Raw genomic sequence first — 55030 nt, forward strand, 5'->3', positions numbered from 1 at the left:
GGCCACCACCACGCCGGCGCCCCGCCCGCCGGCGACGGTCGTTCCTTCGTAGATCATCGAGGAGCGGTCTGCCAGGTTGGCGGCTGCCACCGGTCCGGGCGATTTCGTGACCGGCATGGACTCGCCGGTCAGCGACGACTCGTCGACGTCGAGCCCCGTCGTCGACAGGAGCCGGCAGTCCGCGGGGACGACATCCCCGGCCCCGACCATGATGATGTCGCCCGGGACCAGGTCGTCCGCCGGCAGCTTGGTCTCCTCGCCGNCCCGCAGCNCCCGGGCCGGAACCGCCGAGACGGCGAACAGTCGGGCGAGTGCCCGGTCCGCCCGTATCTGCTGGACCGCGCCGGCGAACGCCGAGCCGATCGCGACGCTGAGCACCAGACCGGCGTCCAGCACGGAACCGGTCGCGGCCGACAGCGCGGCGCCGCCGAGGAGGACGGGGGTGAGCGGGTTGGCCAGTTCGGCCGCGAACGCCCGGACGAGGCTGGGCGCGGTCGCCTGCATCGACACCGCGCCGTCCTGGCGGCGTCGCGCCGCCTCCTCGGTGGACAGCCCACCCGGGCGGCTGTTGTCCAGCAGAGCCAGGCAGTCCTCGGCCGGCAGGATGTGCCACGGGGTACGGGGGACTGCGGGCGGCGGGGGGCGGCGACCCAGTTCCCGCGCCGCCCAGATCCCCTCGCCGAGGGCGGCGGTGACCGCCGCGGTGACCATTGTCATGGCCCGGGAGACCAGCCGCGGGTCGGCCCCGGTGAGCATGGCCAACGCACCGGCNCCCGAGCCCACCTGGGCGAGCCGCACCGCGTGCCGGCTCACCTGGGCGGCCGCGGCGACCGCCTCGATCACGAGGCTGGCGGCGGCCAGGTCATTCCCAACCAGGATGTGCGCCCCCCAGGCCGGCGAGCCGTCGTGGCCGTTCACGCCGACGCCGCAGTCCGCGGTGCCGACCGCGGCCCGTCGGCGGGACACGACCAGGACGCCGCCGCGCTCGGCCTGCAGACCGCGGATCGTCCCGACCAACCGGTCCCCCCCGGGTACCCCGGGAAGGTTGTTGGTGTCCTCCACTGTTCCGCCGGCGCCGGCGGGAGGGTCACCGGCGATGAACACCGCCCGCCCGGAACGGCGGCAGGCGGCCAGCAGGNGGNGGCTCCCCTCCGCTCGCCCGGGTTCGACCGACACGATGGCCATCAGCCTGCTGCCCTGAGCCAGACCGAGCACCGTGTCCGCCCCGGACCGGGCCAGTTCGCGGCGCTCCCGGACACCGGTCCGGCCGCGCAGGCCGAGCTGTTCCACCGGCCCGAGGGCCCAGCCCTCCGCGGTGGCGACGGCGCTGATACCGGCCGGACGGAACAGGGCGTGCGCGCGGACCGCGACGTCGCTGCGGTTCGCACCGGCCAGCGGCACGACGTCGGCGATTATGCGTTCCTCTCCGCGCAGGACGTCGGCGTCGATGACGATGGTGTCGACGCGGTCGAGCACCCGCAGGGCCGCCGAATCCATGACGTGGACGCCGCGGCGCGCCAGGACGCGGGTCAACTGGGCGGCGAAGCCCTCCCGCCCGACCCGGGCCGGGCGTGGCAGCGAGGTGGCGGCCAGCGCCACGGCACGGCGCGGATTCCCGGTGGCGGCGGTGGCGGCCGCGAACCCGCCGAGCCCGCCGAGCACGGCGAGGTCGGCGTAGCGCTCCACCGGACCGTCCGGCAGCGGTCGCGGCCGTTCGGTCACCACCGGCTCGGCCGCGGCCCAGTCCGGATGACCGAGCAGCCCGTCCCGAGCCGTCATGAAGGCGTCCCGGCGCGCACGCGCCTCGCCCAGCGCGACCATCCGGTAGCCGGCGTCGACCGCGAGACCGAGATTCCCCTGCGCCAGGGCGAGGGCACCGGCGTTGACCAGCCCGAGGACGACGTCGGCCCGGCCCGCGCCGAGCATCTGCTCCACCCACCGGCGCAGCCGGGGTTGGGTGTCGACGAGGGTGACCAGCGATGCGATCTCGATGGGCAGTGGCACCGCCCGGGCGAGCCGGCCCGCCGACGCCAGCGCGAACGCGACCCCGTCGGCCGCCAGTGCCGCGGCCGTCCGGCGGACCGGCGCCGCGAACCTCGCCACCGCTCCCGGCTTCGGTTCGAGCGCGACGCCCTCCACCCGGCCGAGGGCCGCGACCAGGTCGTCGAGGGTGGGGGGCGGTTCGGCGAGCCCGATCAGGACACATTGCAACGGCTCGTTGACCCGGGCCCACGCCACCCCGGGCTGATTCTCCAGTACTCGTTCCAGCTGCCGGCGACGGGATTCGCCGGCAGGCCCGGAGATCCCCCGGATCCCGAGACTGAGAAGGTGGTGGGCGTCGGCCCTCCCCCGCGGTTCGCCGGCCGCCGTGGAGCCGGCGATCTCGCGATCGGCGCCGTCGCGATCGGCGCCGTCGCGATCGACCCCGCGGGGCGTGGGGGGCCCGGGTGCGAGGGAACCGGGCTTTGAATCCGGACTCCACCCGGTCCGGGTATGGGCAAGAACCGTATGGGCGAGAACCGGCTGGGCCACCGCCCCCAGGAGGGCGCTCGGCACGCGCAGGACGGTCCGGGCTGCGGGCAGACGCATCCGCGCGGCCTCCTCCTCATCATTGCGTGATCATCGCGTGCGGCGGGCGCGGGCCACGGCTGCCTCGTAGTCCTAACCGACTACCCTCTCCGCACGCGTACTAACTGATCGTTCTAGGAGATCAGTTAGTACGAGGACCGGACGCCGTGGCTCTGCACCGCCCCCCGGGCGGTGGCCAGCGCCTGCGGTGAGAAGTTGATGTTGGACTGGTCCATGAAACTGAAGGCGAACAGCCCGTCCAGGCTGAGCTTGCGCACCTCGTCACCGGCGAGCAGGGCGTGCATGTCCGCGTCCCAGGCCGCCTGCGACCCCGACTTGAAATGCGCCACCATGACCGGGCCGTACTGTCCCAGCAGCTTCGTCATGTTCCGCACGTCGGCGGCGTTGGAATCGTTCCCCATCGCCTGGAAGCTCTGGAAGTCCGACGCCCGCAGCACGTCCGCGAAGTGTGTGATCAGAGAGCGGCCGCCGCCCTTCACCGGATCGTCCCAGCGGCTCTGCCAACCGCCCCAGCCCAGCGACACCCGGGCGTTGGGCGCCCCGGCATGGAAGATCTCCTGGGTCGCCAGNTAGCGGTCCTGCAGAGCCCGGTAGTAGTTCGTGGTCTCGGGTGTGGCGGCCCACTCGTTGGACTGGCACGGATATGTCTGCAGTTCGGTGAAGAGCGTGACGTAGAGCGCCGGGCCGTTCGCGGGTCCGGCGAAGATCGAGGCGAGCTCGCGGGCGTCGGTGAGAAAGGCGCCGGACAACGGGTACTCCCGGCCGCAGGCGGGGCCATGGGAGGTCTGGAAGGTCCCCACGCTGCCGGTGCCGTCGAGCCAGACGACGAGATGAATGCCGTGGCCGGAACGGTAGACCTCGGGAATCAGGTCCGCCCGCCACTTCCGTAGAAAGCTCAGGTCGCCCGGGCCGTTGTACCAGGTGGTGAGAAAGTCCAGGTTCCCGGCGAGCGGCGAGGCGAGGGCGCTGTCGAGCGCCGGCCCGAGACCAAAGCGCAGCTTGCCCGGCTGGGTCGCCGGGACGGGTCGGATTCCCGCCGCCAGCGCCCGGCCCCAGGGGCCGGGCCGCGGATCCCCTTCATCGTGTGGTGCATGGGCGCCGTGTGGTGCATGGGCGCCGGGTGGTGCATGGGCGCCGGGTGGTGCATGGGCGCCGGGTGGGCCGGGAAGGCTGGCCGCGCTGGTGGGCCCTGGTCTGTCCGGGCTACTGGGCCCGGCCGCGCTGCTGCCGTCGCGGCCGCGGTGTTCGTGACCGAGGGTCGCGACAAGAACAGCACTCATGGCGAGGAGGACGAGGACGAGTGCGCCGGGATGTCGCGGCATTCGACTACGTAGGGACACGATCCTCCTGCCGCGGTTGCCGGGTAGCGGCGAAATTGTAGTTGATTAGACGCGCATCGGAGTCATTCTTCGTGGGTGAGTCGAGCGGAGCGGGTGAGGGACTCTGACGGCGATGGTGACTTTCCGTAGTAATTTTCGCCGGGTTGTCGATGCTTGGCGTGAGCGATCTGTCGCCTAAGGGAAAATCCGCCTAGTGCCGGGTGAGTGCTCCTCCTTCCGGGTGTTCGATGATGGCGTTTCCTGACATCGCCCTGTGGCGTGCCCGGCGCGCCCGGCGCGGACGCCCGTGCGGAACCCCGGCTGAGCAGGAGGAGCATGACCGCCGACCCGGATCTTCGGATGAGCACCGCTCTCATCACCGGCGCATCCTCGGGCATCGGCGCGGCGTTCGCCGAGGCATACGCGGACCGTGGAGCCCGGCTCGTCCTCGTGGCGCCGTCCGAGCCGAGGCTGTGGATGGTCGCGGAGCGCCTCGGCGCCCGGTACGGCACCGAGGCGCACGTCATCGCGGTCGACCTCGCCGACGAGCGTGGTCCGGACCGCCTCGCCGAGGCGGTCGCCGAAGCGGGCCTGGAGGTCGACATCCTCGTCAACAACGCCGGGTTCGGGACACGCGGTCCCTACCACGAGCTGTCCGCCGACCGGGATCACCGTGAGGTGATGCTGAACGTGGTGGCTGTCGAACGGGTCGCGCACCTGTTCCTGCCGGGCATGGTGGCCCGGGGCCGCGGCACGGTCATCAACGTCTCCTCCACCTCGGGTTTCCAGGCCGTCCCGTACATGACCGTCTACGGGGCCTCGAAGGCCTTCGTCCTGTCGTTCTCGATCGGCCTGTGGGCCGAGTACCGCCGGCGGGGGGTGCGCGTCCTCGCGTTATGCCCCGGACCGACCGACACCGAGTTCTTCGAGGTGCTGGGAACCCGGATGTCCGCCGGTGGCCGGTTGCGGACCACGGACGAGGTGATCGCCACCGCGTTCCGTGCCCTCGACCGCGGCCAGCCGTACGTCATCGACGGACGGCTGAACTACCTGACCTCCAACGCCTCCCGGCTGCTGCCGCGCGGACTGGTCGCGCGGATCACCGAACGGGTACTGCGCCCCGGCCGCTCGCGGCCGCCGGACCCGTCGATGTCAGTCCGCCGAGTTCGGCCACCAGCTCGTAGGAGCGGATCCGGTCCGCCAGCCGGGTGACGTTGGTGACGACCATGACCTCGTCGGCACCCGTCTCGTCGAGCAGCGCGTCGATCCCCGCGCGAACCGTCACCGGGGAGCCGACGATGTGCGAGGCGGTGGCGGCCTCCGCGATCGACCGCTCCCGCGAGGTCCACGGGTAGGCGGCGGCCTCCTCTGGCGAAGGGAACACCCCGGGGCGGCCGCTACGCAGCCGCAGCATCGCCAGCCGCTGCGGTCCGGCCAGCCACTGCGCGTGCTCGTCGTCGGCGGCACAGAGCACCGCGGCGGCGACGATCGCATACGGTCGTTCCCGGCCGGGCGAGGGACGGAAGGACTTCCGGTAGAGCTCCAACGCCGGCACCGTGTTCACCGAGCTGAAATGGTGCGCGAACGCGAACGGCAGGCCGAGCATGCCGGCCACCTGGGCGCTGTAGCCACTCGATCCCAGCAACCAGATGGGCGGTACCTCGGCCCGCGGGAACGCGGTGACGCCGCGCCTCGGGTGCGAGTCGGGGAAATTCCCCCCGGCCAGAAAGGTCGTCAGTTCGGCGAGCTGCTCGGGGAAGTCGTCGATGGCCGACAGATCGCTGGTGCGGCGTAGAGCCCGGGCGGTCGCGGGATCGGTGCCGGGAGCACGGCCGACACCCAGATCGATCCGTCCCGGGAAGAGGGTGCCCAACGTGCCGAACTGTTCGGCGATGGCGAGTGGCGCATGGTTGGGCAGCATCACCCCACCGGACCCCACCCTGAGGGTGGTGGTGGCCGCGGCGACCTGACCGATGAGGATCGAGGTCGCCGAGCTCGCGATCCCCGGGATGCCATGATGCTCGGCCAACCAGTATCGGGTGTATCCGAGCCTTTCGGCATGTCGGGCGAGTTCGAGTGTCCCGTGGACCGCGTCGGTGGCGGGGACGCCGGTGCCCACCGGGACGAGATCCAACACGGACAGGGGGACAGGTCGGGCCGGGCTCACGGCTGGTTACAACGAAGCATCCGGCCGCGCTCTTCCCGGGGTACTTCCCCGGGCACCCCGGGGGCCATCAGCCGCCGACCGTCTCCATGTAGTCCTCGGCCACCTCGTCGAGATCGTCCGTCGGATAACCGAGGGCGACGCGCACCCGCCGCCGGCCGACCAGCAGGAGATCGAGCATGAAGTCGGGGACCGTGGCGTGCTCGCAGCGGTGGTAGCCCATGGTGAACCAGGCGTGGGCGTCGGTGAGCAGACCGATTGACTCCAGGCTCTCGGCCACGGCCTCGTAGACGCCCGGATCGACCGACCGGGACGCCTTCAGCTCGGCCCGCAGCGCGGCCGCGTCGTCCTGCTGACCGTTGCGCAGCAGGCCGTCATGCAGCCAGACGCGGGGATCGACCGGGCACTTGCCGCCGTCCGCCACCGCCGCCCGGTAGCAGCGGATCGCCTCGTCCCAGTCGTCCGCGAGCCCGTACTGGCTGCCCGCGTCGACCAGCAGGGATGCCCGGGTGACGCGTTCGCTGTGCGTCTCGCTCCGTTCGGCCAGGGCCTCCAGAGTGGCCGCCGCGCCGCGATGGTCGCCGTTTCCCGCGGCCTTGAAGACGATCTCGTCTACGTCGTCATCCGAAAGGCCGTCATCCGAAAGCATGGGAATATTGTCACCCCCGGTTGNGGGGCCGGCACGCGGGCGGCGTGCTCTTCGATGGCGGTCTCATATGGTACCCGTCAGCCGGATCGGTACCCGTCAGCCGGATCAGGATCGACGGGCCATCTTGAGGGTCTTCTCCAACTGCTCGCGGTCCACCTCGGCGACCCGGCCGTTCGTCGGGACGGTCGGGATGTGGCCACCGCCGAGGACGAGGTCGGTGGTGTGCCGCAGGCCCATGTCCTTCTGCTCCACGTCAAGGATGGCCTCCTCGACCCGGTAGANCTTCTCGATCCTGGAGACCTTCGCCTCGACCTGGGCCGCGACGATGCGCAGCCGCCGTTCGGCCTTGGCCAGCCGCCGTTCGAGCCGACGGTCGACGATGTTGGGCATCGGCTCGTCCCGTTCCGTCGGGNCGTGCAGGNAGAGCTCGACCGCGACGGCGACCAGCGGGATCAACGCCTGGAACACGATCACCGCGCCGCCGGTGCTCTCGCTGGCCGATCCCTGGGTGCGCACCAGCACTCCGGCGATGGACAGCAGCAGGAAGATCGCGGTGGTGAGGGTCAAGGCCAGCGGCGACGACTTCGACTCCACCAGCTGCTCGCGGATCTCCGGATCGATCTTGAACCGGCCCGCGTCGGCGTCGGCGAGCATCTGCTTCTGGGCCCGTGCGAGGATCGACGCCTTGATGCCGTGGGCGAGCGCCNCCCCGGCGATGAACACGGCGACCCCCAGCAGGCCGCCCAGCCACCATTCGGGCCCGTACCCGCCGACGTCAGCGAGGACGGCGTAGGACTGGGCGAAGACGTAGAAGTCCAGCGCCGCGAGCACCGTCAGCACCGCGGCCCGGGCCGGGCCCGCCAGTGCCATCTGCGGGATGCGTTCCTGCACCCCGACGCTGCGCCACAGCCGGCCCTGCTCGACCTTGTTCTTGATCAGCTCGGTCCGCCGCTCTCGGCGTTCGGCCCGGGAGTCGATCTCCATCCGGAGCTCGGCGATCAGCTCTTCCAGGGTCCGTCCGTCGGCCCGGACCGCGGCGCGGACCTCCTGGACCTCCGCGTCCTCGAGGCTCTTGAGGACCTTCGGGCGGGTCTCGGCGCCCGCCAGCGCAATGTCGGCGTCTCCCACCCGGCGGATGAGCTGCTTGGCCAGACGCCCTGGCTGGTTTCCCCTACGCAGCACCTTGGAGGTTCCTACTTTCCGATCTCGGNCCTTCCGGGTTCGACCGGACGGGTTCGACGGGACATTCGACGAGAGGTTCCACGGAGCTGTCGGCCTCGTCGGCTGCTGGTCGGTGTGGTTGGCGTGGTCGGCCGGTCAGTCGATCGGACGGGCGAAGGTGCCGCCGACGAAGCAGAGCATGGCGCAGACGATGCCGAGCACCGAGGCGACCATCGCCTCGCGCGCACCCTGGGCCTCGTCACCGGAGAAGACCATGGTCAGTACGAGCGTGCCGACCCCGACGACCGCACCGACGGCCCCCAGCAGGAACCGTCGCTGGATGGTCTCCCGCGGCGGCAGCCTGGACAGCGCGTCGATCGGGGCGATCCGGCCGGCCCGGGCCTGGTTGCCCACACGGCGGCGGATGTCGCGCAGTCGGAAGGTGTTCCCGGTGATGAAGAAGCTGAGCGCGGTCACGATCATCGAGCCGGTGACGGAGACCTTCGCGAACGGCGACGACAGGGTCAGCCAGACCCAGATCTCCAGCACCGCGAGCATGAGCAGACAGCTGGTGATCACGACCGTCGAGCGCATGAGGGCCGGGCTGAAATGCTGCTCCTCGGGCTCGTGAAGAACACCCATGGGTCGCCTCCTTGCGTGGGTTTCCACCGGTGCTGTCGCGATCATCAGTGGCTCGGACGTGTCGGCGTGGTGCGCGCCGCGGCGGATGCGGACGGGGNGTTCCGGGATCTCGGGTGCTCCGGCGACGGTCGCGGCCGGACTTGAGGTGGCGGTGAGAGTGGTCAGTGCAGTGCCGCTTTCGATGGGGCCGGGCTGGTCGGGGGCATGAGGATGATGACGCCGGGTGTCCGGCCGGGGCGGGGCCGTCCTAGCTGCAGTCACTGCTGATCCGTCGGCACAGCTCGCCCTTGAGGTAACGGGCGAGGTCCTGCTGCGGGCGGTCCGCTGATCCCTCGTTGACGCCGATGAAACGCACCCTGTCGTTTCCGACGGAGGTGATCTGCCGCGTCTCGAAGCACCGTTTGACCAGTGCCTCGGCGATCGACACGGAGGCCTTCTTACCGTCGACGTTGAGGCAGTCGGACTCCTGGCCGGTCCCCAGGAGGTCCGTCCAGACCAGCACGGTCACCTCGTTGACCTTCACATCGGGCGTGGAACGGACGGCGTTGATCTCGTCGTTGATGCCGGCGAGCAGGCCCGTCACGCTGCCCTTCGGGCTGACCCGCTCGGTTTGGACGATGTGGTCGATCTCCTGACTGAGCACCTTCGACGCGGCGAGCCGGTCCTTCTCCTCGCGTCGGTCGTTGTTCCGAGTGATCTGGAACATCCGGTCACCGTGGAAGCAGTCCGAGTAGGTCATCGGGCCGCCGCCGCTGGCGACCAGCCGGATGTACTCGCCGTTCTTCAGCGCGGTGTCGAGATAGGGCTGGGTCCGGGCGGTCACCCGCCCGGCCGTCTCGGGCGAGTTGTCGGACAGGTCGAGAAGGATCAGTAGCAGGGGTGCGCCGTTGTCCGGGGCCTTCTCCTGGTATCGGGTGCAGTCCAACGGAGCGGAGGCGTCGGCCCTGCCCAGCAGACCGCCGGTGTTGCAGGCGGTGAGCATCGGCATCGCGAGCAGCGTCGCCGCGACCAGACCGGCGAGCCGCCTGCGCCGGGCCCGTCGCCGCGGCCCGGCAACCATCAGATCGTCCTCGGTGGCATCCTCGGCCGCCACCGTGGGAGCGACGGGAACAGCGACGGGAACATTGCTCGTCATCGCAGCACGATCTCCACTCGGCGCCGGCTCGCGTCGGCGACGCCGTCCTGCGCGCCTTCCTCGCCCTTGCCCTCGACCTCCAGCACCGAGCCGGGGATGCCCTGAGTAGCAAGCCACGACTCGACCGCCTTGGCGCGATCCTGCGACAGCCGCAGGTTGTCCTCGGTCCGACCCAGCCCATCGCTGTACCCGATGACCGCGATGTGGCCGGGGTGTTCACGGATCGACGGCAGAATCTGCCCCAACGCGGTCACGGCCTCCCTCCGGAGCTCACTGCTGTTCGAGTCGAACAGGTAGTCAGCGCTGACCGTCGTCACCTGGCTGCCGTCCGGCTGGGTGATGAACTTGCTCAACGGTGGCAACGGATCAGCCGCGACGGCAGGCGCGATCCGGGTAGCCCGTGGCGCCGGAGTGAACGAGGCGGTGTCGCCGCCGCTGGAGGAGCACCCGGCCACGAGCCCCAGCGCCGCTGTCATGACCACGCCCGCGCACGTGCGGACGGCCGGATTGCCGCGTCGCCTGAACGTGGCATCTCCGGGTGTGGAGTGAGCGTGATACACGGTCTGCCCCTAACGGCGAATCCGGGGCTCACCATAACGGGGGGGATCGGGCCGTCTCACCGCACCCTGGGGCGTTGTTCGCATAGTGTGTCAGCCCGTCGCGGCGTTGAGTCGGTGGCCTGGTACGCGCCGCATCCATGCTGATCGGCACCCGAGGCCCCGGAAGGGAGCTGGGTTACGAAGATCGAGGTGGAGGGGACGTATCCGCCCCGGATCGGTCCCCATTGCCCCCAGGCCCGCTCCTGGCCAGGAGGCCATTCCGGCTCGATGACGTCGAGCAGGATCAATCCCGCGGCGACGATCTCGCGGACCCGGTCGCCCATTGTGCGGTGCGTCTCGGTGTAGATCGCGCTGCCCTGCTCGTCATGCTCGGTGTAGGCGCGTCGGTCGAAGTAGCTGTGGAAGACCCGCAGGCCGTTCTCGTCCGGGTCATCCGGCAGGCACCAGACGAACGGATGGGTCGTGGAGAACACCCAGCGGCCGCCCGGCCGCAGCACCCGGGCGATCTCCCGCATCACGGTGCCACTGTCGGCGACGAACGGGACCGCGCCGAACGCCGAGCAGGCCACGTCCACGCTGGCGGCCGCGAACGGGAGCGCCGTGGCGTCCGCCTGGACGAGCGGCACATCGATACCGGTGCGGATCCCGAGCGCGCGGGCCTGGTCCAGCTGTCCGCCGGACAGGTCGAATCCCACCACCCGGGCGCCCTGCCCGCGCAGCCAGCGGGCGCACTGCGCGCCGCCGCAGCCGACTTCCAGGACCACCTTGCCGGCGACGTCGCCGAGCAACCCGATCTCGGACTCCCGCAGTCCCTCCGGGCACCAGCAGAAGTCGCTGTCGCCGAGGAACGCGCCGTGCTCCGACTGGTAGTCCGCCGCGGCATCGTCCCAGTAGAAGCGGCTCGCCCGGCGGGCCGTGTCCGGGTCGATGTCACGGTAGCCGTAGGCCGGCAGCGGCGCGGAACCGTCCTGATCGGTGTGGCTTGGGCCGGTGTGGCTTGGGCCGGTGTGGCTTGGGCCGGTGTGGCTTGGGCCGGTGTGGCTCGGACTGGTGCGGTCGGTCGGGCCGGTGGTGCCGATGCTGTCGATTGTGCCGGTGCTGTCGGCGATGTTGTCTGGACTTTCCACGGTGACCCATGCTGGCATCCGGACCCGCGGCCACTCCGCTCGGGATGGGCGTTCAGGTCACGACCGGGGCCTGTTTACGGAGCGTGATGGGTGACGGCCGCGCCGATCACCGCGCGGTCCTCGGTGATGGTGACCGGCGTGTACACCACCACGCCGGCGGGATTGCGGTCGACGAGACGTCCGCGGCGGCTCTCCCCGACAAGACGGGCCCGGCCCTCCAGCGACCCCACGCCCACCTCGTGGTCGGCCGGGCCGAACGGGCCGGTACCGACCAGCCCGGCCTGCTCGGGAACCTCGGTCACGTAGATCCGCACGATCGCTCCGGGCACGGTCGTCCAGCGCAGGACGGTGCCGCCCAGGGTGGAACGGGCCTCCAGATCCACCACCGCGCGCGGCCGTGCGACGACCCGCACCAGTACCTCCGCGGCACCCGACGGGGCGACGAGACTATCCGAGGCGTCCGCTCCGGCGACCCACACCTGGTAGCGGTAGATCGCGCCGGGCGCGGTGTCCTGGTCGAGGAAATAGCCGTCGGATCCGCGGAACCGGCGCTTCGCGCCCGACAGCGGGGAGGTCTCGGCGAAGGTCCGTTCGATGACGATGCAGCCCTGCCCCGGAACCGGTCGCCAGGACAGCGCGACCGCGTCGTCGATCATGCTCGCCCGCAGCGCCGTGACGGGCGGGAAGAGCGTGCGGGTCGGGGTGCGGACCGGTACGGACCGCAGCTGGCCGGATTCGCCGGACACCGTGGTGACCACCTCGTGCCAGTGCGGGACGCCCCTGGGCACGCCGGCGTCGAACAGCTCGGTGGCCGTGGTGATGCCCAGGCTGCGTTCGCGGCGGCCGCCGGGGGCCGTGGGGTCGACAAGAACACGCGACACCCGGTAGGAGGCGCCCTGCGTGGTCGATGGTTCCCATCGGAGCAGGACCGCGCCGTCCTGCTCCACCGCGGTGAGCTCCGTCGGGGCGGCAGGACGGCCGATCTGCGGCGCGCCGGGATCGACGTGTCCGCTGGGCGCCTGGCTGGGCGCCTGGCCGGGCACCTGGCTGGGCGCCTGGCCGGGCACCTGGCTGGGCGCCGCTCTGGCGGTGGGCCCTGGATGCCAGGACAGCTCGTCAACGTGGGCCGCCCGACGCGGCGGATCGGCCTGGGCCGCCCGGGCGAGCAGCTCGTGCGCCCGGGCCGGGGTCATCCGCCGGCCGGGGTCCTTCTCCAACAGGCCGTCGAGCACCGCGGCCAGCTCGCCGGCCCGGTGCGCCTGGGCGGGCGGCTGCAGCAGGATGGCCGCGAGCATCGCGCCGAACGTGTCCCGCTCGAACGGCGGCCGGCCCTCGACGGCGAAGTACAGCGTGCCGCCCAGGCTGAACAGGTCCGCCTCGAAGGTGGCGGGCTGGTTGTTCAGCCGCTCCGGCGCCATGTAGAGGGGGGTCCCGAGGACACCGGTGACGGTGAGGGTCGGGTCGCCGTCGCCGGTGGCGATGCCGAAGTCGGTGAGCACGACCCGTCCATCGGTCCCGATCAGGACGTTCGACGGCTTGACGTCACGGTGAACGATGCCATGCGCCCGTGCCGCGACGAGGGCATCGAGCACCGCGGTCCCGATCCGGGCGACCTCGGCAACGGGCAGGGGCCCGTCGGACCGGACCACCTCGAACAGGGACCGGGACGGCACGAGCTCCATCACGATCCAGGGCAGGCCGTTNTCCAGGAGCACGTCGAGGATGGTGACGACATGCGGATGGCCGCGAAGCTTGGCCGCATGGCGCGCCTCCCGCAGGGCGCGTTCGACCNGGTCTGCGCGTTCGGCCTCGGCGACTCCGCCGGCGAACTCGATCTCCTTGAGGGCCGCCTCGGTCTCCAGCACGGAGTCGAAGGCACGCCACACCGTCCCCATCGCACCCGCACCCAGCCGCGCGACGAGTCGGTATCGGCCCGCCACCATACGGTTGCCTACCGGAACGGTAGCCACGACACCCCCTTGGCTTCCTCCATTGTCGCAGGACAGCTTCCCAGGTGGACGGAAATATCGAGACGCTGCCGAGCAGCCCGCTCGCCGGGGTCGGGTCGGGTGACCCCGGGCTGGGCCGGGGTTGGGTCGGTCAGGACGGGTCGGGGCGTTCCGGCACGAGGTGCTGGCCGGGGGCCGCGGCGCCGTGCAGGCGCAGGGTCGCCCCGGCGGCGTCCGTGCCGGCTTCCCCACCGGTGTTCGTACGGGATACCGGGTGGGTCGGTTCCAGGAGCCGGTGTGACCCCACCGGCTCACCCGGTCCGTCGGTTCCAGGCCGATCCCCCGGGGCCGGCCGGGACGGCGCCATGGCGCCCGCGAAGGCCGTGGCGACGATCAGGGCGCCGGCGACCGACAGCAGCACGCGATTCGGCTCGTCAACATCCAGGACGCGCGCGAGCAGCAGACCGATCCCCGACCCGCTCACCGCCGCGGCCACGGTCGTCAGGACACCGATCCGCCGGTCGCTCAGGAAGATCATTTGCCCGCAGATGAGGCCGATTATCGCGGCGGCCACCGGCCCCACGACGGCATGGCCGGTCCGCTCGGTTTCGGCGGCCCAGACCCCGACCGTGGCGGCCAGACCGGTCAGGGCGAGCAGCGCGGTCAGGACCGATGGCCGTGACGAGGACGGGGATGGCCGTGACGGATGCGCGGGCCCGACTGCGGGGAATGACGGCGTCGGGACGGGTGAGGGTGTGGGGGGAGGGGTTGCCGGCGGGCCGGGATTCGGGGTCGGCCGGGTCTGCTCGCGGTTCGGTTCCGCACCCGTGACCGGGGGGACGTCGTTGCTGGCGTCGGCCGTCTCCTCGGGGGAGAGCCGCTGGGTGAGCAGGCGGACGAGCTCGCCGGCGGAGGGCCGGTGCCCGGGGTTCTTCGTCAGGGCCTGACGAACGGGACCGAGCAGCCGCTCGGGCACGCCGTCGAGCTCCGGCTCGGTCGAGCTGATGTGCAGCGCCACGATCTCCGGCGCCTCGCCGCGGAAGGGCCGCCGCCCGGTCGCGGCGAAGACCACGCAGCATCCCCAGGCGAAGACGTCCGCGGCCGATCCCGCCTGCTGGCCGTTGATCTGCTCGGGGGCCATCCAGACCACGGTCCCGACGAGTTCGCCCGCCTGGGTGTAGCCGGTGTAGTCGGCCGACCGGGCCACCCCGAAGTCGATGACCTTGGGACCGGCCCAGGACATCACGATGTTCGCCGGTTTGAGGTCGCGATGCACCACGCTGGCGGCGTGGATCGCCTCGAGGGCCGCGGCGAGACCGATCGCGAGCCCATCCAGAGGGCGGCCCGTGAGCGGGCCGCCCTCCTGGACGGCGGCGCGCAGGGTGGGGCCCGCCACGTATTCGGTCGCGAGCCAGGGCTTCGGCCCGTCCACCTCGGCCCTGATCACCCGGGCGACGGTGTCGGCTCGCACATGCCGGGCAGCCGAGACCTCGGAACGGAAGCGGGCNCGGAACTCGGGGTCACTGGCATGCACCTCGTGCGGCACCTTCACCGCGACGGGCTGGTCGTCCGGTCCGAATCCCAGGTAAACAACGCCCATGCCGCCGGCGCCGATGCGATTGTGCAGGCGATAGGGCCCCATCACCCGCGGGTCGGTGTCGTTCAGTGGTCGTAGCACGGCTGGTCCTCGAGCGTCCCTGTCCCCGGCGGCACTGCCTTTGGTGGCGCTGTCACGTTGGTGGCGCTGTCACGTCGCACCACAGCCCGGTGGCCGTCGGAATCTCTGAACGTAGTATTCCGCGGCGGCCCGATGCAGCGGTATATAGCAGAAAAGTGGCCCTTCGTAGACGGACAGCGCGTCCGGGACCGTCCGTCCCCCGGGGTTGTCGCCCCACAGCTCCTTCGCGTAGTCCTGCGGATCCCGGAACAGTTCGGCGGTCGCCCGCCTGACCAGCACCGGATCGGCGTCCGCATGGGCGAGCAGGCCGTTGGGGATCGTGACGGTCCGGACCGGCGAGATCCCCCGGTAGTCGTCGGGTCCGAGGCTTCCGGTGCCGAAGACCGGCCCGGCGAAGAAGTGCCCGCGGGACCGGTAGAACTGGTCCCAGTCGGCGGTGATGCCGTCCTGGTAGCTGGACAGGTCGAGCAGGCGCAGCCTGGCGCCACTGGCGATGGCGTTCTTGATCTGCCGGGTTCCGGCTCCGCCCGCCCAGACCACCGCGTCCACCTTCCCGGCGGACAGGCGGCGCAGGGCCTCGTCGATGGAGGATTCGTCCAGTTCGCCGCGGCAGTCCTCGGACAGGGCCACCCGCAGGAGCACCTCGCTGATCTGCCGGACCCCCGATCCCGACCGGCCGGCGGCGATGGGTCGGTGGCAGAGATCGGCGAAGCGGGTGATGTCGACGTCATCCGACCTGCTGGTGGGGTCGCGCACGATCACGTGCAGCAGGTCCTGATGGACGGGTCCGATGGTGCGCAGACCCGCCACCGGGTGGCCACCGCGGTTCGGATCGAACTGGTTGACCCCCTCCGCCGCGTCGACCGTCGTGTTGAGCTGCGCGATCGCCAACCCGCAGACGCGGCTGTCGGGTGATTCCAGGTTATAGATGTTCTCCGTGGAACCCGCCGTTTCCACGACGTCCACGTCGAAGTGTTCCGGGGCGGCTTGCAACCGGGTCCGCAGTACCCGGGCAAACTGGTTGTAGGGTGACCCGACACTGCCAGTGAAGATCTGTACCGAAGTGCAGGCGGATCGGCCCGCCGGCGGCCAGGCGGCCGCCCTGGAACGATCGGACGTGGTAATGAGCAAAGTGACGACGGCGACGGCGAGAACCACACCGATCACCACGGTGAGGCGTTGCCGTCGGGTCAGCCTTTCCGGCCGGGACCCGGCCGGTTGGTCCGTCGACACCGCGCATCCTCCGCTCTGGGATGTGGATCATTGACGACCATGGTCGCGGAATGCGGGAAATCGTAGAGGAATCGGCAGAGCAGGTTCACAGCCGGGGGTGCGGTGGTAAAGCGCCCCGCTGCCAGCTTCTCGGAAACTCTTCCGGAGCGCGATTCCCGGCGGGCCTTCGGGCTTGTCCGGTGGACGACACGGGGTCACCGGTGGCGAGGCCAACGTCCGGCTTCCCGGCCTGGGAGCCACAGGTCGACCCCGCCGACCCGGCTGGGAGCCGCGCCGACGAGCTCGCGCAGCAGCGTGCGTAGCTCGGCGGTCCGCCGCGCCGGTCCCAGCACGACGGCGTCCGGGGCGAGCCGTTTGTAGGCCGCCCGCAGCCGCGGCGATCCCGACATGGCAGCGGCGGTCGTCGCGCCGTTGTCGATGTCGATGAGGGCGGACGTCAGCGCGTCCGGCGGGCTGTGGAACGCCGCCCGGCCATCGGGCCCGGGGACGGTGCAGTAGCAGCCGGGGATGACGAACCGGAAGTTCGCCCTGGCCTGCCACAGCATGGCCTCGGCGTTCTGGGGATGGGGAAAGGGGACGACGAGTGCGGTGGCACCCTGCGGAATCAGGGTCACCCCGTCACTGGTGAAGAACGCGGGCGTCGTCATCGACGTGGTGAGCATCGGGGCGGGGACGAGCGCCACCAGGGCCGCGAGTGTCAGCAGGCCGGCTCCCAGCCGGACGGTCCTGGTCCGGACCCGAGCGGGGATCTCCCGTCCGGGGTCCGGATCGGCGGGCACCNTCCGGTCCGACGCCAGCCGGNCAANCCCGGTCGCCACCACGATGGCCGCGCACATCATCACGTATAACGCCAGGCGGGAGGGCAACACGTTGCCGAGTACCGGCACGTGCTGAAGGGGCAGCCACGGGAGGGGAACGCCGGTGTCCCGGCCGTCGACATGCAGGTGACCACCGAGTGAGAGCACGGCCATGACCACGCCGAGCGGAGCGAACACCCCGACCGGCGGAGGCCGGCGCGCGCCGCCCGTCGCGACGACGACCACGACGACCACGACGACCAGAACGATCAGTGGAGCGCCCAGGTAACCGCTGACCTCGACCGCGTTCCCCGTGAAACCGAGGCTGTGGCGCAGCGCGCCGTCNGGGGCGACGGCCTGCATGGGCGTCGGCGTGACGAAGGTCAGCAGATCCGTCACGGCGATTCCATCGGGTTGGATCGAGCCATGGATCCGCTGGGCACCCAGGAACTGGGTGCCCAGCGGCCAGGCGAGCGCGACCGCGGCGACCCCGCCGGCCGTGGCGAGGCCGCTCAGGGCCGGTCGTAGCCGCGATCGGATCCGATCGCGATGACGTACGGCGAGGATCACAAGGCCGAACGTGGCTGCCAGCGCGGATGTGGCGAGCAGCTCCTCGCCGATCAGCGCCTGGGCGATGATCGCCAGGCCGAGCAGGACGCCGGTGCGCCGCGGCCCCCGCCCGCGGACCACGAGATCGTCGAGGAGCAGCAGGAGAACCGGCGGGAACGGCGCGAAGGTCAGATGCAGATGACCGTAGGACGCGCCGATCATGTGCGGTCCGAAGCCGTACAGCAGGCCCGCCAGCGCCGCCGGTCCCGGACGTACCCATCGGCGCAGCACCCAGAACAGGGCGAATCCGCTGATCACGGGCGCCAGAGTCAGCAGCACCGTCAGCGTGGTCACGGGGCCGCCCAGCAGCGTGATCGGTGCGGCCAGCGCGCCCAGTAGGAGCACGGGTGTGCTCCACAGGACGTCGGCCCCGTCGGGGGCGTTGATGTGGTGCGTCAGGAACGGGTTGAGCCCGTCGGCGAGCGCGTGCGGCGTCCAGCCGAGGAACCAGGCGAACAGCATGGCGTCGTTGCCGCCGTAGGAGACGTTCCCGAGATTCCCCCACGCGGAGTGGAAGATGCCGATGGCCACCGCCAGGTATCCCACCGCGACCAACAGCGGCGGAGGAACCTGGATCCGCCAGGACCGGATCTCCGGCGCCGGGCGTGCACTGTGGCCGGGAGCATGATCGGTACCGTGACCGGAGATGCCTTCGGCGGCCCCAGCGGTTTCGGATTGCGTCACGACGGCCCCCCTCGTGTGCCCGTAGACCCCGATCCGCCCCCTGCGGACGGGATGTACGGGGCGTTCACGACCATAGTCGCCCTGATTGCCTCCGTAGCTACATAACGTGATGATTTGGCGGTATGGGGTGACGGTCCACCCGCGACACGGCACAGGGAGGGATACCCGCCGGGGGAGAGTTCCTCAGCCGGCTGCGGAAACCCTCGCCGGTTTTCCGGGACCGCGTTCGTTCCCGCGGGTCCGGCGGTTCCCGGTGCTGGGCTGTCCGGTGCTGGGCTGTCCGGGCCGTTCCGGTGCGGCGCGCGGTACTACCCGGCTGCCCGGTCCTGGCCGCGGGGCGTGGCGCTCGGATCCGCCCATTCCGCCACCAACGCGGCGTAGCTGCGATAGCGCGCAACGGCGTAGTCGTCGGAGACGACGCCGTCGCGGTCAAGCACGGCGACGGGATAGCCGCGCTCCGCGCGATAGCCCCGTTCACCGACGATGACCCGCCCCCCGAGCCGGACCACTCCGACGACGTACGGCAGGGAGGTCCAGCGGGGCGGGCGGGCGGCGGCCAGGATGCTCGGGTCCCGCCAGGCATACAGGCCGCAGGCGCAGTGCTCGTCCGGGACCCGTCCGTGGCCCGCGCCGGGCTCGCCGGGCTCGACGTCCCGGTCCGGCCGGCGGGTGCGCAGGCAATGTGCCTCGGTCATGCCGTCGGCGCGCCAGAGCAGCAACCCGGGTGGAAACGGCGACCACGGCGTCCAGGCAGGGCGTAGCTGGCCGCGCGCGTCCACCGCCCACTGCCGCCAGCCGAGCAGGCTCACCCGGGAACCGGTTCCAGGTCCGGTTCCGGCGCGGCCGGGACCGGGATGGTCAGCGGCTCGGAGNCGGGAAAGCTGATCGGCTCGTCTTCGACGATCCGTTCCGGTCTGCCCACATCACCCACACGTCTACGGTGAGCGCCCGATACCGAGCCGTCAATGCCCCCGGCGGGTAGCAGGCACCCCATCGGGGTACGGGCCCTCCCGCCGGGGGCGGGCCGACCGGCGGAACCAGGCGCAGCGCCGCGGGCCGCGACCACTGGTTCCCACGAACGCCTGGTCGGCGTGTCGATGATCTCCACCGGTGGTGTTCAATGTGCTCTTCGCCTAGTCCTGTGGGGTGATGTCGTTGCCGGGCATGTCTGCGGCCGATCCGTACCAGGTGGCCGCGGCCCTGCTGTGGGCCCGCGTCCTCGGTCTCGAGACCGTCGGTCTGCATGACGACTTCACCGATCTCGGCGGTGATGCGGCGACCGCCCAGGAGCTGGTGGCGACCCTGTGCGACGAGTTCGGGGTCCGGCTGCCGAGCTCCGTGGTCGCCCAGGCGCCGACGCCCGCCGCGTTCGCCGAGGTGTGGGCCGCCCGGCAGAGCGAGTCCGTCGGGCATCCCACCGTGATGCCGCTGACGCCCGACGGTTCCGGCACCCCGTTGTTCTGCTTCCCGGAGGCTGGTGGGCCGGCGATCGGTCTGCTCCCGTTCGCCCGGTACTTCGCGGGCGAACGGCGAGTCTACGGGATGCAGGCGCACGCCCTGGAACGGCGGGGCGTCCCCGACTGGTCGGTGTCGGCCGCCGCCCGGCGGCACGTGGGGGNGATCCGTCTTCTCCAGCCGACGGGTCCCTACCTGCTGGCCGGGCACTCCTTCNGCGGACTGATCGCGTTCGAGGCCGCGCAGGTCCTCCGGAAGGCGGGCCACGAGGTCGGCCTGCTGGCGTTGATCGACACCTATCTGCCGGGTACCTCGCGGCTGACCCGATCCGGGGCGATCGTGCCGACCAGTCAGTTGGAGGGAGCGCATCCGGACTCCCCAACACCGCCCGACGCCGGTCGGGGGATCGGCCCACTCGCCGCCGACGACGGGCCCACGCTGACCCCGCGGGTGGTGGTCGACCGCCTGCGCCAACTCGTCGAGCTGCCGCTCGCCGGCGTGGTCCGCTTCCGGGGGATGCACCAGTACGACGTCTTCTACAACCAGGGGCGCATTCTGACGATGACCTACCGCCCCCGCACCTACGATGGCCGGACGACGGTCTGGCTCGCCGACGACCACGACGAGATCGAGGCCTGGCGGGGCGTCCTGACCGGGCCCGCCGCGATCCGCCGGATCGGCGGGGNCCACCNCGGCGNCCTGCGGGNACCGCTGGTCGCCGAGGTGGTGGCCGAGCTGCGCCACGAGCTGGCGACGGTGCCCGGCATCGACGGCCGCCGGGTCTGATCTCCTGCGGATCGCCATCTCCACGCCGCCCGCGGAGACGTTTGCCGCATTGCGGCGGCGCTACCCGCAGGTCGACCCCGAGCGACTCCTCCCGGTCGGGTGGGACGCGGCGCGTTCGTTGATCGCCGAATATCTTGCCGCCGGGATGAGTAAGTTCGTCGTTCATCCGGTCACGACACCCGGCGGATGGCCGGATTTCTTCGANGCCTTCGCCGCCGAACTCATGCCGCTCGAGACCTGATCGGCGGGCGTTTCTGGCGAGTCGGACGATATGGACGGAGGGCTCAGGTGATGGTGAAACCGCCGTCGACGGCAAGGGTCTGCCCGGTGACGAAACTGCCGGCGTCGGAGGCCAGGAAGAGCAGCGCCGCGGTCAGTTCCTCCGGTTCACCGAAGCGTCCGCCGAGGACCCTCGGCAACTGGGTCTCGAGGTACTCGGGCTGGTACGCGTCGGTCATCTCAGAGTGGAAGAAACCCGGCGCCAGCGCGTTCACCCGGATGCCGCGTCGGCCGGTCCATTGCTGGGCCAGATCGCGGGTGAGGCCGACGAGTGCGGCCTTGCTCGCCGCGTAGGCCGCCTGCGGCAGGCCGGCGGTCGTCAGACCGAGAACGCTGGAGATGTTAACGATGCTGCTGCCGGGTCGCATGACCCGCGCCGTCGCCTGCGCCATCCAGTAGCAGCCGCCCAGGTTGACGTCGATGACGGAGCGGAACTGTTGCGGGGTCTCCTTGAGCGCGGGGACGGCGGTGCCGNTCCCGGCGTTGTTGACCAGGATGTCGACCCGGCCGAAGGTCTCCATCGCGGCGGCGACAAGGTGTTCGCAGGAGGCGGGGTCGGTGACGTCGGTGGCGACGGGCAGGGCGCGGCGGCCCTCCTTCTCCACGAACTCGGCGGTGGCGGTGAGCCGGTCGACCCGGCGGGCGCCCAGGGCCACGTCCGCGCCGGCCTCGGCCAGGCCCCGGGCGAAGTCCACCCCGAGACCAGAGGACGCCCCGGTGACGACGGCGACCCGACCGTCCAATCGGAAACGGTCCAATACGGACATAGAGTGCTCCTTCACGATAAGGCGGCTCGCGTCTGATCATGGATCCCATCCCGGGCCGGCGAGCGATCCGGGCTTCTCGCGCCGCCATCCTTGCAGGTCCCGGCGGCTGGCCCTACCAGGCTGCCGGCAAACGTGTTCCGGAACATGTGATCTGTGGGTCGGGGGGTACTGACGACGTGTCGGTTACTTCGACCTCACCGGCTGTGAAGCGCGACAATCCCGCGCACGTCGACAGGGCGACCGAGGGCCTCGGGAGAGCGGAGGTCATCGCGCCGCGGGGGAGATGGAGCGTCGGGCCCGGGCGCTCGTCTTCGCCTCGTACATGTCCGTATCGGCGTGCCGGACCACGCTCTCGGGACTGTGCGAGCCGGCGCCCCCGACGGCCTGCGAGGACGCCAGGCCGATCGTTGCTTTGACCACAAGGGTGTTGCCGGCCACGGTGAGGGGTGCCTCGACGAACTCGCGCACCCGCTGCTCGGTCTGGCGCATCGTCAGGGGGTCGGCCCCGGGCAGCACAATGACGAACTCGTCACCGCCGAGTCGGAACGCCTGCCCAGCATGTGCTTCCGGTCGGATCATCTCGGGACCGATCATCTCGGGATCGATCATCTCGGGATCGATCGTCTCGACCGGTCCCGCGCTGGCCACCGACGGGCCCGGGGCGAGGACGTCGGCCAACCGAGTGGCGACCGTGCACAGCACATCGTCGCCCACCTGGTGACCGAACGTGTCGTTGATCGGTTTGAAGTCATCCAGATCGATGAGTAGAACCGCGAACGGAGTCTGCTCCCGAGCCAGTTGATCGAGGAATTCGGTAAGCGCCGCCCTGTTCGGCAGGCCGGTCAACGGGTCGTGGGTGGCACGTTTCCGTAGCTGCTCCTGCAACTGACGACGTTCGCTGATCTCGTGGCAGGTGAGCAGGACACCACCGTCGAAGCAGCCCGGCCCGGACGCGGGCCGCCAGGCGCCGGCCTCGATGTCGAACCAGCGATGGTCGCCGTTAACCGTCTGCATGCGGACGTCCAGCAGGGACCCCGGTCCACCACGCTGCCGGTCCGCGAGGAAGGCCCGCGTCGCAGCCTGGTCCTCGGGATGGACCAGGTCGATGAGCGGCAGCCCGATCATGGCCTTGACCGGGTAGCCGAGCAGGCTTTCGACCGCCGAACTGATGAAGGTCGGCCGGCCCGCACGGTCCAGGTTGACGATGATGTCGTGCGACTCGTGCAGCAGGGTCTGCAGCCGCGCCCGGTCGCGCCGGACCGCCTGCTCTCCCCGGAAGATCATTTTTGTCAGGCCTGAGAACGTGACGGTCACAATGCCGAGCAGCAGCAGATCGCCGACGGCATGGTTGTCTCGCGGGTCGCGCGGCAGCGGGCCGTTCTGTTGCAGGATGAGGTACCCCCACGTGGGATGGCCGGGGATCGCGGCGGCGACGGCGACGTGACCGCCGCCGTTGCGCACCGTCACCTGCCGGCTCTGGCCTGGCTTGATTGACCGCAGCTCCGTGCCGTCAATCAGGGCGATCCCGACCGCGGACGGATCGTCGGACAGGGCGATGCGCCCGGCCTCGTCGACGATGACGATCCGGGTGTCCTCTCCGGTGCCGCTCGTCCCGGTACCCCCGCCGCCAAAAACGCGGACCATCTCGGCTCCCGGCATCCCGGCTCCCGGTCTACCCATGACCAGAAACGCGGCGCTGCGTCCGTCCCGCACGATCGGCACGATGCTGTACGCCCGAACCCGATCGCCCAGGTGGAAAACAGGGATGTTGATTCCGCTGGTGCGGGCGAGAGCCCAGATCCGGTCCCGTGGGGGGAACGGGATCGTTGCGCCGGTGGGTNGGACCGCCGTCGGCCTGCCGTCGAGATCGACCAGTGCCAGAACGGTGTCGGGGCCCGCGAGCGCCGATCGGGAGACCGACGCCAGCACCCGCTGGTCGACAGCGGGTTCGGTCAGCGACCAGGGAAGTCTGGAGATCGGGTCGATCAGGCGCACGGGTTGACCCAGGTCCGCGACATACTCGGCCAGACGGAGGACGAGGGAGTGGGTCTCGGCGGTGTGTTGGGCCTCGTCTCGCCGCCGGTTGGCATTCTCGATCTCCAGGGTGACCGCCGTGGCGGCCAGGATGACGGTCCCCAGCACGAGCAGTGGGATGGCTCGCCCCAGCTGCTCGCGCACGGTTGTCCGCCAGCGTCGAGGAGACAGCGGATGCCCGGTCCGGCCCGCGGGTGACGATCCGGATGCGCCTGGGGATCTGGGCGGGCCTGGGGATCTGGGCAAGGCTGGGAAGGACATCGAGCGCGGTCGGGTGACCGGGGATCGCGGCATGATCCGGTCGGTGGCGAGGAGCACAGACGCGGACGGTGCGGGCGCCTTGAGCGTGGTGGTCTCGGCCGCTGGGGGGTCCGCCATGGCATATCGTCCCGGACCAGCCTGCTTGGCCTTGTACATGGCCTCGTCGGCCGCGCGCAGCAGCCGCCCGGAATGGCTGGGCCGGCTGACGGCCAGCGCTACTCCGACGCTTGCGGCGACGCAGACCTCGTAGCCGTCGACGAGGATCGGNTCCCGTACCGCGCGGATGACCCGACCGGCCATGGTGCGAGCGGCGATTTCGTTCGCGCGCAGCAGCAGGACCCCGAACTCGTCGCCGCCGAATCTCCCGGCGACATCGTCGGGGCCCAGCAGTGTTCGGATCCGTCCACTGATGACCTGCAGCACCCGGTCGCCGGCCGCGTGGCCGAAGGTGTCGTTGACCGGCTTGAAGCTGTCGAGGTCGATGAACAGGACCGCGACGCCCCCAGCCGCGGCGAGGGCATCCTCTAGCTGCTCCTCGAAGGCGGTCCGGTTACACAGTCCGGTGAGTACGTCATGGCGCGCCTGATAGCCGAGCTGGTCCAACAACTGCTTCCGTTTACCGACCGCATGGCAGGTGATCAGCACTTCGCCGGATCCATCCCGGGTGGACAGGTGGCGGGTCGCGACGTCGAACCACCGGGATGTGCCGTTCGCCGCCGTCATCCGAATGTTGAGCAGGGACCCGGCAGCGGGGTTCTCGATCAATCGTACGAGCCGGTGGGCGTCGTCCGGGTGCACCAGATCCGCGACCTTGCGCCCGAGCCAGGTTTCCTGGGAATGGTCGAGTAACGGGACGATCGCGGGGCTGATGAACGTGAGTCGTCCAGTGAGGTCGGTTGTCAGCACGATGTCATGGGCCGCCGCGAACAACGCGCACAGCCCGGCCCGGGAGCGCCGAGCCGCCGTCTCTCGCAGCAGGCCGACGAAGACGATGCTCAGGACCGACGTCAGCGCGAAGGCCAGCAACGTCAGATTCCGTTGGTTCCGTCGGGCCCGGAGGTCGGCGTTCAGCGAGTCCGTGGCCTGCCGGAAGTAGGTCAGGTNCCCCGTCGTCGGCTGCACCGCCGTGATGTTCGTGATCCTCCTGCCGTTCTCGGTCGTCTCCCAGATCCGCGCACCACCACGCTGGGCGTGGGAGCGGGAGAGATCGGCGGTCGAGAGGACCTGCCGACCCAGCATGCCCGGCTCGGTGGATGCGATCGGTACCCCGTCCGGGCCGACCGTCGACATGCTGCCCCGGCCGACCCCGAGCAGGGCCGTGATCCAGTTGGTGAACTGGAGGTTGGACTCTTCGGTGGACACGGCGACCAGGACGGCCCAGGGCCGCGGACGGCCGACGGGAACCACCGTTGCTCTGACGCGGCCATCGTGGAGGGCGAAGACGGGGGACACCGCGGGAACCCCGGACCAGGCAGCGGACCAGGCCTGCCCCAGGTCGGCGGGGACTATGGAGTTCCCCCGTGGATAGGAGGCCGTGGTATGGCCCGCGGTGTCGAGCAGCGCAACCACCCGGATGACATCGCCGGAGTGAGCGATCTGGAGCTGCGGGAGCAGGGCTTCGTTTCCCAGGGGGTCACCGGGCTGGAAGGGCGTCCGATCGGTCGCGGACTGCATCGCCGCCGGGTTATCGACGATCGCCGCCCACTGCGCGAGCCGCTTGACCAGCTGGGAACGTTCGTTGAGGCGGTCGATCTTCTCCCGGCTCAGCAGATCGGAGCCCGTCCAGATTGCCATGGTACCGAGGACCGCAACCGTGAGTAGTCCGACGATCAGCGGGTGGATGAATCGCCGCCGGAGTCGCGATCCGGCCCGGGCCGCCGAGGTTCTGATTGCGGCCGTGACTCGCCCGGGCGCTTGCCGCCCACCGATTCGGCCACCTCTGATCATCTATATGCCCCGTCCGACAACCGTGCCCGGACTCGACGGATCTTACCGTGAGTGAAGACTTTCTGTTTTCCGTGCCGTCGAATCATCCCGGTAGTGGGTGAGCATACGAGTATCTGTGCCACGAGTTTCACCGGCCGCCGCCCGTGACAGAACTCCACCGCTTGTGCCGACACGGACCGGCGTATTGGGCTGGGTGACCCGGCGCGTTCGCGGGATGGAGGAGATTGCCGAGCGAGAATGATTCGACTACTAGAGGTGTCGCTCTGAATACTTTAAGGCTTGGATGGTCGGTCGATGGGCGGTATCAACTCGACTACGGGTTACTGCGTATAACGCTATGTATAGCACTGGGTGCTGTTGGTTGGAGCTGGGGAGCTGTGATGTTGGTACCGCCCGCGACCGGTCCCCGCATGCTTCTCGTTCCCTTCGGCGTTATCCAATACTCTCCGTAACACCCGGCCGGTCTAGCCCGATCGAGTATCGCGGAAGATGATCATCTGCTCACCGCGTGCGTTGCTCGAGCCGGCGGGGCTTCGTGGCAGCGGGACCGCCGGGTGAATAAGAGCGCGTGACCGTCCCTGCCTGCCCGCCGGCTCCTCGTCGAGGCGTCGGCGAGGGCGCGGGGCGGCTTGGTCGAGCAGTGTGTCGGCTGCTTCCGATCCGTTCCGCCGGTGGCTGGCTTAACGGGAAACGGCATTCTAGCCCGGACGGCGGTCCGGAGATTCACCGCGCCTCGGGTGGGCCGGAGCGTGCGGATTTCTTCGCCCGGACGTGGCCACCGGTCGATTTACCTGGTTCTCGATCCGGCCTAGTGCCCGGACGTCAGGGCGCGACGACATCGTCCCGGCGTTGGATGCCGAATGTGTAAAAACCTTTGGGCGCAATAGCCGGACGCCGGCCGGGAACAGCCCACCTGTTCGGGGCCGGCGGCAGGGATCTTTTCTGGTCCGCCGTGGGCCTTCGCCGCGGGAGCGGATCCTCTTCGGCGCGGCCGTGATCCGCACGGCCCCGCCGGGTACACGGCCCGTGGATCCGGCGAGAGCGCGCGATGCGACTGGTCCGACGCGGCCAGGAGTGGCACGCTTCATACCAGTGCCGACGGGCCGTGCTCGGACGCGGCTCGGCTCATGTGCGGCACTGTCGATGTGCGGCCCGGCCGAGGCCGATGTGCGGCACTGTCGAGGCCGATGTGCGGCACTGTCGAGGCCGATGTGCGGCCCGGCCGAGAGGAGGGCCGGTGATCTCGCCGACCACCGTCAACCGGACAACGGCGGTTCCCGGGACGTGTTCGTCCCGGACCCATGAGGNGACGAACCAGCCTCCGCCCCTCGTGGGGCACGATGCGGCGGCCGATCCGGCGCTGCTGGCGGCCCTCGCGCGGGAGGGGGCCGGCTGGCATATGGACGATCTGCACCGACTCGGTCGGTTGGCCGGCAGCGAGGAGGCCGCCCGCCAGGCCGACGAGGCGAACAGGTTCCCGCCGCAACTGCGCACTCATGATCGTTACGGGTTTCGCGTTGACGAGGTGGACTTCCATCCCTCCTGGCATGCCCTGATGGAGGTCGCGGTACGGGAGGGCTTGGCCGGGGCGCCGTGGGCCGACCCGCGTCCCGGCGCCCATGTCGCCCGCGCCGCGGACATCCTGGTCTGGGGCACCGTCGAGCAGGGCCATCTGTGCCCGGTGTCGATGACCTACGCCGTGGTGCCGGCGCTGCGCGCCGCCCCGGAGCTCGCCGCCCGCTACGAACCGTTGCTGACCAGCCGCGTCTACGATCCGGGTCTGCGCCCACCCGAGGGCAAGGCCGGCCTGCTGGCGGGCATGGGCATGACGGAGAAGCAGGGTGGCTCGGACGTCCGTGCCAACACGACGACGGCGACGCCGGCGGGCGACGGGACCTATCGGCTGCGGGGGCACAAGTGGTTCACCAGCGCCCCGATGAACGACGTCTTCCTGGTCTTGGCCCAGGCCCCCGGTGGCCTGTCCTGCTTCTGGGTGCCACGGGTGCTTCCGGACGGCGTCCGCAACACCTTTCGCATCGCGCGGCTGAAGGACAAGCTCGGTAATCGCAGTAACGCCAGCGGCGAGCCGGAGTTCGACGACACGGTCGGTTGGCTGGTCGGCGAGGAGGGCGCAGGGGTCCGGGCCATCATCGAGATGGTGGCGATGACCCGGCTCGACTCCAGCCTCGGCTCGGCGGCGGGGATGCGTGCGGCCGTCATGGCGGCAGCCCACCACGTGCGTCACCGACGCGCGTTCGGGAGACCGCTCATCGATGCTCCGTTGATGCGCAATGTGCTCGCCGATCTCGCCCTGGAGTCCGAGGCCGCGACGACCCTGGTGCTCCGGGTGGCGGGCGCGGTCGACCGGGCGGCCCGTGGCGATCGTCAGGAACAGGCGTTCGGACGGTTGGCGATCGCCGTCGCGAAGTACTGGGTGTGCAAGCGTTCCCCGGCGCTGGCCGCCGAGGCGCTCGAATGCCTGGGGGGCAACGGCTACGTGGAGGAGTCCGGGATGCCGAGGCTCTACCGCGAGGCGCCGCTGAACGGCATCTGGGAGGGCTCGGGCAACGTCAACGCGCTCGACGTGCTGCGCGCGCTCACCCGGGAACCGGCCAGCTTCGCCGCCTTCGCCACGGAGATCGACGCGGCGCGTGGCGCGGACCGCAGGCTGGACGCGGCCTGGGCCCGGTTGCGCGCTGTCCTGGACCGGTCCAAGGACGCGGAGTTCGCCGCCCGGCGCATCGTTGAGCGACTTGCCGTCGTCCTGCAGGGCTCCTTGCTGGTGCGCTACGCCCCGAGCGCCGTGGCCGACGCGTTCTGCGCCACGAGAGTCGCCGGTGAGGGGGGACTGGCCTTCGGTACCCTGCCCGATGCCGCTGATGTGCCAAATATTCTCGGCAGAATTCCACCGATGGGCGCCTGAGATGATTCGCTCGGTGTTTCCTGACCTTGGCGGATAGGTACTAGAAACTCTCCGTAATCAATGCTGCGCCATCGGGTGGGGGATGTGCCCCTAGGGTGGAGACTGACTGCGCCCTGGAGGGTTCCATGGTGTTCTTCTGCTTGGCTGTCGCCGGGCTGATATTGATCGCGGGCGCGCTCGGCCTGGTGCGGGGACGCGCGGAATGGGCGTGGATCCCCAACCGCCGTACGGCCGGCGCGGTTGCCGGTGCGGGATCCGCGGCGCTCGTCGCTTTCGGGCTGCTCGCATCCCGAGGAGTCGGGGTCGGCGACGGCAACGATCCGGACCTGCCCGTGAGCCAGGCTGTCCTGCCCGCACCGACTCCCCCATCACCGTCCACGCCAGCATCGCCACTTTCAGTGCTATCCGCGACGTCCGTCGAGCCCGGGTCCACGTTGCCCGCGGACACCGACGCGGATCGGGACCTGGCTGCGGACAGGGCCGCACGTCGTCCGGCGCCGTCCGATGACCGCGGCGGACCCCAGCAGTCGCGTCCTCCCACATGGGACACCTGGCCGCCGTGGGCGTCGCCCGCGGACAGCCGGTCGTCGGGGACGTTGCAGCTAGGGACGTTGCCGGTGGAGACGTCGCCGGCGCCGACGCTGCCGTCTGCTACGTCCTCGCCGGGGACGTCGCCGCCGGGGACGTCGCCGGCGGGGACGTCGCCGCCGGGAACCCGGCCGACGGGAACCCCGCCGCCGGCGCATGGTCGGCCCGACACCCGCCCGGACGACCGGGGAACCGCCGGGGACGACCGGGGAACCGCCGGGGACGACCGGGGAACCGCCGGGGACGACCGGGGAACCGCCGGGGACGACCGGGGAACCGCCGGGGACGACCGGGGAACCGCTGGCGGTCGCGGAACCGCCGGTCAGAAGTCCGACGGGCGCGACCATGCCGGGTCCGACCGACATGCCGGGTCCGACCGAGGAGCCGAGAGCGCGGCCCCGACACCACGCGACGGCGGTCGCCCCTCACCCGGATCACCTGGATCGAGTGATACGGGTCGTGGCGCGGGGGCATCGCGGCAACCGAGGGAACCGGGGGATCGGTCCGTCTCTAGGCCGGCGAGTGGACCCTCGGCGAGTGGACCGTCGGCGAGCGGGGCGGGGTCGCCGTCCGCTCCGCCGCGCACGAACGAGGGCTCGCCCAGGGCGACCGGACAGCCGGTCGGCTCGGCCCGGCCGGCTGTCGCCGCCGGGCCGGCGGACGGATGATCGTTCTCGCTCGAGGTTGTCGGCTGCCGCGCTTTTCCGGGTACACGGAGGGCGACACGACGTTCTGGTATTCGTCTCGTTACTTTCAGTGAGTTACGGTTCGGGTTCTCGTGCTGATGCTGAGACCTGGGGGCCCCGATGGCGGCGGTTGCGATGATCATCGCTCTGCTTGCGGTGATGGTGATGCTGATCGGTGTCACAGGCATCCTGCGTGGGCGGGTCGGCTGGGCCGGAATTCTGGACCGGCGGCGAAGCGGCGCGGTCGCGGCGGCTGGATTCACGGTCGCGGTCATCGCCTTCGGGCTCGCCGCGCCCGGCGGGCCCACCCCGGGCGACGTGCTGATCCAGGCCGATCGACCGTCGTCCGATCGGCTCGTCCGGGCCAGGACTGATGACGATCGGGACGACGACCGGTGGGCGGGCCGCCGCGAGCAGAGCCGATCGTCCTTCCCCACCCGGTCCACCTACCCCGACCCCGTCCACCCCGTTCCCGGCGTCCCGGGAACGGACGGAGCACGGACGTTGCCACGCCTCGTCGCCCCTTCCGGCGATCCGGATTCCGCCGGGGGCCCGACCGCACCTTTCGTCGAATCACGGCCCCCGTCTTCGCCCACGCGCCCGCCGTCGGCCGACGGCGGGCGGCGGGTGTCATTGGTTCCACCCGTCGCATCGGATCGGGCGGATGCCTTCGGACCCGATCCGGGGGACAGGAGACTGCTCCCTTCGGTGCCCAGCCGCCGGACCGCGCCGCGTCCGTCGTCGAACCCGTCGGAAGCGCGGCCGTCCGGCGGACTGCTCCCCGCGCCCGCGGGCGGGTCGGTCGATCCCGGACCGCCCGCACAGGCCGGTCCGACGGGGGGCGGCAGGGCGGACGGCCGGGGCGACGACTGCGGCCCGGCGACGGGTCCCGGACCGATTGTGGTGATTCCCGATCTGTTCGGCTCCAAGCAACAGGCTGATGCCGCGATGTGCGCGGATCCCTGAGCGGGTCCGGCGTTTCAACCCGCCGGTGTGGGACCGGCGCGGCTGGCCGCGACCAAGGCGACGACCGAGGGGCGAGCCGAAGCACTTTTGTCTCCACCGGCCCGGTTCGCATTGTCGCCTACCCGATAATGTACCGCCGTGCCTATTCCTTATCCCGTTCTCGCTCAGGCGACACCGCCGCCGCTGCCGATCGCCTCGAACACTGCCCTACAGAAATCCGTAAATCTTAACCCGTCGAATGAACTGCATTATTCCAACATCTTGTCGCCGTTGGTTGTTCTGATTATGGTTGTTGCTGGCCTGCTGCTGCTGCATGGACTCCGCGCCGGTGTGCGTCCCTGGGCTCGACGCCGCGTCCTCACGGCCGGGGTCCTCACGGCCGGCGGTGTTGTGGCCAGGGCTGTTGTGGCCAGGGCTGTTGTGGCCAGGGCTGGCATGGCTGATCGGGCGCCGTGCGCCGGTATCCCGGTGGAAGGCCCCGGCGCCGGGGGCGTGCCGGCAGATGACGTCGTGACCGCCCCCGGACGTCAACGACGCGATCAGAGCGGGGACCACTCCTGGGCCTGGATGACGAGTCCGGACCAGTCCGCGCCCTGGCTGCGGGCGCGTTCGGCGAGAAAGAGGATTCCGTTCGACAGCCAGCTGCTCGGCCGCACGGCGGATGCGGCGAGCGCTCTGGTCGCGAGGATCTCGGCCTTGTCCAGCTCGCGTGCGCGCATCGCCGCGGATGCCTGGTAAAGGCGGACGGCGGCGAGAGCACCGGACGCCCGGGAACGGTCGAACAGTTCGGCTGCCTCGCTCAGCCGCTCATTTCCCTCGTCCAATGCGCCGGCGGCGACGAGTGCCGCACCGCCGAATGTCGGCAGATACCCAGGATGGATACCGTCCAGGCTGTAACCCACCGCACCTGCCGGGAGCTTTGCCGCGACCGATCCCGCTGAGCGCAGCACGGCGACGATATCGTCGGTAGGCAGGTGGCACGCGGCCATGATGTGCGCCTCGGTGGTCATCGCCAGGACCGCGGTGTGCGCGTGTGGTGCCGTGGCCTGGGCCGCCCGCGCCAGCGCCAACCCGTCGCGGGTGCTCTGGAAGGAATAAGCGGCGAGTTCAGCCAACACGACTCCGGCGTGGGCGGCGGTCGTCGCGTCTCCTACATGTTTCGCGAGGACGAGCGCCGCCCGCGCCGAGACTGTGGCCGGCCTGGCCATGCCGTTGTCACCCTGTGCCACGGAGGTCATGAGAAGAATCCGGCCATGCGCTCGTATCCAGTCCCGGCGCAGGGCTGAGCCCAACCGCCATCGGCCGATCGTCCGCGCATGGTGCTCCAGCGTCGCGAGGCGCTCGACCAAGTCGGCCGGCGCGGTGGTCTCCCAGCGGCGGGCGAGGGACTCCAGACCGGCCTCGACCTGGTGTAGCGCTGCGCGGCTGTCCATCGCCGAGGATGTCATGTCGACCGCCTCGGCGGCTCCGAGGACACCGAGTAGCGCGCTCGTGGTAAGGATCGTTCGGCGGTCCGTCGATGCGTCCATGTGGTACTCCTGACGATCGCGACCTGGCGGACTGGGCACATGTCCGGCGTATGCGCACGCGCAACCATTGCTGTTCTCCGCCCGAGGGTCTCGACACAGTAAGGTCACGGTAACCGGGTACGGGGCGCTATGTCGCCGCCGCGGGTTAAGGTTTGGACTTTTTTCGCTGGTNCGCCCTTCCGTACCGGACGCGTGCGCCAGAAGCCACCACTCCCGAAACCGGGGCCGGGCTACGCGGATCCGTCGGAAAGCCCGCGCAGCGCCTGGTGCAGATCGGCGACGAGGTCGTCCACTGATTCGATCCCGACCGAGAGCCGAACGAGGTCCGCGGGTACCGCGAGCGGCGAGCCCTCCACCGAGGCATGGGTCATGCTCGCCGGATGTTCGATCAGGGATTCCACCCCACCCAACGACTCGGCGAGAGTGAACAGCCTGGTCCGGCCACNTGCCGCCACGGCCGCCTGGGGGCCGGCCCGAAGGGTGAACGAGACCATTCCCCCGAAGTCGCGCATTTGCTTCGCGGCGATGTCGTGACCCGCATGGCCGGTCGAACCCGGGTAGCGGACGGCCCCGACAGCGGGGTGCGTGGCGAGCTCGGCCGCGATACGCCGAGCGTTGTCGCAGTGCCGGTCCATCCGAACGGGGAGCGTCTTGACACCGCGCAGTACCAGCCAGCTGTCGAAGGGGCCGGCGACGGCGCCGGCCGCGTTCTGCAGGAACCGTAGCCGGGCGCCCAGGTCCGGATCGCCGACCACGAGCGCGCCGCCGACGACATCGCTGTGGCCACCGAGATACTTCGTCGTGGAATGCACCACCGCGTCCGCCCCCAGGGTCAGTGGCTGCTGCAGGTAGGGCGAAGCGAACGTGTTGTCGACCGTCAGCAGCGCCCCCGCGTCATGCGCCAGCGACGAGAGAGCGACGATGTCGGCGATGGACAGCATGGGATTGGTCGGGGTTTCGCACCACACCAGTCGCGTGGTGCCCGGACGGATCGCGACTCGCACCGCATCGAGGTCGGTGAGATCGATGCTGGTGTGGTCGACGCCCCAGTCGGCGAGCACCCGGGCGATGAGCCGGTAGGTGCCGCCATAGGCGTCCGCCGGGATGATGACGTGGTCTCCGGGCCGGCAGACGGTTCGCAGCAGGGCGTCCGCCGCCGCCATGCCGGAGGAGANAGCGAGGCCGACCGTCCCGCGTTCCAGTGCGGCGAGGCAGGTCTCCAGCGCGGTACGGGTCGGATTCGCCGAACGACTGTACTCGTAACCGCTCCGAAGCCCACCCACGCCATCCTGGGCGAACGTCGAGGACTGGTGGATCGGCGTCACCACCGCTCCCGTGACGGGATCGGGCTCCTGGCCGGCATGGATCGCGATGGNCTCGAATCCCTCAGCGGGCTGCTCCATATGCATGACGCCACGCTAGGGCGTTCTCGATGATCGGTGCCGATCTAGCGGACGGCCAGGAAACTCAGCAGGTCGGCACGGGTAAGGATGCCGACGGGATTACCCTCGTCGTGTACCAGCACCGCGGGTTCGTCCCCGAGCACCGCGACGATCCGGGCCAGTGGCTCGCCGGTACCCACCATCGGAAGCGACGGCGACAGATGATCGGCGACCGGAGCGTCGATGGCGGACCGGTCGGCGAAGACCGCCGCGAGCAGATGCCGCTCGATGACGGAACCCGCGACCTCCGCCGCCCGCAGGGGCGGTTCGTGCCGCACCACCGGCATCTGCGACACGTTGTACTCGCGCAGGTAGGAGATGGCGGCACCGACTGTCTCGGCCGGGTGGACATGCACCAGATCGGGGGGACCACTGGTCTGTTCGGCCTTGTTCCGCAGGACGTCCGAGACGGTCGGCTCGTTCGACGGCGGCTCCAGAAAGCCGTACTCGTACATCCATTCGTCGTTGAAGATCTTCGACAGGTATCCGCGGCCGGAGTCCGGAAGCAGGACCACAACGGCGTCGTCCGGGCCGAGCTCGCGAGCGACCCGGAGGGCGACTACCACCGCGAGCCCGCCTGATCCGCCCACCAGCAGCCCGCATTTCCTGGCCAGCTCGCGCGTCATCAGGAACGAGTCGCGGTCGCTGACCGCCTCCACCCGGTCGACGACCGTCTTGTCGTAGGTCGTCGGCCAGATGTCCTCCCCGACGCCTTCGACGAGGTAGGGCCGGCCGCTGCCACCGGAGTAGACCGAACCCTCCGGATCCGCGCCCACGATCTGCACGGTTCCGCCGGACGCCTCCTTGAGGTAACGGCCGACTCCACTGATCGTCCCGCCGGTCCCGATGCCGGCGACGAAATGGGTGACGCGACCGTTCGTGGCCTGCCAGATCTCCGGCCCGGTCGTAGCGTAGTGCGCAGCGGGATTGTTCGGGTTGGAATACTGATCCGGGCTCCAACCACCGGGAGTCTCGCGGACGAGCCGGCGGGCCACCGAGTAGTAGGAGCGGGGGTCGTCGGGTGCCACTGCTGTCGGGCAGATGACGACCTCGGCGCCGTAGGCGCGCAGGACGGCTCGTTTCTCTTCGCTGATCTTGTCGGGCATGGTGAACACGCAGCGATAGCCCCGCCGGGCCGCCACCAGGGCCAAGCCGACACCGGTGTTTCCGCTGGTAGGTTCGATGATGGTCCCACCAGGCGGAAGCAGTCCGGCCTCCTCGGCGGCGGAGACCATGGTCAGCGCTACCCGGTCTTTCACCGATCCACCGGGATTAAGGTACTCCAGCTTTGCCAGCACCGGCGTCGGCGTCGTCTCGATCGTCGGTGTGATCCGGACCAGCGGCGTGTTTCCGACAAGATCGATTACGTGGTCGAATGCCTGCATATCGGTCATCCGCGCATCACTTCCGCTCTCGAGAGAGGTAACCGGGGCGACACCTCGTGTCCACGGCGGGCGGGAGCCGGTTGGGCTACCCGAACCGGCTCACCTCCTGGATACCGACGACCGTGGCCGGGAAGCTGCCTGCGCCAGGCGGCGGCGTACGTCACCTGCGTTCGTGCGGCCGCGGCCGGTCGGTCGCGACCGGCCGGCATGGACTGCTGTCATGACAGTAGCGAGCAGGGCCGGAACGTGCCGGGCCGCGTGGCATCCACTCCGTTTGCGATGGCGTCCCCGGGGCAGATCATCGTGGTGTACCTGACGGTGTGTCATCGTGGTGTACCTGACCGTGTTCGGACGGTCGTGTTCGGACGACCTGGGCTGGATTGGTACGATAAAGTCGGTGCCGATCGACGAGTGGCGGCCGATCGACAGTGGCGCTGATGCTTCCGGCAGGCTTGCCATCGGCGTTCACCACGATCCCGGTGTCGGATCGGGAGAGAGCGGGTCAGCTCATGCGCCTCGTGCTCAACGTCATCTGGTTGGTATTCGGTGGTTTCTGGCTTGCCGTCGGCTATGCCCTCGCAGCGCTTGTGTGCTTCATTCTCATCGTCACGATTCCCTTCGGGATCGCCGCCCTGCGGATGGCGAACTTCACCCTGTGGCCGTTTGGACGGCGCATTGTCGACCGACCCGGCGCCGGCGGGGCGTCCCTGGTCGGAAACGTGCTGTGGATCCTGCTGGCCGGTTGGTGGTTGGCACTGGGACATCTCACCACCGGCCTGGCACTCTGCCTCACCATCATCGGTATCCCGCTCGGGTTGGCGAACTTCAAACTGATCCCGGTCTCGCTGCTGCCGCTGGGTAAGGAGATCGTGGACGTCGACGCCCCCGCGGTCGGAGCTCGCGCGGCATTCTGAGCCGCCGCGGCAGGTCGAGCGTGCTCGGACCGTGCCGCGCCGCCGCGCGAACAGAATGCCGGCCGCATGATCACAACGACATGATCGACTATGCCGTCCCGCTCCACCGGTAGCGTCGCCAGCATCGCATACGTGCTTATACCGGTCTCATCTCGGGCGTCGCTCGCAGATCGGAGCATTCCGTAGGCGACAGCAGGCCCACAATGGTGTAGTAGATTTGATGGTGTGGAATGTGCGCGCAGGCCAGGAGGGTGACGCGGAAACCTCTGGGCTCCCGAGGAGGGAGGTGAAATCATCGTGGACATCTGGGATGACCTTGCGCAGCGTAACAGCGCTCACCTGCGGGAACGATTCCTGACGGGGGACCTGGTAGCGGAAGGACCACAAAACGCGATTTTGGGTTCGTGGTGGCGCAGCCAGGTACTGAACGTGAGCCCGGACCGGTGCTCCCCCGTCTATGATCCGGATCTTGATCTGGACACGCGCCTGGTCCGCGCGGCCGACCCGGTACTCGACCGACTGGCATCCATGATCGCCGGGACCTGGGTGTGCGTGTGTCTCACCGACGACCAGGCAAGAATACTGGCGCACCGGGTCGGTGAGGCATCCTTCGGCCTACACCCTGGGTTCTGCGTCGCCGAGCACCTGGTCGGCACCAGCGCCGTAGCCCTCGCCCTCGTGGAAAGGCGCCCCGCCCGCGTCTCGGGCGCCGAGCACTTTGCTGACCTCTACCAACCGGACGCGTGCATATCCGCTCCCGTCCGCGACCCCCTCAGCGGGCGTATCGAAGGCGTGTTCAGCCTCATTTGCAGGCTCGCCGAGGCGAATCCGTCGGCGGAAGCCATGGTGGGGGAGGCTGGCCGCGCTATCGAACATCGCCTGCTGGAACAGGCGAGCGAGCGGGAACGCGCCTTGCTCCTGGCGTACCGGCAGGCCAAACACCGGATGCGGATACCGGCTGGCGGCGCACAGTTTCCGCTTGATCTCGATGCCGGGTCCGGCATCGAGATCAAGCACGATACTCGGCTGGTTTTGCAGGAGAAGGCCGCTGAACTGATCGCAGCGGGCCGGCCGACCGCCATCGAGGTATCCCTGCCGCACGGTCAGACTGCCACGCTGGTGTGCAGGGAGGTACGGACGCACTCCGCAGTGGCCGGGCTGGCCGTCGAGGTCGTCCTTCCCTTCGGGCCGCCCCGTCGCCTCATGACCAGCGCCGCGGCTGTGGCAGGACACCTCAACAGCCAGCCGCGGGGGGCCGACGCCGGTGCCCCGTCGGCGCCGGGGCTTTTCCTGCCGTATGCCGCGCTCAGCGCGCCCAGGCCGACGCCGCGACTGCCGGCGGGTGCACCCGACGCCACCCGCCCGGCCAGCACACCCGTGGCCAGTGCGTACCCGGCCAGCCGGCAGCCCGCCATCGGCGCGTCACTGCTGGCGATCGGGGAACAGGGAATCGGCCGTCTCGCGGTGGCGGCACGGCGACGCCTCACCCTGCTGTACGAGGCCAGTATGCACATCGGGACCACCCTCGACGTGACTCGGACCGCCGAGGAACTGGCCCAGGCAGCCGTGCCNGAACTCGCCGACGTCGTCACGGTGGACCTGTCGGAGTCTGTTCTGCGGGGCGAGGACTCGCTGCGTCCGACCGCACTGCTGCGCCGCGCCGCCCTGCACGGCATCCAGGAAGGCCTCGCTCTCTACCCGGCCGGTCACCAGATCAGCTTCCTGCCCTCCACGCCGCAGGCTCGGTGCCTGGCCAGCGGGCGAGCGGTGCTCGAGGCCGACCTNCACGCGGCTCCCGGTTGGCAGGCCCAGGACCCCGAACGCGTCGAGCAACTCCTCGCGCAGGGGATCCACTCGCTCATCACCGTCCCCCTGTGCGCCCGCGACGTGATGTTCGGGGTGGCCAGTTTCTGCCGCTCCCGGCAACCAGAGCCCTACGAGGACGACGACCTGGCCCTGGCCGAGGAGTTGGCCGCCCGCGCGGCGCTGTGCCTGGACAACGCCCACCGCTACACCCGCGAACGACAGCTGCACCACCAGGCCCTGCACGATCCGCTGACCGACCTGGCGAACCGCACGCTGTTGACGGCCCGACTGCAACGCGGACTTGCCCGGCGCCTCCACGACAATACGCAGGACGACACGCAGCTTGCACTACTGTTCTGCGACCTCGACGACTTCAAGAGCGTCAACGACAGATTCGGGCACGCGGCCGGCGACGACCTGCTTCGCGTAACCGCGGGTCGGCTGACGAGTTGCGCCCGTAGCACCGACACGGTTGCCCGCATCAGCGGCGACGAGTTCGCGGTCCTGCTGGAAGGCGGCTGCGTCGACCCCGAGTCCATCGGGCGGCGGATCCTGGAAACACTCCGCGTACCCTTGGTACTCGCCGGAACGGTTCATACAACCCAGGCCAGCATTGGGCTGGTCGTTGTCGACCCCGGCACTCAGGCCACCGCGGAAAGCGTGCTGAAACAGGCGGACTCCGCCATGTACGCCGCAAAACGGCGGGGNAAGGGNACCCTGGTGGTGTACCGGCCGGAGCTGTGCCCCGCCAGCGCCGAGGACGCCCTGCGCACCAGCCTCACCCACGCCGTACGCGGCGAGGATGGCGGCGGTACCCTCAACGTCAGCTATCAGCCGATCATCGAGCTCCACACCGGTCGGACCGTCGGTGTCGAGGCGGCGCTTCGGTGGGACGACCCGTCCTCCCGATCCGTTCCCCACCACCGTCTCACCCTCACCGCCCAGCAGACCGGGCTGGCCCCCGCACTGGAGCACATCCTGCTCGACCGGGCCTGCCGTGACCTCGGCCGATACCGAAGCACGGGCCATCCGGAGGTGGCCCTCCACATCCCCGTCTCGATCCTCGATGCCGCTGACGCCCGGTTCACGACCGAGGTGGTCAATGCTCTGACCGTCCACCACCTGCCACCCGATGCTCTCGTGCTCCGCGTCGCCGGCGCGACGCACCACACCGATCAGGCTGCCCTGCGGGCGCTGCGCGGACTGGCCGCACGAGGTATCAGGCTCGCGATCACCTATCCCGACGCCGAGGACCTCTCGTTCGATCCCCTTCTGCCGCTTCCCGTCCAGATCATCGTGCTCGACGCCGCCGCCACCCGGCACCTGACCGAATCGCTGACCGACGGCCGCACCCCCGGGGAAGAAGAAAACGACGGCACGCTGCGCACGGCGTTCCTCGCCACCATCCGCGGACTGGGCATTTCACTGCTGGGCACCGGCATCGCTGACGCGAAGCAGGCCGCCACCCTCGCGCACAGCGGCTGCGGCCTTGGCCAGGGCAGCCTCTTCGGCGGACCCGCACCGCTCGCCGACATCCCCGGCAGGTATCCGACATGAGGTAGCCGCCATGTCTCCAGTGCGCGGCACTGACCCTCGACTCTCCAGTGCGCGGCACTGAAAATGCCTTGACCTGATGTTGGGTTGACGTCGTAGGGTCGCAACACGTCTGCAGTGTGCTTACCCACCGTTGTCGCGATCTACCGGTTCGACCACCAGCCGCCACCGAGAGGGACCGTATGCTGATCCGACTTCTGCGGGCTCACCTCGGCCCCTACGGCCGGCCGATCTCGATACTGGTCCTTCTGCAGCTGGTGGCGACGATCGCCATGCTCTACCTCCCCACCCTCAACGCCGACATCATTGATCGTGGAGTGGTCATCGGCGACACCGGCTACATCATGCGTATCGGTGGACTCATGCTCGGTGTCAGCGTCGTGCAGATCGTCTGTGCCGGCGCCGCCGTCTTCTTCGGAGCCCGGACGGCGATGGCGCTCGGTCGGGACATCCGGGCGTCGGTGTTCGACCGGGTCCAGTCGTTCTCGGCCCGGGAGGTCGGCCGCTTCGGCGCGCCCTCTCTGATCACCCGGGCCACGAACGACGTGCAGCAGGTGCAGATGCTGATGTTAATGAGCTTCACGCTCATGGTCTCCGCGCCGATCATGTGCCTGGGCGGCATCATCCTGGCGGTCAACCAGGATGCCGGGCTCTCGCTCCTGCTCGTCGCGATCACTCCGGTCCTCGCAGTGATCATCAGCTTGATCGTGCGACGGATGCGACCGCTGGGCCGGGCGATGCAGGAGCGCCTGGACGCCGTCAACCGGATCCTGCGGGAGCAGATCACCGGGCTCCGGGTGATCCGCGCTTTTGTCCAGGACGACTATGAGCGGCGCCGGTTCGCGGTGGCTGACGCCGAACTGACCGACATCTCGTTGCGGTTCGGCCGACTCATGGCGTTGATGTTCCCGCTCGTGCTCACCGTGGTCAACTTCTCGAGCGTGGCCGTGCTGTGGTTCGGTGCCCACCGTATCGACGCCGGCCAGATGCAGATCGGCGCGCTGACGGCCTTCCTCAGCTACCTGATGCAGATCCTGATGTCGGTGATGATGGCCACCTTCATGTTCATGATGATTCCCCGCGCCGAGGTGTGCGCGGAGCGCATCCAGGAGGTGCTCGAGACCGACTCCACGGTCCTGCCACCGCAGAACCCGGTGCGGGAGCTGCGCCGCCACGGTGACCTGGAACTGCGGGGCGTCGGGTTCCACTACCCGGGCGCGGAGGCGCCGGTCCTGCGCGCAATCAGCCTGCGCGCCCGGCCGGGTCAGACCACAGCCATCATCGGCAGCACCGGTAGCGGCAAGACAACGCTGCTCGGTCTGGTCCCGCGGTTGGCCGACGCCACCGAGGGCGCCGTCCTCGTCGACGGCGTCGACGTCCGCGATCTCGACCCGGCGCTGCTCGCCCGGACCGTCGGCCTGGTTCCACAGAGGCCGTATCTGTTCTCCGGCACCGTCGCGACCAATCTGCGTTACGGAAATCCGGACGCCACCGACGACGAACTGTGGCGCGCGCTGGAGATCGCGCAGGCGAAGGACTTCGTCGAAGCCATGCCGGACGGTCTCGACACCGCGATCGCCCAGGGTGGCACGAACGTCTCCGGCGGCCAGCGCCAACGGCTCTCCATCGCCCGCGTGCTCGTTCACGGCCCGGAGATCTACCTGTTCGACGACTCCTTCTCGGCCCTCGACTACGCCACCGACGCCCGCCTGCGCAGGGCGCTCGCCCACGAGACCTCCGCCGCGACCGTGGTGATCGTCGCTCAGCGGGTCGCCACCATCCGGGATGCGGATCAGATCATCGTGCTGGACCACGGTGAGGTGGCCGGCGTCGGCACCCACCAGCAGCTGATGGCCGACAACACCACGTACCGCGAGATTGTGCTCTCCCAGCTCACCGAGGAGGAGGCGGCATGAGCAGCCCGGTACCGGCACCGCGCCGCGGCCCGGCCCCGACGGCCGGGCCCGCTCGGTTCTTCGTGGGCCCGGGCGCGACGGAGAAGTCGATGGACTTCGCCGCGTCGAGCCGCCGGCTGCTCGGACTGCTGCGACCGCAGCGTCACCTGCTGATCGCCGTCGTGGTCCTGGCGACGTTGAGCGTCGGCCTGAGCGTGATCGGTCCTCGCCTGCTCGGCCACGCCACCGACCTGGTGTTCGCGGGGATCTTCAGTCGGCGGCTGCCAGCCGGCAGCACGAAGGAACAGGCGGTCGCGCAGCTGCGTGCCACCGGCCACGGTACCCAGGCGGACCTGCTCGCCTCGCTCGACGTGACCCCCGGTCATGGCATGGACTTCGATGCCATCGGTGTCGTGCTGCTGGGGGTCGTGGTCGTCTACGCGGTGTCCGGATTGTGCGGTGTGCTCCAGGCCCGGCTGGCGAACCTGGCCCTGCAGAGAGTGATCAGTGATCTGCGCCGCGACGTCCAGGCGAAGATCTCGCGGTTGCCCGTCCGTTACTTCGACGGTCAGCCGCGAGGCGAGGTGCTCAGCCGGGTCACCAACGACATCGACAACTTCGGGCAGAGCCTGCAGCAGAGCATGTCGCAGATTGTCGCGTCGACGCTGACGATCGTGGGCGTGCTATCGATGATGCTCTGGATCTCCTGGATCCTCGCCCTGATCGCGCTGGTCACGGTGCCAGTGTCGATCATGATGGCGACCCGGGTCGGCAAGCTGGCTCAGCCCCAGTTTGTCGCCCAGTGGCGGATCACCGGTGGTCTCAACGCCCATATCGAGGAGATGTACACCGGGCACACGCTCGTGCGGGCGTTCGGCCGGCAGGAGGAATCCGCGGAGATCTTTCGTGAGCAGAACGAGCGGCTCTACGCCGCCAGTTGGCGCGCGCAGTTCATCTCCGGTCTCATGCAGCCCTCGATGTTGTTCATCGGAAACCTGAACTACGTGCTGGTAGCTGTGATCGGCGGCCTGCGGGTCGCGTCCGGCTCGCTGTCGATCGGTGACGTCCAGGCGTTCATCCAATATTCTCGGCAGTTCAGCCAGCCGTTGTCCCAGGTTGCCAGCATGGCGAACCTGGTGCAGTCCGGGGTGGCCTCCGCGGAGCGGGTGTTCGACCTGCTCGACACCGTCGAGCAGGAACCCGACCGGGCGGTTCCGGCGCATCCGGAGCGGCTTCGTGGCCGGGTGGCCTTCGAACGCGTCTCCTTCCGCTACGAACCGAACAAGCCGTTGATCGAGGACCTGTCACTTGTCGCGGAACCTGGTCACACCGTCGCGATCGTCGGGCCGACCGGCGCCGGCAAGACCACTCTGATCAACCTGCTGATGCGCTTCTACGAGGTCACCGGCGGACGGATCACCTTGGACGGGGTCGATGTCGCGGCGATGTCGCGGGATGAACTGCGGGCCAGCATCGGCATGGTCCTGCAGGACACCTGGCTGTTCGGCGGAACGATCGCGGAGAACATCGCCTACGGTGCGGAGGGCGCCACCCACGAGCAGATTGTGGCGGCGGCCCGCGCCGCGCACGTCGACCGGTTCGTCCGCACTCTTCCCGCGGGTTACGACACCGTGCTCGACGACGAGGGGGTCGGCGTGAGCGGCGGGGAGAAGCAGCTGATCACCATCGCCCGCGCCTTCCTCGTGGAACCTCTGATCCTGGTTCTCGACGAGGCGACGAGCTCGGTGGACACCCGTACCGAGGTCCTCATCCAACGGGCGATGTCGACCCTGCGGGCGGGGCGGACCGCGTTCGTCATCGCGCATCGGCTGTCGACCATCCGGGACGCGGACACCATTCTCGTGATGGAGAACGGAGCCATCGTCGAACAGGGCACCCACACCGAGCTCCTGGCCGCCGATGGCCCATACTCCCGGCTGTACCAGTCCCAGTTCGCCCAGGCCGTCGTCGAGATCTGACCGTCGAGATCTGACGGTCGAGATCTGCGTGAGCGGTTGCGCCACCGGCCCGTGCGTGTGACAGCGGGGATGAGCACGAGCCGGACGGCTTGTTAGGCGAACGTGGTCAGTTGATCAGTTTGATGAGCTGGCGCCCGTCGAGCCAGTTGCCGGTGACATCGGTGAACGTGTTGTTCTTCCACGCCAGCAGCCGCACCGCCGTGTTGCAGATCGCCGGGAAGATGTCGATCTGCTTGCCGTCGCAGGTGAACGGATGGGCCATGACGTTCGGGCGGTCGTGGGAGGCGCGAAGCGCCGTGAGCAGGGCGGCCGAGGTCGGCTGGGCGGTACCGGCCAGCAGCGACCGGATGTTGAGGACGGCGGAGAAGGATCCCTGCGACGACGAGGACCGATCGGCCTCCGGGATCGCCTTACGGAACGCCGCCGTGTCGGCGTCACCATCGCTCGTCCCGACCGGTAGGTAGCTGGATGCGAAGTAGAGGTTGTCGGTCCGGCCGCTGGCCGCGCGCGGCACCGCGGGGGTGGTGCAGGGACCGATGAAGTAGATGTCGCTGCGGATGTTCAGCGCCGCCGCGGCCTGGACGATCCGGGTGCACGTCGCCGCCTGGAACACCACGATGATCGCGTCCGGCTTGCCCGCCGCGACCTGGGTCAGGGCCGGCGCGAAGTCTGCCGCGTCGGATTTCTCCGGCACCAGTTTGACGTCGGACACACCTTTATGGTGCAGGACGTTCTGCGATCCCTGGATAGCGGCGGACAGCAGGCCGGGCAGGTCGAGGTACAGGGCATGCACGCTGCGCACATGCCGGATGTTCGTCAGATAGTCGGTGAGGCCGAGCAGCTCGCTGAGCGAACCGCCGGAAAATGCGAAGGCGTTGTGTGAGCCGAGTTCTCCGCTCAGTTGAGGAGAGCCGGTGACGTACGGGATGTGGGCGGTCTCGTATATCGGCATCGCCGCCTCCGCGCCGAAATCGATCCCGCCGACCACCGCGAGTGGTTTCGTGGCGACAAGCCGGTTGGCGCAGTTCTGGGAGGACTCCGGCGAGCCGTCGGTTGCGCAGCTGATCAGCCGGAGCGGTCGACCGTCGAGCCCGCCCAGAGAGGTGTTGGCGTAGTCCACGGCGGCCTGAGCGGCCTTCCGGGTCTCCGGGTATGACCCGACAGTGCTGTTCTCAACCGTTACGAAGCCGACAGTGACCGCAGGCCCGGTCAGGCGGCTCGCCGCCGCGCTGCCACCGGCAGCTGCGCCGGACGAGCCACCGCGCTGACTCGTGCACCCGGCGACAACGACGGACAAGGCTACGGAGAACGCGAGGAGGATGCGGGAGGCTTGTCTCACGGCTCGTGAAGCTACACTTCTGTCGTCCAGTTCTGGGGGCTTGACCGTCGACCGGCCGGACGGGGACTGTTGTGTGACCATGCGTCCGGTCTTCATCGCAGTTCGGATCTCTCTATCTGCAATAGATGCGTCTACGGGGGCCCGGTGACAACGTATATAGCAGCATTGCTGCTCGGCCTTGGCCCGGGGGCCGTGTACGCGGCGCTCGGGCTAGGGCTCGTGCTCACCTACCGCGCGTCCGGCGTGGTGAACATCGCCCATGGGGCGTTCGCTATGTACGCCACCTACCAGTACGCAGAACTACGGGAGGTCGGGGACCTCGTACTGCCCGTCGTCGGGATGCCGCCAAGAATTCATCTCACCGACACGCCCACCTTCGGGCTAGCCCTGTCAGTATCCCTCGCAATGGCGGCAATTCTAGCACTGGCATCCTATCTGGTGGTTTTTCGGCCCTTGCGGCGTGCCCAGCCGCTGATGACGGTCGTGGCGGCGGTCGGCCTCACGATCGCGCTGCAGGCCGTCGCCGTGCTCCAGTTCGGATCTGACAACAGGTTCCTCAGCCCGGTGCTGCCGCAGTCACCGCTGTCCCTGCTGGGCGTGACCGTGGCGAGTGACCGGCTGCTGCTCGCCGCGTCGGTCATCGTGGTCGCCGCCGGTCTGTGGGCGATGTCGCGCTGGACGTTGTTCGGCCTGGCTACCCGCGCCGTCGCCGAGGATGAGCAGACCACCGCGCTTCTCGGCCGGCGGCCCGGCTGGATCGCCGCCGTCAACTGGGTCATGGCGGCCGTGCTCGCCGCCCTCGCCGGGATCCTCGTGGCGCCGATCAGTGCGCTGAATCCGACGAGCTACTCGCTGTTCGTCGTTCCCGCGCTCGCCGCCGCTCTGCTCGGTGGCCTGTCCTCGTTCGGTCTGACCGTCGTCGGAGCTCTCGGCCTCGGCATGACCCAGGCCGTCCTGATCCCGCTGCAACAGGACGTCTCCTGGTTGAACCAGCCGGGACTGCGCGCGCTGCTTCCGATGCTTCTGGTCATCGCGGTGGCGGGCCGGCGCGGGGATCTCATTCCCGGTCGCGCCGCGGGCGTCGCCGTGTCGGCTCCGATGCCGGTGGTCGACCCGCCGGAGTCTCCCCTGCGCCACCTCGCGGTCGGTGTGCCGTTCGGGGTGGTCGCGATCCTCGTGCTGGCCGGCCCCTACCGGCTCGGCCTCGAACGCAGCCTTGCCGGCGCCGTGGTGTGTCTGTCGTTCGTCGTGTTGACCGGGTACGTCGGACAGCTCTCGTTGGCACAGATGACCCTCGCCGGTGTCGCCGGCTTCCTGTTGGCCAGACTCCAGGGTGAGCTGGGCGTGCCGTTCCCGATCGCACCCCTGCTCGCCACGGGTGCCGCCGCCGTGGCGGGCCTGCTGCTGGGGGNGCTGTCACGGCGGCTGCGNGGNATCGACCTGGCATTGATCACTCTGGTCGCCGGCGTCGCGATCCAGGAGGTGGTGTTCGGAAACCCGCTGGTCACCGGCGGGTTGGCCGGGNCGGTAGTACCGAGTCCGAAGATCTTCGGCCTCGATCTCGGGCTCGCCGGTGCCGGGTTCCCCCGGCCGCAGTACGGGCTGCTGGCGTTGGCCGTGCTCGCCGCGTGCTGCTACGGAGTCGCCCGGCTGCGCNCCGCGGACCTGGGCCGGCGCATGCTGGCCGTGCGCGCGAACGAACGGGCCGCTGCCGCGGCCGGGATCGACGTCCGTCGTACGAAGGTGCTCGCCTTCACCCTCTCCGCCGCGATCGCCGGTCTCGGCGGCTGCCTCATCGGCTACGGCCAGGGACGTCTGTCCTTCGACTCGTTCGGCGTCACGGCCTCGCTGTTCTTCCTGGCGATCGCGGCCGCCGGCGGGGTGACGAGTGTCGGCGGAGCGTTGCTGGGCGGTCTGCTGGTGCCGGGCGGAATCGTGTTCATCGTGCTGGACCAGGTTGCCGGGCTCGGCAAGTACCAGTCCGTGCTGTGCGGGATCGCCGTCGTGGTGCTGGCGGTGCTACGTCCGGCCGGGCTCGCGTACCGACCGCATCGGACGGCTCGCGCCGATCATCAGGGCCGCGCGGATCGGTCGGGTGGCACGCATCGGACCGGTCCTGGGCAGCGAACGCGTCGAGGAGATCACGTGCGACACCCGCAGCCGCCGGACCAGGGCCGGCCGAGCCTGACCCCGCATCCGGTCAACCCGGGCGGAGCCCCGTGACGGCGTTGCTGGCGGTCGACATGCTCGCCGCCGACCAGGGCCGCACGCGCATCCTCGAGGATGTCTCCTTCACTCTGTCGGCAGGCACCATCACCGGGCTCATCGGACCCAACGGAGCCGGAAAGACGACGTTGATCGACGCCCTCACCGGGTTTGCGTCGATCAGCGCGGGTACCGTCACGCTGGACGGTGCCGTGCTCGTCGGACTGCCGGCGCATGAGCGGCTGCGGTTGGGGCTCGCCCGCACCTTCCAGGCGCTGGAACTCTTCGACAGTCTGGAGGTCGGGGAGAACCTGGCCGTCGTCACGCCCCGGGCACCCGGACCCGCGACCGGGCCAGATCCGGCCCGGTCGCTCGGGCTCGCCACGATCGCCGATCGCCTGCCGTCGACGCTCTCCCACGACGAGCGGTCCTCGGTGGCTCTCGGCCGCGCCCTCGTCGCCAGGCCGAAGGTCCTGCTGCTGGACGAACCGGCCGCGGGTCTCGACCCGGCCGCCCGCCGGACGCTCGCCGACCGGCTGCGCCGCATCGCCGCCGACGGCATCGCCGTGCTGCTCGTTGACCACGACGTGAAGCTCGTCTTCGACGTATGCGACCACGTCCTCGTCCTGGACGGGGGCCGCGTCGTCGCGCGCGGTCGATCCGCCGAGGTGCGCGCCGATCCGGCGGTCCGCGCTGCCTATCTGGGCGGTGGTGGGCCCGACGGCGGCGACCGCGCCGGGACCGCNCCGGGACCCGGGCCCGGCTCGGCCTCTGCTCTCGACTCCGTGTCCGCTCTCGACTCCGTGTCTGCTCTCGACTCCGTGCCTGCTCTCGACTCCGTGCCTGCTCTCGACTCCGTGCCCGCCTCTACCCCGGCGCCGGCCCCCGGCCGAGGCGGGGGCGATCTGCTCGTACTCGACCGGGTCACGAGCGGATACGACGGAGTTCCGGTGCTCCGGGACGTGTCGCTCACCGTCGGTGCCGGGGAGATCGTGGCGCTGCTCGGAGCGAACGGCGCGGGCAAGACGACGCTGATCCGCACGGCGGCGGGGCTGCTGACGCCGTCGAGGGGACGGGTCAAGGTCCTCGATGACCGGTCGCGCCGGGCCGCGCCGAGCACACTCGCCCGCCGGGGGATGGCGGTCGTACCGCAGGGACGAGGATCACTCGGGCGGTTGACCGTCCGCGAGAACCTGCGCCTGGCGGCCGGCCGGCGCTCATCCGGCGAGATCGGGCGGGTGTTGGACTGGTTCCCGGTGCTGCGCGGCCTGCTCGACCGGTCGGCCGGAGAACTGTCCGGGGGCGAGCGGCAACGGCTCGCGTTGGCCGTCGCTCTGGTGCGCAGACCGCGTCTGCTGCTGGTGGACGAGCTGTCGTTCGGCCTGGCACCCGGGATTGCGCCGCAGCTGCTCGCCCTGCTGCGCACGATCGCCCTCGAGACGTCGACCGGCGTGCTGCTGGTCGAGCAGTTCGTCTCGCTCGCGTTGCAGGTGGCCGACCGTGGCTACGTTCTCGACCGGGGCCGGATCGCGCTGTCGGCGAGCGCGGCGGATCTCATCGCGCATCCCGAGCTCATCGAGACGGCCTACCTGGGCGGGAGTTCCGGGCCGGCGGCGGCCCCGGACCGCTGAGCTGGTCCGGCGTTCCCCGCCACGCAGAGAAACCGGGGTCCGGCGGAACAGGGCTCTTCACGTCGCCCGATGGTGTAGGGCATGCGTCGGATGAACCGGAAGGGGTGGCGAGCGGGCCGGCGGTGTCTTACTGTCGACAAGCGTCGAAGTTGATCGCGGGAGCTCCGCCAAGGGGCTGAGAGGGCGGCTGGGGCCGCCGACCGCAGGAACCTGTCCGGGTAATGCCGGCGTAGGGAGTCTTACATGGTGTCGCGTACCGACCGTTCGTCCTCGTCCACCTCGAAGGCCGTCACCTCGTCCCCGTCCACCTCATCCTTGTCGTCCGCCGCATCCTCCCCGTCCGTCTCGTCCTCGTCCTCCTCGTCGTCCGTCTCGGCCGCGGGGATGACGGCGGTCTCGACGGGTCCGCTGACGGGCAGCCGCAAGACCTGGCTGGTCGGAGCGGATCCCGATCTGCGGGTGCCGATGCGGGAGATCGTGCTGACCACGGGTGACACCGTCGTGGTGTACGACACCTCCGGTCCATATACCGATCCGGGGGTGACGATCGATGTGCGCCGGGGTCTGCCGGCGACGCGGGACAGCTGGATNGCCCAGCGTGGCGACACCGCGCCGGATGAGCGGCGGACCGTTCCCGGGACCGGGGCATCGGGTCCTGGGACGCTCGGTTCTGGGACGCCCGGTTCTGGGACGCCCGGTTCTGGGACGCCCGGTTCTGGGACGCCCGGTTCTGGGACGCTCGGTCTCGGCGGGACGGATCTCGACGGGCGGGGGCGAGTGCCCCGTCGGGCGGTGCCGGGACGGCCTTCCATAACCCAGCTGGGCTACGCCCGCCGCGGTCAGATCACTCGGGAGATGGAGTTCGTCGCCCTGCGGGAGGGTCTTCCCGTCGAGACGGTGCGGGCGGAGATCGCCGCGGGGCGGGCCGTGCTGCCGGCGAACGTGAACCATCCCGAGTCCGAGCCGATGGCGATCGGCCGTGCGTTTCTCGTGAAGATCAATGCGAACCTCGGCAACTCGGCCGTTACCTCCTCGATCGAGGAGGAGGTCGAGAAGATGGTGTGGGCGACCCGCTGGGGCGCGGACACCGTGATGGACCTCTCGACCGGGTCGGACATCGCCCTGACCCGTGAGTGGATCATCCGTAACGCGCCGGTGCCGGTCGGGACCGTGCCGATCTACCAGGCGTTGGAGAAGGTCGGTGGCCGGCCGGAGAAGCTGTCCTGGGAGGTCTACCGGGACACCGTGATCGAGCAGTGCGAGCAGGGTGTGGACTACATGACGGTCCACGCGGGGGTGCTGCTGCGCTACGTGCCGCTGACCGCGCGGCGCAGGACCGGGATCGTCTCGCGCGGCGGCTCGATCCTGGCCTCCTGGTGCCTGGCCCATCACGAGGAGAACTTCCTCTACACCCACTTCGCCGAGCTGTGCGAGATCTTCGCCGCGTACGACGTCACGTTCTCTCTGGGCGACGGCCTGCGGCCCGGGTCCATCGCGGACGCGAACGATGAGGCCCAGCTCGCCGAGCTCGCCACCCTGGGCGAGTTGACGCAGGTGGCGTGGGAGCACGACGTCCAGGTGATGATCGAGGGACCCGGGCACGTGCCCATGAACAAGATCGAGGAGAACGTGCAGCTGCAGCGGGAGCTGTGCCACGACGCGCCGTTCTACNCCCTCGGGCCGCTGACCACCGACATCGCCCCCGGCTACGACCACATCACCTCCGCGATCGGGGCGGCGATGATCGGATGGGCCGGTACCGCCATGCTCTGTTACGTCACCCCGAAGGAGCATCTCGGCCTGCCCGACCGGGACGACGTCAAGGCCGGCGTTATCGCCTACAAGATCGCCGCGCACGCCGCCGACCTCGCTAAGGGGCATCCCGGCGCGCAGGCCTGGGATGACGCCCTGTCGGACGCCCGGTTCGAATTCCGCTGGGCCGACCAGTTCCACCTCGCGCTCGACCCCGACACCGCACGCGCGTTCCACGACGAGACGCTGCCGGCCCCGGCCGCGAAGTCGGCGCACTTCTGTTCGATGTGCGGCCCGCACTTCTGCTCGATGAAGATTTCCCACCAGGTGCGGGCACACGCGGGCGGGGACGGGCTGGACCCGGCCGGGCATGGCGCGGACCCGGCCGGCGACGAGGCGGTCACCGCCGGCCTGCGCGAGAAGGCCGCCGAGTTCAACGCCGCCGGCAATCGGATCTACCTTCCGGTGGCCAACTCCTGACCGCCGTGGCCAACTCCTGACCGACGTGGCCAACTCCTGACCGACGTGGCCAACTCCTGACCGACCGTCCCGACGGGCTTCCGCCGGTCAGCGGCGGGCCCCGTCGGGCGCAGGGGGCTCAGCGGGCGCAGCGGCCCCGGTGGTCCATAAAAGCTATCTAAAAAAGATATCTAAGACGATTACTTTGACGAGGGAGTAACCTCTCAAGAGGAAGTGGAGTGGTTATTTGGGTGATCGGCTCGAGGGGAGGTCTCCGATGAACCCGGACGTGCTGATCGGGTTGGGCGATCATCCGGTGCTGGACTTCGTCAACAGCCTCGCCTTCTCGGCGGACGGCCCGATCGAGTTGATCGCCGATGGCTGGAGCTACCTGCGCTGGCTCCAGCTCACGGGGCTTGTCGGCACGGCCGAACGAGAGGCGCTGCCTGCCCGGTTCGGATCCGAGGAGCTCGACCGCATCGCCGTCGCCGCGGTCGAGCTCCGGGAGTGGCTGCGGCCGCGCATCGGCGCCTGGGCGGGCGGCAGCTCCACCGTGCCGGACGAACCCACGCTGTCGCGACTGAATGGGCTGTTGGCCACCGACTGAAGCGCGCAGGTCGGCTACCACTGGCATCTGCGGAAGCTGATGGCCGAGCGTGGGCTGTTCGCGACGACGGCGCTGGTCCCGCTGCTCGCCGAGCGGGGTGTCCGGCTCTCCCGCGAGCAGGTCTACCGGTTGGTGACCGGCATCCCGGAGCGGCTGTCGCTGGCCACACTCGCCGCGCTCTGCGACATCCTCGGCTGCGCGCCCGGAGACCTGGTCGAGCCCTATTGGGGCCGGCCCCGGCGCGCCGACATCACCGCCATCCCCGGCCCGGGGGTCGGGTCATGACCAGCCCCTGGGCGTCACGGCTCGCGACGGCGGCGGCCCGCTGGGNGGCGGTGNCCGCCGCGGTCGCGGCCGCCGACCCGTCGCTGCCCGCCGACGTGATTACCGCGGCGGTGCCGGTCTGCGCGCGCACGACGACCAGCCCGACATCTGCGTGAACTGCTTCACACTCCCGGAAGCGGTCTGCTCGGTCTGCGGGCGGCGGCGGCCCTGCGCGTTCGCCACCAGCGACGCCCCGCTCCGCCAGACCTGCACGCCTCGGCGCCCACCAGGTACTCCCGGCACGCGACGAGGCACTCGCCCGCGCCGAACAGCGCCTGGCCCGCCGGCTCGCAGACGTCGAACCGCCCGAACNCCGACGCGTTGCAACCGCCGAGGGACTCGAACCCCCAACCTTCTGATCCGTAGTTAGATTTGGATCTTCCGTCGACGTCTGTCAACGTCCGCCCTGTCTGCTGACCATGAGCGTTCCGTCCACCGGTATCCGTCGACGTCCACCCGCGTCCAGCGGCTTGGCTGTCAACTTGGCTGTCACTCGTGCCACGGCTTGGACCACGTGACGGGCGCTCGACGCTGAGATCCGGGAGCATACTGGGAGGCATGGCGGAAGATCTTCTGGCGCTCGTCGTGGCCGACCCGACAGTCGGTCATGGGCAGGCGTGTATCCGGGGGACCCGGGTGCCGGTGAGTGTCGTGCTCGACTGCCTTGCCGACGGTATGTCCGACGGTGAGATCATCGCGGAGTACCCGTCGCTGACCGTGTCGGGGATCCGTGCGGCCGCTGCCTACGGGGCGCGTCTGGCGCGGGAGGATCTCGTGCCGCTTCGTACCGCGCCGTGAAGGTCAAGCTGGACGAGGGTCTCCCGGTCTCCCTTGCCGAGCGACTCGCCAAGCACGGGATCGATGCCGATACCGTGCTTGCGGAGAACCTGTCGGGCCGCTCCGATCCGGAGGTGCTCGCTGCTGCGGTTGCCGAGAACCGGATCGTGTTCACCCTCGACCGCGGCTGCGGGAACATCCGTGCCTACCCGCCGGGNTCGCTTCACTATCACCTCGTGACCTACAGAGGGCCGCGCCGTGAAGAGACATGCGCTCTGAACTGGCCGGACGTCGACCTCGACCAAAAGAAGATCCTCATCCAGTGGCAGCTCGTCGTCGTCGGCTGGAAGGTGCAGCGCACCAGGCCCAAGACCGACGCGGGAGTGCGGGAACTGCTCCTCGACGACCTCACTGTCGAGGAGTTCTAACCGTCATCGGGAACGGCAGCACGACGAGCGCCGCGCCATGGGCCTCGACTGGGACCCCTCAGGACCGGTGTTCACGACCCTCGACGGCGATCCTCTGCATCCCGCCGCCGTCTCCGCCGAGTTCCAGGACCAGATCGCGAGAGCCGGGGTACCCCCGATCCGCCTTCACGATGCCCGGCACGTCGCCGCCACCCTCATGCACGGCGGCGGCGCGGACCTGAAGGTCATCCAGGAGACCCTCGGCCACTCCAGCCACGAGGTGACGGTCAACACCTACACCTCGGTCCTGGAAGAACTCGCCCGGGAAGCCGCCGAAGGCGCCGCCCGACTCGTCCCCCGCACTCCACCCACTCGGGCCGCGCACACCCCGCGCACACCCGACAGGTCACAAGAAGATCGAATAGGAGAAAAACCGCAGGTCAAGCAGGGTGCGCTCGGCAACGCACCACAAACACCCCCACCAGCACGGTTGCGGATCACACACGCGATCATACTGTCGGCGACCAGAGCTCAGTGGTGTTGATTGGAAATATTCGATCAATCGTCACCTGCACTCACCCGGATCCATGTTTAGCTTGAGCTATAGTTGACCAATGGCCGCAACGCCCGCCCGGTGGACGATCAAGGCCACCTCCGAGGTGCGAGAGTGGCTGCGTTCGCTGCGCCGGGAGGAGCCGGACAGCTACCGATCCGTCAACGCGGCAATCGACATGCTCGCCGAGGCCGGGCCGGCGCTCGGGCGCCCGCTGGTCGACACCCTCAAGGGATCAACGATCAGCAACCTCAAGGAGCTCCGACCGCGGTCGGGCCGCGAGGTGGCCATCCGAGTGATCTTCGTGTTCGATCCATGGTCGCAGGCCGTGCTGCTGGTCGCGGGGAACAAGGCCGGCGACTGGTCGCACTGGTACAGGGCTGCGATTCCTGCGGCAGAGGTTGTCTACGACGGCTGGCTGGCCGTCGAACGGAAACGGCGGGNGGGNTCATGACCGAGTTNNNTNNNNGNGANNNCATCCGCGCCGAGCTCCATGACGGCGATGACGCGGCACTCGCCGTGGAACGAGCGCGTACGGAGGCGTGGGCCAGCGCCTACCACCTGGCCGAGGAGCGCAAGCGCCTTGGTTTGACACAGCGTCAGGTCGCCGATCTGATGGGCGTCTCACCTGGCCGGATAAGCCAGATCGAAAACGGTGATCTGGACGTGAACGAGGTGGCAACCCTGAGCCGATACGCCCGGGCGTTGGGCGCACGCATGCGGATCATCTTCGACTACGGTAATGACCTCCGCCAGATCGCCTGATACGACCGGGAACTCAAGAAGCGGATCGGGGCGGCGCTGCCGCTGCTGCTGTCCCAGGGGCGCACCCCCGGAGTCGTGATCGTCGCCGGCCGACCCCACCCGCGCTGCCGACCGAGGCGTGGATCAACCAGCCCCCAGCGATCATCGAGACCGAGGAGGCGCTACCCACGAACCAAGCAGCCTGATGTCTCATCGGGATTGACAGGCTCCGATGGCGGAGAAGCAAGGTGCATTGCGCAAGCTCGACGATCACCTGTCCAGCGACGCTGGCGAGGATGCGCGGTAGGGATGTTGCTACTAATAGGAATCTTAGCATCTGGACACGGCTGCCCTATTGTGATTCAATAACTAGAGTTTCGCAGTTTTCTTGATCCAGATCAGTGTCTGGCAACGGCTGGATAATTTTCCCGATTGCTTTCGGGTGGATGATTCCCTGGTGCCTGCCGGTGGTATCGCGGTGCGTGGCGGAGGGGTGGAAGGCCAGCGCGAGGGGCTGGTGGCGGGAGCATCAGCGTTTCCTGTACCAACCCGAAAGTTGGACGCCGATGCTCCCGGACGTGACGATACCGGTTTCTCTGGCGGTGCTGCTGGAGGGTTTCCGGCCGTGTTTCACCGCGCCGTCGTTCCGGACGTTCCGGGCGCTCGTCGTGGGGATGCTCGCCACCGGCGGGCGGCGCACGGTGTGCGGGATGCTCGTCGGCGCGGGCCTGTCCACGCTG

38 protein-coding genes, 1 pseudogene and 1 riboswitch are annotated in these 55030 nt (G+C 69.7%); of the genes and pseudogenes, 18 read left to right on the top strand and 21 right to left on the bottom strand.

The features are described from left to right. Together CED_RS25200 and CED_RS09215 are read right to left on the bottom strand one after the other, a co-directional pair. The coding region (locus tag CED_RS25200) for a cation-transporting P-type ATPase (RefSeq protein ID WP_255361098.1) at positions 1-2589 on the bottom strand (2589 nt) is incomplete at its 3' end. A gap of 125 nt (positions 2590-2714) precedes the next feature. Further along, complete coding sequence (locus CED_RS09215; RefSeq protein WP_235186982.1) at positions 2715-3929, bottom strand: hypothetical protein; 1215 nt, start codon at positions 3927-3929, stop codon at positions 2715-2717. Between the two features lie 315 nt (positions 3930-4244). Here CED_RS09215 and CED_RS09220 point away from each other — a divergent pair, with 315 nt between their 5' ends. Next, a complete protein-coding gene (locus CED_RS09220) occupies positions 4245-5120 on the top strand; it encodes an SDR family oxidoreductase (protein ID WP_011434816.1) in 876 nt (291 codons plus the stop codon). On the opposite strand, the gene CED_RS09225 is transcribed toward CED_RS09220, so the two are convergent. The 12 genes from CED_RS09225 to CED_RS09280 all read right to left on the bottom strand — a co-directional run bounded on the left by CED_RS09225 (position 5008) and on the right by CED_RS09280 (position 19105). Then, positions 5008-6075 (bottom strand): LLM class flavin-dependent oxidoreductase, encoded by a 1068-nt coding sequence (locus CED_RS09225; protein WP_011434817.1) that lies wholly within the window; start codon positions 6073-6075, stop codon positions 5008-5010. The genes CED_RS09220 and CED_RS09225 overlap by 113 nt on opposite strands. A 67-nt stretch (positions 6076-6142) precedes the next feature. After that, positions 6143-6721, bottom strand: coding sequence for a hypothetical protein (locus CED_RS09230; protein WP_011434818.1), 579 nt, complete (start codon positions 6719-6721; stop codon positions 6143-6145). Between the two features lie 105 nt (positions 6722-6826). After that, positions 6827-7903, bottom strand: coding sequence for a hypothetical protein (locus CED_RS09235; RefSeq protein ID WP_035909858.1), 1077 nt, complete (start codon positions 7901-7903; stop codon positions 6827-6829). Between the two features lie 135 nt (positions 7904-8038). Next, positions 8039-8524 (bottom strand): hypothetical protein, encoded by a 486-nt coding sequence (locus CED_RS09240; protein WP_011434820.1) that lies wholly within the window; start codon positions 8522-8524, stop codon positions 8039-8041. 247 nt (positions 8525-8771) lie between these two features. Then, a complete protein-coding gene (locus tag CED_RS09245; RefSeq protein ID WP_035909860.1) occupies positions 8772-9659 on the bottom strand; it encodes a hypothetical protein in 888 nt (295 codons plus the stop codon). Continuing rightward, positions 9656-10135, bottom strand: a complete 480-nt coding sequence (locus tag CED_RS09250) for an OmpA family protein (protein WP_232235168.1) — start codon at positions 10133-10135, stop codon at positions 9656-9658. Before CED_RS09250 ends, CED_RS09245 begins: the two co-directional genes overlap by 4 nt. Positions 10136-10275: 140 nt before the next feature. Continuing rightward, a complete protein-coding gene (locus CED_RS09255; RefSeq protein WP_011434823.1) occupies positions 10276-11364 on the bottom strand; it encodes a class I SAM-dependent methyltransferase in 1089 nt (362 codons plus the stop codon). A gap of 56 nt (positions 11365-11420) precedes the next feature. Further along, positions 11421-13316, bottom strand: a complete 1896-nt coding sequence (locus CED_RS09260; protein WP_035909862.1) for a serine/threonine-protein kinase — start codon at positions 13314-13316, stop codon at positions 11421-11423. A gap of 130 nt (positions 13317-13446) precedes the next feature. Then, the gene (locus CED_RS09265; protein ID WP_011434825.1) at positions 13447-14973 is read right to left on the bottom strand and encodes a serine/threonine-protein kinase; all 1527 of its coding nucleotides are present in this window, start codon (positions 14971-14973) and stop codon (positions 13447-13449) included. A gap of 69 nt (positions 14974-15042) precedes the next feature. Next, on the bottom strand, positions 15043-16206 hold the full coding sequence (locus tag CED_RS09270; protein WP_035909864.1) for a TAXI family TRAP transporter solute-binding subunit: 1164 nt from the start codon (positions 16204-16206) through the stop codon (positions 15043-15045). A gap of 194 nt (positions 16207-16400) precedes the next feature. Beyond that, on the bottom strand, positions 16401-18296 hold the full coding sequence (locus CED_RS09275) for a hypothetical protein (protein WP_235186983.1): 1896 nt from the start codon (positions 18294-18296) through the stop codon (positions 16401-16403). Between the two features lie 308 nt (positions 18297-18604). Beyond that, positions 18605-19105 carry a hypothetical protein gene (locus CED_RS09280; protein ID WP_011434828.1) on the bottom strand — a complete coding sequence of 167 codons (501 nt, stop codon included), beginning with the start codon at positions 19103-19105 and terminating at the stop codon, positions 18605-18607. Positions 19106-19460: 355 nt separating this feature from the next. Between CED_RS09280 and CED_RS09285 the strand changes: the two genes are divergently transcribed. Then, positions 19461-20537: a thioesterase domain-containing protein gene (locus CED_RS09285; protein WP_235186984.1), complete on the top strand. Its 1077-nt coding sequence runs from the start codon at positions 19461-19463 to the stop codon at positions 20535-20537. Positions 20538-20821: 284 nt separating this feature from the next. On the opposite strand, the gene CED_RS09295 is transcribed toward CED_RS09285, so the two are convergent. After that, entirely contained in the window at positions 20822-21583 is a 762-nt protein-coding gene (locus tag CED_RS09295; RefSeq protein WP_035909869.1) for an SDR family NAD(P)-dependent oxidoreductase, read from the bottom strand. A 264-nt stretch (positions 21584-21847) separates the two neighbouring features. Then, positions 21848-25672, bottom strand: a complete 3825-nt coding sequence (locus CED_RS09300) for a diguanylate cyclase domain-containing protein (RefSeq protein WP_235186985.1) — start codon at positions 25670-25672, stop codon at positions 21848-21850. A 1390-nt stretch (positions 25673-27062) separates the two neighbouring features. Here CED_RS09300 and CED_RS09305 point away from each other — a divergent pair. Both CED_RS09305 and CED_RS23600 read left to right on the top strand, forming a co-directional pair. After that, positions 27063-28748, top strand: a complete 1686-nt coding sequence (locus tag CED_RS09305; protein WP_035909874.1) for an isovaleryl-CoA dehydrogenase — start codon at positions 27063-27065, stop codon at positions 28746-28748. Between the two features lie 1394 nt (positions 28749-30142). Beyond that, entirely contained in the window at positions 30143-30988 is an 846-nt protein-coding gene (locus tag CED_RS23600; RefSeq protein ID WP_011434836.1) for a hypothetical protein, read from the top strand. Positions 30989-31527: 539 nt separating this feature from the next. Here the strand turns inward: CED_RS23600 and CED_RS09315 are convergent. From CED_RS09315 to CED_RS09325, 3 genes are all read right to left on the bottom strand, one after another. Continuing rightward, entirely contained in the window at positions 31528-32517 is a 990-nt protein-coding gene (locus tag CED_RS09315) for a hypothetical protein (RefSeq protein ID WP_023840845.1), read from the bottom strand. A gap of 230 nt (positions 32518-32747) precedes the next feature. Beyond that, positions 32748-33926, bottom strand: coding sequence for a cystathionine gamma-synthase (locus CED_RS09320; RefSeq protein ID WP_035909877.1), 1179 nt, complete (start codon positions 33924-33926; stop codon positions 32748-32750). A gap of 38 nt (positions 33927-33964) precedes the next feature. Beyond that, on the bottom strand, positions 33965-35344 hold the full coding sequence (locus CED_RS09325; RefSeq protein WP_023840844.1) for a cystathionine beta-synthase: 1380 nt from the start codon (positions 35342-35344) through the stop codon (positions 33965-33967). 509 nt (positions 35345-35853) lie between these two features. On the opposite strand from CED_RS09325, the gene CED_RS09330 reads away from it, so the two are divergent. From CED_RS09330 to CED_RS09350, 4 genes are all read left to right on the top strand, one after another. Next, positions 35854-36258 (top strand): YccF domain-containing protein, encoded by a 405-nt coding sequence (locus tag CED_RS09330; protein ID WP_011434841.1) that lies wholly within the window; start codon positions 35854-35856, stop codon positions 36256-36258. Positions 36259-36555: 297 nt separating this feature from the next. Next, on the top strand, positions 36556-39621 hold the full coding sequence (locus CED_RS21465) for a diguanylate cyclase domain-containing protein (RefSeq protein ID WP_011434842.1): 3066 nt from the start codon (positions 36556-36558) through the stop codon (positions 39619-39621). A gap of 179 nt (positions 39622-39800) precedes the next feature. Further along, positions 39801-41534 (top strand): ABC transporter ATP-binding protein, encoded by a 1734-nt coding sequence (locus tag CED_RS09345; protein ID WP_023840842.1) that lies wholly within the window; start codon positions 39801-39803, stop codon positions 41532-41534. After that, positions 41531-43492: an ABC transporter ATP-binding protein gene (locus CED_RS09350; protein WP_011434844.1), complete on the top strand. Its 1962-nt coding sequence runs from the start codon at positions 41531-41533 to the stop codon at positions 43490-43492. The genes CED_RS09345 and CED_RS09350 overlap by 4 nt, the downstream gene beginning before the upstream one ends. Positions 43493-43598: 106 nt before the next feature. Here CED_RS09350 and CED_RS09355 read toward each other — a convergent pair whose 3' ends face one another. Beyond that, on the bottom strand, positions 43599-44789 hold the full coding sequence (locus tag CED_RS09355) for an ABC transporter substrate-binding protein (protein ID WP_235186986.1): 1191 nt from the start codon (positions 44787-44789) through the stop codon (positions 43599-43601). Between the two features lie 186 nt (positions 44790-44975). Between CED_RS09355 and CED_RS09360 the strand changes: the two genes are divergently transcribed. After that, positions 44976-47054 (top strand): ABC transporter permease, encoded by a 2079-nt coding sequence (locus CED_RS09360; protein ID WP_035909884.1) that lies wholly within the window; start codon positions 44976-44978, stop codon positions 47052-47054. Further along, positions 47051-48667, top strand: coding sequence for an ATP-binding cassette domain-containing protein (locus CED_RS09365; RefSeq protein WP_011434847.1), 1617 nt, complete (start codon positions 47051-47053; stop codon positions 48665-48667). Before CED_RS09360 ends, CED_RS09365 begins: the two co-directional genes overlap by 4 nt. Positions 48668-48812: 145 nt before the next feature. After that, positions 48813-48920, top strand: a riboswitch (TPP riboswitch). Here the strand turns inward: CED_RS09365 and CED_RS25205 are convergent. After that, complete coding sequence (locus CED_RS25205; protein WP_235186989.1) at positions 48907-49182, bottom strand: hypothetical protein; 276 nt, start codon at positions 49180-49182, stop codon at positions 48907-48909. It overlaps the preceding riboswitch by 14 nt. On the opposite strand from CED_RS25205, the gene thiC reads away from it, so the two are divergent. The 8 genes and pseudogenes from thiC (at position 49100) to CED_RS09405 (ending at position 54311) form a co-directional block, all read left to right on the top strand. Beyond that, complete coding sequence (gene thiC / locus CED_RS09370; RefSeq protein ID WP_369807807.1) at positions 49100-50899, top strand: phosphomethylpyrimidine synthase ThiC; 1800 nt, start codon at positions 49100-49102, stop codon at positions 50897-50899. The two genes, CED_RS25205 and thiC, sit on opposite strands and share 83 nt — an antisense overlap. 256 nt (positions 50900-51155) lie before the next feature. Next, the gene (locus CED_RS09375) at positions 51156-51485 is read left to right on the top strand and encodes an ABATE domain-containing protein (protein ID WP_011434849.1); all 330 of its coding nucleotides are present in this window, start codon (positions 51156-51158) and stop codon (positions 51483-51485) included. 27 nt (positions 51486-51512) lie between these two features. Next, the gene (locus tag CED_RS09380) at positions 51513-51770 is read left to right on the top strand and encodes a helix-turn-helix transcriptional regulator (protein WP_330218951.1); all 258 of its coding nucleotides are present in this window, start codon (positions 51513-51515) and stop codon (positions 51768-51770) included. A gap of 597 nt (positions 51771-52367) precedes the next feature. Next, positions 52368-52607, top strand: coding sequence for a DUF433 domain-containing protein (locus CED_RS09385; protein ID WP_011434851.1), 240 nt, complete (start codon positions 52368-52370; stop codon positions 52605-52607). Further along, positions 52604-53014, top strand: coding sequence for a DUF5615 family PIN-like protein (locus CED_RS25210; RefSeq protein ID WP_011434852.1), 411 nt, complete (start codon positions 52604-52606; stop codon positions 53012-53014). The genes CED_RS09385 and CED_RS25210 overlap by 4 nt, the downstream gene beginning before the upstream one ends. A gap of 37 nt (positions 53015-53051) precedes the next feature. Continuing rightward, on the top strand, positions 53052-53537 hold the full coding sequence (locus CED_RS21475; protein WP_011434853.1) for a tyrosine-type recombinase/integrase: 486 nt from the start codon (positions 53052-53054) through the stop codon (positions 53535-53537). A 70-nt stretch (positions 53538-53607) separates the two neighbouring features. After that, positions 53608-54000 carry a type II toxin-antitoxin system RelE/ParE family toxin gene (locus CED_RS09400; RefSeq protein WP_035909891.1) on the top strand — a complete coding sequence of 131 codons (393 nt, stop codon included), beginning with the start codon at positions 53608-53610 and terminating at the stop codon, positions 53998-54000. Then, positions 53997-54311 (top strand): annotated as a pseudogene (locus CED_RS09405) (helix-turn-helix domain-containing protein). The gene CED_RS09400 and the pseudogene CED_RS09405 overlap by 4 nt, the downstream one beginning before the upstream one ends. Positions 54312-55030 lie beyond the last annotated feature (719 nt).

Origin of the sequence: Frankia sp. CeD (assembly GCF_000732115.1) — a bacterium.
GTDB classification, from domain to species: Bacteria; Actinomycetota; Actinomycetes; order Frankiales; family Frankiaceae; genus Frankia; species Frankia casuarinae.

Coding starts and splice junctions, on each gene's coding strand:
- CED_RS09220 (WP_011434816.1), top strand. CDS start 4,245: ATGACCGCCGACCCGGATCTTCGGATGAGCACCGCTCTCATCACCGGC.
- CED_RS09230 (WP_011434818.1), bottom strand. CDS start 6,721: ATGCTTTCGGATGACGGCCTTTCGGATGACGACGTAGACGAGATCGTC.
- CED_RS09240 (WP_011434820.1), bottom strand. CDS start 8,524: ATGGGTGTTCTTCACGAGCCCGAGGAGCAGCATTTCAGCCCGGCCCTC.
- CED_RS09245 (WP_035909860.1), bottom strand. CDS start 9,659: ATGACGAGCAATGTTCCCGTCGCTGTTCCCGTCGCTCCCACGGTGGCG.
- CED_RS09250 (WP_232235168.1), bottom strand. CDS start 10,135: ATGACAGCGGCGCTGGGGCTCGTGGCCGGGTGCTCCTCCAGCGGCGGC.
- CED_RS09255 (WP_011434823.1), bottom strand. CDS start 11,364: ATGCCAGCATGGGTCACCGTGGAAAGTCCAGACAACATCGCCGACAGC.
- CED_RS23600 (WP_011434836.1), top strand. CDS start 30,143: ATGGCGGCGGTTGCGATGATCATCGCTCTGCTTGCGGTGATGGTGATG.
- CED_RS09315 (WP_023840845.1), bottom strand. CDS start 32,517: ATGGACGCATCGACGGACCGCCGAACGATCCTTACCACGAGCGCGCTA.
- CED_RS09325 (WP_023840844.1), bottom strand. CDS start 35,344: ATGCAGGCATTCGACCACGTAATCGATCTTGTCGGAAACACGCCGCTG.
- CED_RS09330 (WP_011434841.1), top strand. CDS start 35,854: ATGCGCCTCGTGCTCAACGTCATCTGGTTGGTATTCGGTGGTTTCTGG.
- CED_RS09345 (WP_023840842.1), top strand. CDS start 39,801: ATGCTGATCCGACTTCTGCGGGCTCACCTCGGCCCCTACGGCCGGCCG.
- CED_RS09350 (WP_011434844.1), top strand. CDS start 41,531: ATGAGCAGCCCGGTACCGGCACCGCGCCGCGGCCCGGCCCCGACGGCC.
- CED_RS09375 (WP_011434849.1), top strand. CDS start 51,156: ATGAACCCGGACGTGCTGATCGGGTTGGGCGATCATCCGGTGCTGGAC.
- CED_RS09385 (WP_011434851.1), top strand. CDS start 52,368: ATGGCGGAAGATCTTCTGGCGCTCGTCGTGGCCGACCCGACAGTCGGT.
- CED_RS21475 (WP_011434853.1), top strand. CDS start 53,052: ATGGGCCTCGACTGGGACCCCTCAGGACCGGTGTTCACGACCCTCGAC.